This is a genomic window from Bifidobacterium moraviense (assembly GCF_012932365.1).
In the GTDB taxonomy this organism is placed as follows: Bacteria; Actinomycetota; Actinomycetes; order Actinomycetales; family Bifidobacteriaceae; genus Bifidobacterium; species Bifidobacterium moraviense.
In genome coordinates, this window is the sequence record NZ_JAAIIH010000016.1 from 1 (window position 1) to 57,671 (window position 57,671).

The following is a 57,671-nucleotide window of genomic DNA, read 5'->3' on the forward strand; positions in this document are numbered from 1 at the left end:
GTCACCTCCATGCCCCCGTCGGCCGCGACCGCCCGCCCCACACCCTCATCCTCCCTTCCCCGTAACTTTGCGGGCTGAAATGGACGAAATCCGGAATTCCAAGCGCCAAACCCCCGCATTCCCGTCCGTTTGATACTCGGAATTCCGGATTTCGTCCATTTCAGCCCGTCAAATCCAATACGACCGGCCGCACGAAGCCCGGATCGAGCCGGCACCGTCCGCCCTCGGCTGACGGGTCCGCATCGCACCACTCTCCCGACTAAGCTTGTCGCATGGACAGTCATCACGCCTTGAACCTGCTGTTCGCCGCCGCCGAACAGGCGCATCGGTGCGCCTTCCCGAACGACGAGGCCGCGGTGAAGGCCATCGCGCGCCGCGTGAAGACCGGCGACCTCGTACGTCCCCATCGAGGCCTGTACGCCCGCGCCGCATACTGGAACGCGCTCGATCCCCTCGAACGCACCCGTCACATCGTGCGGGCCCTGGCGCTGCGGCATCCCGACTGGGTGTTCTGCGGCCCCACCGCGGCGATCATGCTTGGCCTGGACTGTTCCTATCGTCTGGCATCGCCCATCTGCATCGTCGCCAGACCCGGCGCGCACTACCGCAACACCGACCGGCTCGTCCACCAGCCCATCGCCTACCCGGAGACCATCGCCACGGCGGACGGCGTGACGGTCACCGACGTCCTGCGCACGCTGTTCGACTGCGCCGCGCGTCACCCGCTGCGCTACGCCCTCGGGCCGCTCGACTCGGCCCTGCGCATGGGGCTGATCGGCCGGGAGCAGATGCTCGGATATCCGGGAGCCGTCAAATACACGCGCAACCGTGCGGCGGTGGAACGGGCGTTCTCTCTGGCGGACGGGCGCAGCGAGAACGGCGGCGAATCGGAGGCGCGGGCGGTACTGACCGATCTCGGATACCCGCCGCAGGATCTGCAGACGACGTTCCCGTGTCTGGACGATCCGCGGCGCACGCATCGGACGGACTTCCTGTGGGTGCGCGAAGACGGCGGACGGGTGGCCGGGGAACTGGACGGCACGCGCAAGTACGTGGATCCGGCGATGACCGGCGGACTGACGATCCGCGGCGTGGTGGATGAGGAACGCGACCGGCAGCGCTGTCTGGAGCGGCAGGGCGTGCGCGTGGTGCGCATGTATCACTCCGAGCTGGACCGGCCCTGGCGGATCGGTCGGCGGCTCGAGGAGGCCGGGGTGCCGCATATCGGGCAGCAGGCCCTGCTTCCCGCCAACTTTGCGGGCTGAAATGGACGAAATCCGGAATTCCGAGTATCAAACGGACGGGAATGCGGGGGTTTGGCGCATGGAATCCGGGATTTCGTCCTTTTGAGCCCGTAATTCACGGCATTCTTCAGCAGCGTTCGGCCCGGACACGCGAACAAGCCGGACCAGCAGACATGCGTAACAAGCAGACATGCCGGACAAACGGATGATCCAGGCAAGCCGAACAAACGGATGACCCAAGCAAGCCGGACCAGCCGAACAAGCAGGTCCGGACCAGCGTGCAGGCAGGACAAAGCGGACCCAGACATGCGAAAGGGCCGCGTCCGCAGCGGAATCACTGCGGACGCGGCCCTCGAAAAGCCTGATACGGCCCAGACGCTACGCCACTCAGGCGGCGATGACGTCGACGACCTTGCGGTCGTGGCGGACACCGAACTTCACGGTGCCGTCGGACAGGGCGAACAGGGTGTGGTCCTTGCCCAGACCCACGTTCTGGCCCGGGTGGAAGTTGGTGCCACGCTGGCGAACGATGATGTTGCCGGCCACCACGGCCTCGCCGCCGAACTTCTTGACGCCGAGGTACTGAGGCTTCGAATCGCGACCGTTGCGAGAGCTGGACGCGCCCTTCTTGTGTGCCATGACTGGTTCCTTTCGATCCTTGCGCTTCTACCGGGGCGATCAGGCGATGGCCGTGATCTTGACGGTGGTCAGCGGCTGACGATGGCCCTTGCGACGGGCAACGCCGGTCTTGTTCTTGTACTTCTGGATGTTGATCTTCGGGCCCTTGGCCTCGTCGTCAACGACCTCGGCCTTGACGGAGATCTTGGCCAGATCGGCGGCGGCGAGCGTCACCTTGGCGCCATCCACCACGAGGGCGACCGGGAACTCCACGGTCTCGCCGTTCTTCGCCTCGAGACGGTTGACGGAGATCACGTCACCGACCTCGACCTTCTCCTGATGGCCACCGGCCTTCACAATCGCGTACATAACCTATCCTTTATTCATTTGGAAAGCTTCTTGCCTGACGCACCGAGCCTGCGGCAGACACCAACAAGCAAATTTACACCACACCCGGCGTTCGCGTCAAACCGAATGCGTGGGCGTGTCAAGACGACACGCCCGGATTCGTCACGTTCGCGCGCGTTCCCGCGCACATGCCCGCAGGCGTTCCGCGGTCGCCCCGCTCACTCGGCGTCGTCGGCGCGGTTCGCCGCCACGGCCGCGGCCGCGATCTGCGCGAGCTTGGCCTTGACGTCGGCGCTGGAGCCCTGCGGCTGCGCGGGAGCCGGCTCCTTGGGCGCCGCGGTGCCGCGGCCGTGCTTGTTCGTCTTGATGAACGGATCGCCGCCCTTGAGCGCGTACGGGTCGTCATAGGACGCGGACACCGTCGGCTCGTCGTGCAGGATGAAGCCGCGGCCCTTGCAGGTGGGGCACTCCTCGGAGAACGCCTCCACGAGCCCCTGTCCCACGCGCTTGCGGGTCATCTGCACCAGGCCCAGCGAGGTGACCTCCGCCACCTGATGCTTGGTGCGGTCGCGCGCCAGGCACTCCACCAGTCGGCGCAGCACCAGGTCGCGGTTCGCCGGCATCACCATGTCGACGAAGTCGATCATGACCATGCCGCCGATGTCGCGCAGGCGCAGCTGGCGGGCGATCTCCTCCGCGGCCTCGAGGTTGCAGCGCGTCACCGTCTCCTCGAGCGACTTGCCCTTGCCGATGAACCGGCCGGTGTTCACGTCGATCGTGGTCATGGCCTCGGTGCGGTCGATCACCAGCGAGCCGCCGGAGGGCAGGTAGACCTGACGCTCCATGCCCTTGCGCAGCTGGCCGTCGATCTGCCACTTGTCGAACACGTCCTTGCCCTCGTGGTCGGCCGGATCCCACTTCTCCAGCTTGTCCTTGAGGTCCGGCGCCATGGTGTCGAGATACTCCTCGATGCGCGCGTAGACGTGGTCGCCCTCCACGATGAGCTTGGTGAAGTCGTCGTTGAAGATGTCGCGCACCACGCGGATCGCCACGTCGGGCTCGCCCTGCAGCAGCTTGGGACGCTTGCCGTGCCAGTACTCCTCGCGCTTGGCGTTGATGCGCTCCCACTGCCTCACCAAGTTCTCGAGATCCTTGGTGATGGCCTCCTCGGAGGCGCCCTCGGCGGCCGTGCGGATGATCACGCCCATGTCCTTGGGGGCGATCTTGGAGACGATGGTCTTGAGCCTGCTGCGCTCGCGCTCGGAGAGCTTGCGGCTCACGCCGGTCATGCCTCCGGAGGGCACGAGCACCAGGAAGCGGCCGGCGAGCGTGACCTGCGAGGTCAGGCGCGCGCCCTTGTGGCCGATCGGGTCCTTGGTGACCTGCACCAGCACCGGGTCGCCGGACTTGAACGCCAGCTCGATGCGGCGCGGCTGGCCGTCCAGGCGCGTGGCGTCCCAGTTGACCTCGCCGGCGTACAGCACGCCGTTGCGGGCCTGGCCGATGTCCACGAACGCGGCCTCCATGCTGGGCAGCACGTTCTGCACGCGGCCCAGGTAGATGTTGCCCACGGTGGCGACCTCCTGGATGTCGGACACGTAGTGCTCCACGAGCACGTTGTCCTCGATCACGGAGATCTGCGTGTGGTGCTCGCGCTCGCGCACCACCATGAGGCGGTTCACGTGTTCGCGGCGCGCCAGGAAGTCCTGCTCCATGAGCTGCGACTGGCGGGAGCGTTCGCGGCGGTTGTCGCGGCGGCGCTGCTTCTTGGCCTCGAGGCGCGTGGAGCCCTCGATGTCGGTGATCTCGTCGATGTACTGCTGCTTGCGGGAGCGGCGCACGAGCGGCGCGTCGTCCTCCTCCTCGGCGGCGCGGGAGGAGCGGCGACGGCGACGGCGACGCGTGGTGGTCTCCTCCTCGTCGTCGTCCTCGCGGTCCTGGCGCTCGGTGCGGCGGGAGCGCTCGGAACGATCCTCGCCCTCGGCCTCGGCGTCATGCCCGGAGCGGCGGCGACGGCGACGGCGCGTGGTGGTCTCGGCCGCATCGGCGTCGTCGGAGGCGCGGTCGGCGTCCGCGGCGTCGGCGTCCTTGGCCGCGGCGTCGTCCACGTCGATCGGGGCGTAGGTGATGTCGTCGTATTCGAGGTCCTGCTCGATCTGCTCCACCTCGGCGGCGGCGCGACGCTCCTGGGCGTTGAGCCTGCGGGAGCGACGGGAGCGACGGGTGTCGCGGTCCGGATCGTAGTCCTCGTCGATCGGGGCGCGGGAGGCCTTCGCGGAGGAATCGTCGGAGGCCGCGGAATCGGCGGCGGAGGCCTGTGACGCGGAGTCATCGGAGGCATGGTCGGCGTCCGCGGCGCGGGAGCGCGTGCGGCGGCGACGCGGACGGTCATCGCGTGCGGCGGAGTCGTCGCGGTCGTCGTGATGCGGCTCGGCGTCCTCGGAGTCGTCGTCCGAAGCGGCCTGCGCCTTGGCGCGGGAGCGCACGTCGCGCGGCTCGGGCAGCTCGATGCCGAAGTCGTCGTCGATCCTCGACGTGCGGCGACGGCGACGGCGCGTGGCGGTCTCGGGACGATCCTCGTCGGCCGGATCGGAGTCGTCGTCCGCGGCGGCGGCCGGCTTGGCGGCGGAACGGGACGGGATCACCGGCTCCTGGAACAGGAGGGAGGTCATCGGGCGCGTCGCGCGGCGGGGAGAGACGGCCGGGGCGGCGTCGGCGGAGCCGGCGGCGCGGATGAACGACAGCTCGCCCACCGCCTCGAGCGCGCGCTCGTGGCGGCTGCGGTCGTCAGTGTCGTCCGTCAGGTCGCGGGACGCGGCGCGACGGGTGCGTCCGGGCAGCGACGGCTCCTCGAACTGCGGCTCCTCGACGTGCACGGGCAGCGCGGCGCCGGCGGCGCCGGCCACACGCACCACGCGGCGTCCGGAGCGGCGGCGACGGGGCGCGGGGCTCGCGTCCTGGCCGGACGCGGACGTCTGGGGCGTCGGGGACGCGGCGGTCCGGTCCGCGGACGTGGCCGGGGCTTCGGAAGAATGGGTTGCGTTTGCATCGGCTTCGCGCGCGTCGAAACCGTCCTGATTCACTCTGGGCACAATGCTCCTCACGGCGCGCTGCATCGCGTCGCTGGTCCTGGATCACGTCCGGTTCTCACGCCACGCTCTCACCGTGGCCGCGCTTCATGGCGCACCGTCCGAGACTCCCTCGAAAAAGCTTCTCTGTGGCGACGGCGGACACCGGCGCTTGCGCGCGCAGCGACCTAGAGGGCTGCTTCCATGCGCAAGGGGATCGACGCCTTCGCTTCACTCGGCGGCATGCAGAACCGCCATCGTCCAGTATGACACACTTTCCGTCACGACATGACCACCCGGGCGTAACCCGCCGGCCACCCGCCGGTCACGCGAGCGCGTCGACGAGGATCCCGGCGAGCAGCTCCAGCTGGCTTTCGGGCATCTGCTCGTCGTGCTTGTGCGCCAGCAGCGGATCGCCGGCGCCCAGGTTCACGGCGGGGACGCCCAGCTGCGAGAAGCGCGCCACGTCGGTCCAGCCCAGCTTGGCCATCGGCTCACGGCCCGTGCGCTCGCGCACCAGGGCGGCCAGCCGCCGCGCGAACGGCGCGTCCATGCCGGGGCGCGCGGCCGGGGACTCGTCCCTCATCTCGATGCCGTAGCCCTCGAACACGCCGCCGGTGGCCACGTGCTCGCCGTTGCCCAGCTCGGCGCCGGCGTCGGCGCCCATCATCAGCGCCTTGGCCTCGGCCAGCGTCTTGTCCGGGGCGAAGCGATAGTTCACGTGCACGCGGCATTCGTCGGGGATGACGTTGGTGCCCTTGCCGCCGGAGATCAGCGTGGCGTTGAGTCCCTCGCGGTACGTCAGGCCGTCCACCGGCACGTCGGCAGGCTCGTAGGCGTTGAGGCGGTTGAGGATGTCCGCGGCCTTGTGGATGGCGTTCTCCCCCATCCACGCGCGCGCCGAGTGCGCGGCCACGCCGTGTGTGACCACGTCGAAGCGGATCGTGCCGTTGCAGCCGCCCTCGATGCCGCAGCTCGTCGGCTCGCCGATGATCGCGAAGTCGCCCCGGATCCAGTCGGGATGCGATTCGGCCACCTTGCGCAGGCCGTTCTGCTCGGCGGCGACCTCCTCATGGTCGTAGAACACGTAGGTGAGGTCCACGCGCGGGGCGGTCAGCGTGGCGGCGAGGTAGAGCATCACCGCGTCGGCGGGCTTCATGTCGGTGGCGCCGCGGCCCCACATCACGCGCTCGGACGGGTGCTCGCGCGCGATCTCCGGGCGGATCAGCGGGTCGCCGGGCTCGAGCCAGCGCGGCGGGAAGTTGTCGATCACCGGCACGGTGTCCAGATGACCGGCCAGGATCACGCGCCGCTCGCGCCCCAGGGACGTGGACGCCACCACCGTGTCGCCGTGGCGGCGCACCGTCAGATGCGGGAACCCGGACAGGAACCGCTCCACGGCGTCGGTCAGCGGGCCTTCGTCGTCGCTCACCGAGTACGCGGCCATGATCTGCTCCAGCAGTGCGCTCAGCGCGGCCTTGCGCGGGGCGGCGGGGTCCAGGGAGATGGTGATGTGCTTCGCTTCGTTCATGGCACCAATCGTACAATCCGTGCCTACGTTGTGAGACGAACGTTCGCATGGCGGGGATGTGTGCCACACTGGGGATGGCCCGGGGCCGTCCGTCCCGCGGCGCGATCGATCATCGTCGGCAATCCGTTTCCGAGGGAAGAGAAGAGGCTTCGTCATGCCCGGTCTGTTGAACGCGATGGAGGGGTTCTGCGTCATCGGCATCGTCATCGCCACCGGATACGTGGCGGCGCGCATGCGCATCGGAGGCCCGAGCGCGCAGATGGTGCTCAACCGCTTCAGCTTCTTCGTCTCCAGCCCGTGCCTGATGTTCGCGATCCTCGCCAAGCAGCCGCTGGGCGACATCTTCCACCCGAGCCTGCTCGTGGCCTTCCTCTCGGCGGCGATCGTGGGCGCGCTGTTCCTCGCGCTCAACGCGTCGTTCTTCCACATGAAGGCGCCGGATGCGACGATCGGCGCGCTCAACTCGCTGTACCTCAACTCGAACAACATCGGCCTGCCGGTGGCCACCTACATCCTGGGCAATCCGGCGCTCGTGGCGCCGATCCTCGTGATGCAGCAGGCGCTGTTCACGCCGATCGGCCTGACGGTGCTGGACGTGACCACCAAGGGCAAGGTGTCCCTGAAGGAGATCGCCAGGCAGCCGCTGCACCAGCCGCTGCTCATCGGCTCGCTCGGCGGCATCGCGATCAGCGCGATCAGCGCGCATGCGGGCTTCTTCGTGGTGCCGGACTTCATCTACGACCCGATCGACATGATCGGCGACTCCGCCGTGCCGATGATCCTCATGGCGTTCGGCATGTCGCTGCGCGGCACCAAGCCGCTGCAGGAGAAGGGCGACCGGCCGGCCATCTTCACCGTGGCGGTGCTCAAGAACATCGTCATGCCGATCGTCGCCTTCCTGCTGAGCTACTTCGTGATGGGCTTCCGCGGCGCCGAGCTGTACGGCTGCGTGGTGCTGGCCGCCCTGCCCACCGGGCAGAACGTGTACAACTACGCGGCGCGCTACAACGTGGGCCTCACGTTCGCGCGCGACGGCATCCTGATGAGCACGATGACCAGCCCGGTGTTTATCGCGATCATCGCAGCTCTGCTGAGCTGACAACGACGCGATGAACCGTCGCCGCCGCAAGGCGGCTCCCATCGCCTACGGGCGGTCCACAGGACCACCCGCCTCACAGCTCAGCATCACGGTCATCGCAGCCCTGCTGAGCTGAGATCGGCAAGCCGGCGGGCGAACAGGTTCGCCTGGACGTGGCTCGGGTCGAGCTCGAGCGCCCGGCGCAGATGCTCCTCCGCCTCCTTCCGCCGTCCGATGCCGATGTCGCCCAGCGCCATCAGATACAGGCAGTGGACGCGGTTCATCCTCGTGTAGTCGTTGTCGAAGACGAGGAAATCGGGCAGCGAGACGGCGAAGTAATCGACTTCGACGCGGTCGTCGAGGTGCTGCTCGCCGTAGTCGAGCAGGCGGTGGAAGCGCGCGTTGGCGGCGGCGCGCTCGCCCAGCGCCGCGCGCGCGAGCCCCTGGAAGAGGATCATCTCGGCGGGCTGGTCGTTGTAGTACATCGCGCCCTTCACCTCGTCGGGGCCGATCGTCGCCCGGCGGAACTCGGCGCGGGCGGTCTCCTCGTCGCCGAGACACCTCGCCACGACGCCCAGCCGGTAGTGCAGGTCGTTGTCCTTCTGCCCTTCGAGCTTGCCTTCGCCGAGGTTCTCGGGGTAGGTCAGCGCCTGCGTGAGCAGCTCCCGAGCGCGCTCCGGGTCGCCGGACTCCATGGCGTCCTCGGCGAGCAGGGTGAGCGCGATGCGCCACTGCCCGGTGACCTTGCCTTCGCCGCCCTCCCACGGGTGGAAGCGGCGCCGCCTCATGATCTCGTAGGCCTTCGCGTGGTGCCCGGTCATGTTGAGCACGGTCAGGTATTCGACGGTCAGGTCGTCGCGCGAGGCCACCACGTCGGGGTGCCGCTCGAATTCGGCGAGGCGGCGCGCGTGGGTCCAGCCGATCCTGCGGTGCAGCTGGTCCGTCTCCAGGAACACGCGCGCGTCGGACGGGTCCAGCCGGTAGGCCTCCTCGATCTCGGTCCGTGCGGCGGCCGCGTCGCCGCGCTTGTTGTAGTAGGCGAGCGCGAGGTTGCGGTGCACGGTCGGGAAGCCCGGGTCGAGGTCGCACGACCGCTCCCACAGCGCGATGGCTCGGTCGGCGAGTCCCTTGTCGTAGTACAGGCAGCCGAGGTAGTACGCGGCCTTCGCGCCGTTCACGGCGTCGATCGCGGCCTCGAGCGGCGCGATGTCCTCGAGCTTGTTCGGGAAGCAGTAGTCGGACGGGGCGGCCTCGGCGGCCTCGAACGCCGCGCGCGCCTCGGCGTCGCGTCCCAGCAGCGCGAGGTAGAGGCCCTCGCAGTAGCGCACCATCGGCTTGGTCCGGTCGGCTTCGGCGAGCACCTGCAGCGCCTCGTCGTAGGCGCCGAACAGGGCGTAGTCGCGGGCGGTCTGCAGGTGGTTCTCGTGGAAGCCGCGCATGAGCGTCCGGAGCTCCGTCGGGTCGCCGCCGGCGATCACGCGCTCGTGGCCGGAGACGAAGTCGAAGCGGTCCGCGGCGAGGTTCGCCTCGCGGGCCTCGGTGGCGTCCGCGTCGCGTCCCAGCCGGCGCAGCACGTAGGCCCTCAGCGCGCGGGCCTTGACGTTCGCGGCGTTGCGTGTCAGCGCGGCGTCCGCGTATTCCAGGGCGTCGGCGAAGTCGCCTCGGCGGGCGGCGATGGCGGCCATGAGGAAGAAGGCGCGTTCCTTCTGCGCGTCGTCCCAGGTGGCCTTGAAGAGGACGTCGAACGCCTCGTCGTCTCGTCCGCCCCGGTACAGCAGCGCGAGGCCGAGGTCGTAGTGCGCCTCGGCGTCGTACGGCTGCGCGTTGTGCAGGGTCAGGCGTTCGATGGCTTTGCGGAATCGGGTCTCGGCACCGGCGAAGTCGCCGCGGCGCAGCAGCAGGCGGCCGTACGCGTCGTTGATGCGCGCGTCGCCGGGGTCGCGCTTCAGCCCCTCGAGGTAGTACGGGTCCGGCCGGCGCGTGGCGTGGCGGTACTGCTCGAGGTGCAGGCCGGCGAGCAGCAGCTCCTCGTTGGTGCGGATGTCTTCGGGAGCCCCGATGGCCTTGGCGGGTTCGGGCAGCCTAGCGGCATGCTTCGGCTGCGGCGCATAGGCGACGAGGACCCTGCCGTCGGCGTCGGCCACGGTGACGGTGATCTCCTCGGCGGGGATGCCCCCGGTCCCGAACTCGGCCCTGACGACGTCGTCCGGCCCCAGCGCGCCGGTATGGGAGTACAGCACCGTGCCGTCCTTGGCGGTGACGGCAACGGTGGCGCGTCCGAACGCGCGCGTGGCGTACGCGGTCACGCGGCCCTGCCCGGCGGCGAGCCCCTGCGCCTCGACGCCCTCGGTCTCGCCGGCGGCGTCGAACGCGTCCTCGGGGCCGATCTCCAGGTTCACGGCCGCGTCCACGGTGGCGTTCTTGACGAGCCCCACGCCCTTGTACGGCATGAAGTACTGGGTGAAGGTCTTGCCCTCGTAGGGCTTGAGCCACGTGAAGTCGGGCTGGTTGTCGGTGAAGGCGCCGGTCATGAGCTCCACGTACGGGCCGTTGGCGTCGGTGAGGTTGCGGTCCCATGCGCGTCCGAAGTCGCCGTTGCCCCACGTCCACTGCTTCTTGCCGGGCGCGACGTGGTGGTCGGCCACGTGCAGGATGCCCGCGCCCACGCCGAAGTCGTAGCCGCCCACGAAGTCGTAGTCGGAGTGCGCGGCCATGAAGCTGGTGGGCACCGGCACGTTCTTGTAGCGTCCGATGTCCACGCCCTCGGCGTAGTCGTGCTTGTAGTAGACGCCGGTGGCGATCGGGTAGCGGGACACGTCGCGTTTGCCGTGGTCCATGACGGCCGTCACGTCCGGCGGCATCACGGTCTTGGTGTGCTCGTTGACCGGGACCGCGGGGTTGGCCCACCACAGGAAGGTCTGCGGCAGCGGGGTGCCGTTGTACAGTTCGGCGGTGATCTCGATGACCGCCCTGCCCGGGCGCAGCGCGATCCTGGTGACCGCCTGCGTGCCGTACATCTGGTCGGTGTCATGGCACAGCACGGCCCGGCCGCCGTCCTCCAGCTCCTCGATCGTGCAGTCGACCGGCAGGAAGGTGGTGGGACGGTGGTGCTGCGGCCAGTTAAACTCGATGCCGCCGGAGATCCACGGGCCGGTGAGTCCCACGAGCGCGGGCTTGATCACGTCGTTGCGGTAGACGAAGTCGTAGCCGTTGGTCTTGTCCCTCGCGTACTGGATGCGTCCGCCGAGCTCGGGCAGCACGGTCACCTCGAGGTACTCGTTCTCGAGGATCACGGCCCGGTATGTCCTGTCGCGTCTCTCGTCGCCGATGGTCTCGACGACCGGGTACGGGTAGACACGCCCGGAGCTGCCCTGGTAGACGCGTCCGTCGATGAACTCGGGGTTCCGGTCCGCCTCGCCGATCTCGTAGGTGGGGATGGTGATCGTGGTGTCCCGGATGGTGACGTCGTTCATGTCCTGCTCCTTTGCTGAACGTGACGATGGTGTGTGTCTGTCTTCAGGATATGGGCGTTCCGCGCGGTTTTCGGCGGGTTTCCTGCCGTCCGATAGCGAAAAACTGCGCTTCGGCCGCCGCGTCCGCCCCGCTCAGCGGACCAGCACGGCGATCGCGTCCGGGTCCGCCTCGCGCTCCGGCACGAACGTCGGGTCCGCGAGGTGCGCGTATATCGCGGCCTGCAGCGCGCGGGCCTCGGGATACGCCGTGAGATCCTGCAGGCCGAACGTGGAGAACAGCAGACGTCCGCCGCCGCACCGGCACTCCATGAGCTGGGTCATGGGCCTGAGGAACGCGTAGCTGTCCAGTTCGGTGACGATGGAGCCGAACGTCTCCGGATCCCCGGGCAGGATCGCGGCGCGGCGGCGGGCCATGGGCCACCACTGCCAGTCCGTGTGGAACGCGGTGGGGAACCGCGCGAACAGGGGGTGTCCGGCGTCGATGAGCTGCCCCATCGCGCCGGACTGCGCGGGGAACGTGCCCACGGACCAGAAGTCCGTGGAGAACTGGCATCGGATCGACCGCGGCAGCGCCTCGGCGGTGGACGGCGGCGCGAGGTACACCGTGCCTCCGGCGCGCAGGGTCTCGCGCGCGGCGGCGTCGAGGCGCCGCGTCTCGTGCACGTTCGGCGGACAGGCCGGCGCATCGCCGCCCGTGCGCGGATAGACCCAGATCGGGTACGTGTTCGTCGCGTCGCCCGCCGTCACCTCGAGGTCGAGACGCAGCGGCGCGTGAGCGGCCACGCCGTCCAGCGGGATGCGCAGCTCGCCCGCGTCCGTGAGCGCGCCGGCCGGGCAGCACACGGACGGCAGCGTACGCGCCAGCCGCACGCCGTCGCCGGCGAGCGTGGCGCGCACCGGCCCCTCGATCGCGCCCCGCCCGTAGTTGGCCACCCGCACCGGAGCCATCAGCACGTCGCCGGACTCGTACGTGTAGCGCGGCAGCAGCGCGAGCGGCAGCCGGTCGCGGAAGAACGAGCGGAAGCGTTCCGGGCGCGCGAAGTCGTAGGGCTTGGGGCGCAGATGCGCGTCGAGCATGCCCACCAGCGCGGTGCCCTGTCCCGGGAAGTCCTGCAGTCCCAGCAGCGAGAGCCCGCTCATGGAGGGCGTGCGCATCACCGCCTCCACCTCCTCGCGGTAGCAGCGGAGCGCCAGCTCGCCGGTGGCCTCCACGCGGCGCCGCCACCGTTCGCCGTCGAGTCCCGCGGCACGCACGCGGTCGCGGATGAGCCGGTAGTTCCCCGGATCGGTCACGCCGTGGAACGCGTCGATCTGCGCGAAGTCCGGCAGCACCTCGTACTGTCCCACCTCGAAGCCGAACACCGGCCGGTCGTACGTCCCGCGCAGGTCCGTCATCGTCCCGGAGTAGTCGCCGTCGGCACCGGCGTAGCGTTCGTTGAGCGGCCCGGCCATCGGCGAGCCCGTGGCGCGCAGCCAGCCGTCGCGGTACTTGGCGGACGTGTGGAAGTCGCTCGCCGCGTCGCAGCCCCGATGCCCGTAGTGCACGTTCGAGCCGTTGGCGTAGAGGCGCGTGTCGTCGAGCCCGCGCGCCAGGGCAAGCAGCGTGTCCATGCGCGCGTGGCCCTGCTCGCCGCAGGCCAGCTCGTTGCCGAGCGTGAGCATCACGAACGAGGGATGGTCGGCGAGCGCGAGGATCACGGCCCGCAGCTCGTCGGCGTAGTAGGCGTACGCGTCGTCGCCCTCGAAGGCGGCCCCGTAGTCCCAGTGCGAGAGCTCCGGCTGCATCATCATGCCCATCTCGTCCGCCGCCTCGAACGCGGCGTCCGGCGGACACCAGGAGTGGAAGCGCATCACGTTGACGCCGTAGGACCGGTACGTGCCGAGGATGCGCGTCCACGACGCCTTGTCCATCGGGGCGTGGCCGTCCTCGGGGAAGACCGCGCAGTTGGCCTCGCCGCGCAGCAGGAACGCGCGACCGTTGAGCGCGAGCCTGCCGTGCGCGGCGTCATCGGAGGCGCGGGTGCCGAAGTCGCGGATGCCGAACCGCACGGTGCGGCGCGAGCGCAGCGCGTCGGCCTCCAGCGTCGCGGAAAGCCCGTGCAGGTTGCCTTCGTCCTCGTCCCAACGCGCGGCGTCGGCGCGCAGCGGCAGCGCGTCGAACGTGATCTCGGTGACGCCCCGCCCGAGGTCCGTCACACGCCGCGCGGAACGTTCCAGGGCCGGGGATTCGACGCGCACGACGGCTCCGCGCACCGGTTCGGCCGCGTCCAGCGCGACGACCACGCGCAGACGGTCGCCGTGCGGGTAGGCGCGCACCGCGTCCACGAACGCGGACGGTTCGACGCGCAGCCGCACGTAGCCGAGCAGGCCGTTCCAGTTGGTCTGCGTCTCGTCGGTGGCGGCGGAGGAGCGCATGATGCCTTCGTACGGCAGACCGGGATAGGAGTTGTCGCCCGTCAGTTCGATGCGGTCGGCGCGTCCGGGGGTGCCGCCCAGCAGCCCCGTCACCTCGAAGACGTGCGGCGTGCTCAGCGTGCCGGGCGCCGTGTGGGCGATCGGCTCGCCGTTGACGGTCAGGCTCAGGCACCGGGCGCGCTCCACCTCGAGGAAGACGCGGCTCCCGCGCGGGATCCGTCCGGTCACGTCCACGTCGCGCGAGAACCGGGCTGCTCCCTCGTACGTATGCCGGCGGGTGAGGCGCGTGGCCCATGCCGCGGCGTCTCCCAAGGCGTCCGCCGCGCCCTGCACGAGCGCGCTGCCGTCGTCGTCCGCGGTCCGCACCTTCGCCTCGCGCACCAGGTCGGGATATCCGATGCCGTTCCCGTCCAGCGTGCCCGGCACCGCGAACGGGCGCGGCACGCCGTCGTCGATCGTCGCCTCCCACGTCCCGCACAGATCGATCAGCATGGCGAACCCTCCTTGGTCCTCGCTCGCGGTTCCCGCATGGTCCCGTCGTCCCGCGGACCGGCCCTCGTCGTCCCGGCGCCGCGGTCTCTCCCGCCACTCTACGGCACACGTCCGGTTCCGGCATGGCAAACCATTGCGCGCGCATGGTGACGAATTGCGCTTTTCCACGACCGGGAACCCCCGCAACAGAGTCGCACGGGCATCGCGATATAGAATTTCTGCCATGCCGTGACCGTTCGACCAAGGAGGGCGCGATGAAGCCGGCCGAGCATGGGATCGTCGACGAAGGATCGGACTTCTACATCTACACGCCCAGCAGAACGGCGCAGCGCACGTTCCTGTACCCGCTGCGCACGGGACTGTTCCGCTACGAGGCGGGATACCGGCAGGAGCGCAGCTCGTTCGACAGCTTCCTCGTGATGGCGATCCGCTCCGGCGGCTTCGACGTCCGCGCCGACAGGGCCACCCGCCACGCCGGCGCCGGCGACTTCGTGCTGCTCGACTGCTACCGGCACCACTCCTACGCCAGCACCGAACCCAGCGAGGTGCTGTGGCTGCACTTCGACGGCCCCACCGCGCGGGCGTACTACGATCTCATCGCCGACCGGCTGGGCAACGTGTTCCCGCTGCGGGACCCGAGCTACGCGATCACCCGGCTGATGGGCATCTTCGATGTCTTCCGCGAGTCCGGTCCCGTCAGCGAGCCGCGCATGTCCAAGCTCATCACGGACGTGCTCACGGAATTCGCCGTGGCCGCCTCCGCCGGCGGGCCGTCCGCGCAGCGCCAGTCGCACGCCGTCGAGGACGTGCTCGCCTACATCGCGGCGCATCTCGCCGACCCGCTGCCCGTCGAGGAGCTGGCCGCGCGGGCGTTCATGAGCGAATACCATTTCATCCGCGTGTTCAAGCGCGAGACCGGATACACCCCGCACGCGTACGTCGTGGACGCGCGCATGCACGCCGCGAAGTACATGCTCACCCATTCGGACGCGCCGTTGAAGCGCCTGTGCGAGGAATGCGGGTTCACCGATCCCAGCGCCTTCTGCGCGGCCTTCAAGCGCCGCAACGGCGTCTCCCCCATGGAGTTCCGGCGCCGCAGCGCTGCCCGATAGGCACGGGAGACGTGCCGGTCCGTCGATCGCGCGATCGTCCGCTCAGTCGTCCGCTCAGTCGTCCGATCAGTCGTCCGATCAGTCGTCCGCGCGCCGCAGGTCGCCGCCGATCCCCGCGGCCACGCGGTTCGCCGCGAAGGCGCCCACGGCCACGAGCGCGTAGCACAGCGCGATGCCGCCGAAGAATCCCAGCAGCGTGCGCGTCTCGCCCATCGACTGCGCGAACAGCGGCAGCATGAGCAGCATCGAGCAGCCACCCGCGAGCAGCGTCACCACGTTGAGCGGGGTCAGCACCTCCGCGAACCGCGCGCGGCTCAGCGTGGCCGCGTCCGTGCCCTCGAGCATGAGCATGCGGTATTCGTCGGCCTGATCGTAGACGGATCCCGCCTGCATCACGCCGGAGGACACGGCCGCCAGCACCGCGGCGAACGCCAGCGTGAGCAAGCCGCCGGTGCCGATGTCACGCGAGAGGATCATGCCCGGATCCGCTGCGGAAGCGCCGGCAGAGGCGCCGCCCGCCGTGCTCATGTAGCCGGCGATCGATGTGAATCCGGCGATGAACATGGCCAGTGCGATGCCGGACACGTTGCGCCACGCGCGCTTGGGATCGTCGAGAATGCGGCGCATGGCGATCATCGTCGCGGCGTCGCGCGGACGGCGCGCGCGGGCGCGGGCCCGGGCAGCCACGGCCCACGACCCCACGAGGTTCATCAGCGCGAACGGCAGGAGCAGGAAGCCCAGCGCAAGCATGGTCGTCACGGCCTCGCCCAGATGCTCCCTGAGCTGCGGCAGGAGCCTGAACGCGATCAGCGCGGCCGCCGTCACGCCGGCGAAGGCCGCGGCGCGCCACGCGGCGGGCAGGGGCCGGGACGCGCGCGCCGCCACGCCGAGCGGGGTGATCGACACGCGTCGCAGGGTGAGCAGCGCGGAGGCGAGGGCGAGCACGGCCACGCCGGCCGCCGTACCGGCCAGAGCCGCGGGTCCCACCCACAGCTGCTCGAACGTGAACCGCAGATTCTGGAAGTCGAGGAGCATGATCGCCGGCATAAGCGCCAGATACAGCAGGATGCCGATGAGCGCGCCGAGCACGGCCTGTCCGGCGGCGTCGAGCGCGGTGAGACGCACCACCTGCCCGCGCGTGGCGCCTGCCAGACGCAGCGCAGCCAGTCGAGCGTCGCGGCGGGATGCGGCCAGGCGCGCGGCGGAGCCGGCGAGCGCCACGAACGGCACCACGAGCAGCAGGCAGGCGATGATGGCCAGGAACACGTAGCCGCCGGCCATGCCGGCCATGCTCCGCGCGGGCGACGCGGCGCCGTCCGCCAGCGGCGCATCCGGGAACGTCAGCGCCCAGTAGGCCGCGGCGTCCGCTCCGGGCGCGCAGCGGAGGGCATCCAGGAAGCAGGCGACGGTGTGATCGGCGGAAGCGCGCCAGACGAATCCGTGCACGCCGCCGAGCACGGTCAGGAAGATGCCGGTCGCGGCGGCGAAGGCCACCACCGCCAGCGCCGAGGTGCGGCCGGACGCGCCGCGCGTGCCGGGACGGTGGAACAGGCGCCACAGGGCGAAGGTGCTCATCGTGCGCCTCCGTCCGCGTCGAGGCGTCCGTCGCGCATCGTCACCGTGCGCGAGCAGAAGCGGGCCACTGACGGGTCGTGCGTCACCACGACCACCGCGGCGCCGCTGCCGCGCGCGGCGTCCATGAGAATGCCCATGACCTCGCGCCCGGTGGCCTGGTCGAGCGCGCCGGTCGGCTCGTCGGCGAACACTACCGCCGGCCGCGTGCACAGCGCTCGGGCGATGGCGATGCGCTGCATCTGTCCGCCGCTCATCTCCCCCGGTCGCTGTGCGGCGAGCGCGCGCAGTCCGAGCCGTTCCAGCCACAGCACGGCCTGGTCGGTGGCGGCGCGGTAGTCCATGCCGCCGAGCATCAGCGGCAGCGCGATGTTCTCCACGGCCGGCAGCTCCGGCAGCAGCTGACCGGACTGGAACACGAATCCGAAGGCGGTGCGACGCAGACGGGTGCGTTCGGCGTCCGGCAGCGCGGCGATGTCCGTGCCGCGGAACGTCACGGTGCCGCCGGTGGGCGTGATGATGCCGGCGAGCGCGTGCAGCAGCGTGGACTTGCCGGAGCCGGATGGTCCCATCACCGCGACGCTCTCGCCCTGTGCGAGCGCGAAGTCCACGTGGTTCAGGGCCAGCGCGTGCGGCACGTACGGCGCGGAACCCCGGTCGGTGCCGCGCGGCATGACGCCGACCGGCGTGTGCGCCGAGCCGGATCGGGCGGCGTCGGCCATGTAGTCCATGGTCAGGTCGCGCCCTTCGAGGATCGGGGACGGACGAACGGAGGCGCGGGACGGAGCGGTATGGGGCGTGGAGGCGGAGCTTGTGATCGGAATGTCGTTCATGTCTCCGAGGCTACGGACCGCCGGCGCGTCGCCCCATCGGGCGGCGGGATGACTTGCGGCGGGCTGCGGCGCGGACCTCATCCGCAGGGATTAGGCGCAGATCGGGCGCGGGGCCGGACCCGAGAGACGACGGAGCCCCGGAGACGCACGCGAGCATGCGCGCTCCAGGGCTTCGGCGGTCGTCAGGACTCAGTCAGATCTCGATCAGACCTCGGTCAGGCCTTGAACTCGGCGAACTTCACGGTGCGGGTCTGGCCGTTGGCTTCGACGGTGAGCGTGTCGCCGTCGAGCGTGACGGTCGGCAGCACCACGTGGCCGTCCGCGTCGAGGCTCTCGTTCTCGCGGTCGCCCAGGTACAGCGAGACGAACACGTACTTGCCGGGCTCGATCACGCGGGTCTGCTGCGGGATGCGGGTCTTGGGGAACTGCAGGTTGGTGTTCGGCTCGGGCACGGAGAGATCCACGTCGAAGCCGTCGGACGCCACGAGGCCGGTGATGCCTTCGGCGGTGCGGTAGAACAGGCTCTTCGGCGCGTCGGCACCGGCAGCGGTGCCCGCGGCCTCCACGGTCTCGCCGTAGTCCGGCAGCGCGAAGGAGCCTTCGGCCAGATGCAGCGTGCGCTCGGTGTCGATCACGTGCACGCGGGCGTGCCACGGCATGAACGGCACCACGTAGTTCTGGATGCTCACGTTCTCCCACGGCTGCCACAGCGTGTACACGTAGTCGTCGTGCAGCGCCCATTCCTTCTCGTCGGTGAACATCGTGCGCCAGAAGTACTCGCCTTCGGACACGGCGAGCGCCGAGTCGTAGGCGCCCTGCGCGAGCGTGACGCCGCCCTTGGGCACCGAGAACGCGAACGTGGACGAGTAGACGAACTTCTCGTACTTGGCTTCGCCGTGGGCGTGCTGCCAGTTGTGCTGGCCGGCCACGTAGGCGCGCACTTCCTGGCCGGTCTTCGAATGCTCGACGATCATGTGCGGCTCGGGCTGCACCTTGACCGGCTCGAACTTGAAGTCCTCGCTTTCGCGCACGGACCAGAACGGATCGTCGTCGGGCAGGCACAGGAAGATGAACGTCTTGAGCGCCCAGTAGGCGGATGCCGGGCCGTTGTAGCCTTCGGCCATGTTCATGTTCGGGTAGGCGTAGCCGATCGGGATGAGGCCGTCGGACTGGAACATATTCTGCTGGAACCACCAGCGCAGGTTGCCCATGAGCAGGCGCTTGTAGTCGCCGAGCGTCCAGCCCTCCGGCGGCTCGATGCCGGCGAACGCGGCGGCGCCCCAGAACGCGGCCTGCGCGAAGCGGTAGTCGAGGCTGCGGCCGTACGGCAGGCAGGCGCCGTCGGCGGCGAACCAGTTGGCGTAGCTCTCCACGAACGGGGTGGCGCGCTCGCGCAGCAGCCTGCTCTGCTCGTCGTCGCCCTTGGTGAGTCCCACGAGCACGAGGGTGAAGAACTGGTAGGCGAACGGGATGTAGTTGTCGATGTGGTCGACGAAGCCGTCGTACGACCAGCCGTGGCCGAGGTAGTGCGAGTTGGTGGTGGCGAAGTCCTCGTCGATCTGCTTCTGGCATTCCGGGCGGCCGTGGGCCACGAGCCACGTGTTCACCATGGCCTGGAAGAGCAGCCAGTTGCAGGTGGGCACCACGTGGTCGTTGACCTGCTGGAGCCAGTCGAGGATGTTGGTCTGCTGCTCGTCGGTGAGCTGGGCGTAGAAGTCGTCCTCGGTCTCGTAGAGGAACGCGGTGATGGCGCCCATCTCCACGAAGAGCTGGTCGTAGTCGAGCAGCGGGGAGCCCCAGTAGTCCGGGTCGCCTGGGGTGGTGCCGCGGATGATGGATTCGGTGGTGAACTGCCACCAGTGGCCGAAGCGGTTGATGTTGTGGCGGTTCGTCTTGCTGAACAGCGGGCCGAGGCCCCACAGCAGACGGCAGAAGCCTTCGATGGAGGTGCGGTCCTGCGAGTAGACCGCGCCGGAGTCGGACATGCGGAAGCGGCCGTAGCGTCCGCCCTTGATCATGAGCTCCATCGCGGGCTCGAGCATGTCCACGAGCGCCTGCTCGCATTCGGCCTTGGTCTTGAGACGGTTGGTCTTCAGCTGCTCGTTGAACGGTTTGATCGCCATGTGTACCTCGTTACCTCGTTGTGTTCGTCGGACGACAGGCACATCATATCATGTTTTATTGATTTTAATCAAGTTCGATCAGTTTTGATCACTCATGTCCGCGGCAGGGCCGCCGATCAGTCGAACGCCGGCGAGGAATCGCGCAGCACGAGGGAATGCCGCACCGTGACCTGCCCCGCCTCAGCGCGCCGGCAGTCGCGCACCTGATCGAGCAGCAGATCCACGGCGCGTGCCGCCACCACGCGCTTGCCCAGATCCACCGTGCTCAGCGTCGGCACGGCATAGCGCCCCTGGTCGATGTCGTCCATGCCGATCACGCGCACGTCGTCGGGAATGCCGATGCCGCGGTCGCGCAGCCGCCGCATCACGCCGAACGCCAGCAGATCGTCGCACGCCACCACGGCGTCGATCGCCGGATCGTACTCCAGCAGCACGTCCATGGCGCGCGCCCCCTCGAGACTGTTCCAGTCGTAGATGCCGTGCACCAGATGCCGGTCGAACGGCAGACCCGCGTCCGCGAGCGCCATGCGGTACCCCTCGGCACGGCAGCTGCGCGACGAACGCAGCGGCCCGAGCTCGCCGCCCACCAGCGCGATGTGCGTTCGGCCGGCGCGGATCATGTGCATCGTGGCGTCGTAGCCCGCCCGGACGTTGTCCACGGTGACGTTGGGACACGGCGCCTCGAACGGCTGCGTGCCCAGCACCACCAGCGGGTAGCCGCCCGCGAACAGCGCGGCGTCCCCCTCCCCCATGAGCAGGGGGCTGATGATGAGACCGTCCGTGGATCCGCGCGCCACCGCCTCCACGCAGCGGGTCATGCGCGACCGGTTGACGCCGATGGACTGCACCAGCACGCCGCAGCCGCGCTCGTCCGCCGCCGCGATGACGTGCTCGGCCAGCTCCGCGAAGTACGGCTGCACCAGACTGGTCACCGCCAGCGTCAGCGTCGTCGCGCGCCCCGCGCCGAACGATCCGCGCGACGAGGAGCCGTTCACGTACCCCAGCCGCGCCACGGCCTGACGCACGCGCTCCGCGGTGACGGGGGCGAGCCGCGCGCGGCCGTTCAGGTAGTTCGATACGGTCCCCACCGAGACGCCCGCCGCCGCGGCCACGTCACGCAGCGTCACCTTGTCACCTGCCGCCATGTCCGTCCTTCCCGCGTCGTGTGTTCACCGTATCACAGCGACTGCGGGAGGACATCGGCCCGTCGTCCTTCGCCTTCCGGAGGGGAGCTCGGATCGACGCGCGATATGTCCAAGATGCGCCCGAAGCATGTCCGGAACCACATCCGCCGGGACGACGGGATGTGCTTCCGGACGATTCCGCGCCCCGAAACGTCCGGTCGCACATCCGAACCCGGAAACGGGTGTGCGTTCGGACGATTCCGCGCGTCGAAACGTCCGAACGCACACCCCGGTCGACGATCGGATGTGAGCGCGGACGCCACGCCGCGCGCCACGCCGGCTCCCACGGGTCGTCGGGATGGGATAACCTGCTCACACCGCTAACGGCGATGGAGGATGTCGAACGCGAAAGGCACCATCATGACCAGCAACGGTCCCGTCGCCGCATTGGCCGAACAATCCCGCCGCGAGCGACGATGCATCATCCCTCCCGACGAATCCATGCGCAGGGTCCTGTGCAGACGCGTCGATCGGGGCTCCTTCGTCCGCCCGTGGCGCGGACTGTACGCCGAGGCCGAACACTGGCGCTCGCTCGATCCCAACGAGCAGTCGCTGCACGTCATCCGCGCCCTGTCCGCGGCGCATCCCGATTGGACGTTCGCAGGCCCCTCCGCGGCACTGGTCCATGGTCTGGACTGCCCGTACGCGTTGTCTGGCGATATCTACCGCCTCGTTCCGCGCCATGCGCGCGACACGCATCCGCGCAGGAACCGCCTCGTCGCCGTGACGCCGGGCGCCGGCACCCGGACGGAACGGGTCGACGGCATCATGGTCACCTCCGCGGAGACGACGGTCTACGACTGCGCCGCCCGGTTCCGGCCGAGTCACGCGCTGGCGTTCGCGGACTCGGCGCTCCGCCTCGGCAGATCCACGATCTCCTCGCTCACGGAGCACGGCATGGGGCGCAGACGGGACGGATCCTGGGCCAGGGCCATGCAGCTGCTCGCCCTGGCGAACGGGGCCAGCGAGAACGGCGGCGAATCCCGATGCCGCGGCATGCTGCACGAATGCGGTGCCGACGTGCCGCAGCTGCAGGTGGAGGTGCCGTGTCTGACCGATCGCAGACGGGTGCATCGGACGGACATGATGTGGGTTCGCGAAGACGGATCACACGTCGCCTGCGAGTTCGACGGCACGCGCAAGTACGTGGACCCGGCGATGATCGGCACGCGCGACATCCGCCAGGTGGTGACCGAGGAGCGCGACCGGCAGCAATGCCTGCAGCAACAGGGCATCGACGTGTTCCGTCTCTTCCACGATCAGCTCGACCGGCCCGGAACGGTCAGACGGCTGTTGTCCGTCAATCGCGTGCCGACCAACGACATCATCCGCCGGCAGCTGGGCGCATGGTCGTAGGGAGAACGCGCGAACCGCACGGAGGCGTCGGTCGATCGCGGTCGGAGACGTCCGGAAACACGTCCGTCCGCGGGCATCGGATGTGGATACGGACGTCTCGGCGATCTAGAACGTCCGAAGTCACATCCACATGCGGAAACGGATGTGGCCCCGGACGGATTCATGCACCGAAACGTCCGAAGCCACACCCGCATCCGCCTACAACGCCCACAACGCCTACATGGCGTGCGATATGTCCTGCAGCCGGGCCGTGAACTGCGGCCAGTCGCGCTGCATGGCGGAGATCAGCGTCAGGTCCTTCACCTTCTCCAGCGGCACCCACTCGACCTCCATGCTCTCGTCGTCGTTGGCGCGCGGCTCCACGGTGTGCCCGGGCTTCTCGAACGCGAAGACCGTGGTGTAGCCCCAGGAGCCGTGGTCCTCGAGATACGAGCCGACCACGTCGATGTCCTCGGGGCGGATGTTCGCCTCCTCGTAGCTTTCGCGCAGCGCGCCCTCGAGCGGGCTCTCGCCGTCCGCGGTCGCGCCGCCCGGGGCGCCCCACGTGCCGCCCTCGGCGCTCCACAGCGCGCGATGCTGCAGCAGCACCTCGGTCACGTCGCCGCTCGCCGGGTCGCGGCGCGCCAGCAGCACGCCGGACGCGCCATTGGTGCCCCAGTGCCGCTTGCCGCAGGCGCATTCGATCCACCCGTCGCCGGGCTGGTGCACGTTGTCGCGCGGGGCCTTGGGGTCGTCGGGGTTGATGCCGAGCTGCTGTTCGCGGTTCAGGTTCCACAGGTCGGTGACGCTGTAGCCGAGCTGCTCCACGAGCCTGCGGAACGTGGGCAGGCTCAGGCCGATCACGCCGGACGGGTCGCCCTGGATGGAGTCGATGAACGAGCCGCCGAAGCCCTCCAGCGTGAACGAGCCGGCCACCTCGAGCGGCTCGCCGGTGGCGATGTAGCGTTCGATCTCCGCGTCGGTGTAGTTGCTGAACGTCACCTCGCTGTGACTCACGGCGCGCACCGTGCGGCCCGTGGCCACGTCGATGAGGCAGTGGCCGGTCCACAGCGTGCCCGTGCGCCCGCGCATCTCGCGCAGACGCTCGCGCGCGTGGTCGGCGTCGTGCGGCTTGCCGTAGGCCTGGTCGCCCAGACAGAACATGGAATCGCAGCCGAGGATCAGCGGGCCGCGGCGCGAGACGGCCATGCCGCCGTGGCGCTCGATGGCGTCGAGGATCGGCTCGCGCTCGGCGATCACGTCGAAGCCCTCCCGAAGCGGACGGCACACCTGCAGCTCGCCGGTGGCGCGGGCGGCGGCCTCGCGCACCTCGCAGGTCGCGTCGTACACGGCCTGCGCCTTGGCCTGCCCCAGAATGAGCACCTGGCTCTGCACGGGCAGCTCGGCCACGGTCATGCCCAGACGCGAGGCCTCATGCGCCACCACCGCCGGCTCGTCCACATGGGAGACGCGGATCGTCGCGCAGATGCCGGCGTTGTACAGCACGTCGCGGCGCGGACGTGACTTCGAGGCGAGTATCAGCGGAATAGCCATGATGCACCAACTTCCTACACGGTCAGTTCCTAGTACCGACTGTATCGCAGGAATGCCCCGCTTCCACGCACGGCATGGCGTGTCCGCGCCACGCGGCGGCGTGTCCCGGCGAACGGTCCGGCGGGACTCAGCGACGCTCGATCTCCACGCCGGTCATGTTGATCGGCAGGTGCAGCATGCGCCAGTGCCCGGAGGCCAGCTCGGGCGCGACGAGCGCGGCGATGTCGTCGGCCGCCTGGCCGTGGTGCAGCACCAGCACGCAGGGGCCGGCGCCGGAGACCGCGGCGGCGTAGCCCGCCCTGCGCAGCTTGGCGATGAGCGCGGTGCTCGGCGGCATGAGCGGCGCGCGATACGGCTGGTGAAGCTTGTCCTGCGTGGCGGCGAACAGCAGCGCGTTGGCCTGCGCCGGACCGTCCGCCCCCAGCGAGGACGGGTTCATCGCGGCGGGCATGAGCCCCACGCGCGACACGTTGTACACGGCGTCGCGGTGCGCGATCTGCCGGGGCAGCGCCTCGCGAGCCTTCTCGGTGGACAGCTCGAAGTCCGGCACGAACACGAACGCCTCCACGTCCGGGTCCACCGGGTAGTTGACGGCGTGGAAGCCGCGGCGCAGCGGTTCGCCGCCAGCGATGCCCACGGAGCCTACGCCCTCCGGCGCCTCGAAGTCGTACGAGACCGTGAGCCCGCCGTACACGGCAGGCGCCACGTTGTCCGGGTGGCCCTCGATATGCGCGGCGAGGTCGAAGACGGCCGCGCGGTTCAGCTCGCCGCGGTGCGCGAACCCGGCCGCCGCCGCGATGCCCGCCACGATCGCCTCGGCGCTGGAGCCCATGCCGCGCGCCTGCGGGATGCGGTTGTGCGCCACCATCGTGAAGCCGAAGCGGCCGAGCCCGAAGGTCTCGCACGCCTTGCGGAACGTGGAGACCACCAGATGCGTCTCGTCGCGCGGCAGCGTGTCCTCGCCTTCGCCGTGGATCTCGATGTGCGCGGCGACGTCGTCCGGATTGGCGTTGAGCGTGAACTCGAGCTCGTCGTGGTAGTCGAGCGCGAGGCCCACGGTGTCGAAGCCGGAGCCGAGGTTGGCGCTGGTGGCGGGCACGCGGACGTGGACGGAGCTGATGTCGGGCAGCATGGCGGTCTCCTTCGTTGATGCGATCGACGATGCGATCGATGGTGCGATGCGGCGGTCAGTCCAGCACGCGCAGGATGGACGGTTCGCCGGTGACGAAGTCGAGCTGCTGCACGGCCTTGACGGTGTTGCGCAGCGTGACCTCGTCGGTCGGGTGCGTGACGATGCGCAGCTGCTGGATCTCGCCGTCGTAGCCCGGGTCCACGGCCGTGGGCTTGAGGTCTTGGTTGACGCCGTTGATCGAGACGCCGTTCCTCGCGAACTCGGCGGCGATGGCGGCCAGCACGCCCGGCTTGTCGTGGATGAGGAAGCGCACGGCGAACGCGGCGCGGGAGGCGTCGGCGGGGGCGAACGGCAGGTCGTTGTACAGCGGGATCTCCGGACCGGTGCAGCCGGCGGCGATGTGGCGCGCCTCGGTGACCACGTCGCCCACCACGGCGGACGCGGTCGGGTCGCCGCCGGCGCCGCGGCCGTAGAACATGAGGTCGTCGGCGGCCTCGGCCTTCACGAACACGGCGTTGAAGCTGCCGTGCACGCTGGCCAGCGGGTGGGTGTCCGACAGGAGCGCCGGGTAGACGCGCGCGGAGACGCCGGCCTCGGAGCGCTCCACCACGGCGAGCAGCTTGATGACCTTGTGCTCGGCGGTGGCGGCGGCGATGTCGTCGGCGGTGATCTTGGTGATGCCCTCGACGCTCACGTCGTCGATGGTGACGTTGGTGTGGAAACCGAGCGTGGCCATGATCGCGGCCTTGTTGGCGGCGTCGTAGCCCTCGATGTCGCCGGTCGGGTCGGCCTCGGCGTAGCCCTTGGCCTGGGCGTCCTTCAGCACGTCGTCGAACTGCAGGCCCTTGGTGGTCATCTCGTCCAGGATGTAGTTGGTGGTGCCGTTGACGATGCCGAGCATGCTGGTGACCTTGTCGCCCACCAGGGACTCGCGCAGCGGACGCAGGAACGGGATGGCGCCGCCCACGGCGGCCTCGAAGTAGATGTCCACGCCCTTGTCCGCAGCGGCCTGGTAGATCTCCGGGCCGTACTTGGCCAGCAGCGCCTTGTTCGCGGTGACGACGGACGCGCCGGACTCGATGGCCTTGAGCACGAACGTGCGGGCCACGGTGGTGCCGCCGATGAGTTCGATGACGATGTCCGCGCGGGTGCACAGGCCGGCGGTGTCCGTGGTGAGCAGGGACTTGTCGATCCACGGGTAGTTGACCTCGTCCGGGTCGAGGCAGGCCACGCCGACGAGCTCGATCGGGCGGCCGATGCGCTTGCCGAGCTCCTCCTTCTGTTCCACCAGCAGACGGGCGGTGGCGGAACCGACCGTGCCGGCTCCCAGCAGTGCAACGCGAATTGGGGTGGTGTTCTCGGCCACGCGATCCTCCTCAGTGAAACGACGGTAATCCATATTCATCCTACGGTCCCCCCTCCCCCGACCGGCGTTCCCGCCGCCCGGGAGAAGCCCAGCAGGGCTGACCTCCCCGTCGCCCCGCGCGGGACCAACTTTCCCGTCATCCTGAGCGAAGCCCGAAGGGCGAAGTCGAAGGATCCTTGACCCAAACCACCACAGGCAAAGCCAAGGATCCTTCGACTCCGGCTCCGCCTCCGCTCAGGATGACCGAGGGAACAGCACGAAGTCCACTCAGCCGACAATGATGAAGCCCGAAGGGACTGACCTTCTCACCGCCCCGGTCGGAGCCCGACATCCCCGCCGACCCGGACGGAACCAACTTCCCCGTCATCCTGAGCGAAGCCCGACAGAACCGACCTCCCCTGTCATCCTGAGCGAAGCCCGAAGGGCGAAGTCGAAGGATCCCTGACCCAAACCACCACAGACAAAGCCAAGGATCCTTCGACTCCGGCTCCGCCTCCGCTCAGGATGACAGGAAAGCGGGTCTCCGCTCAGGATGACAGGAAAGCGGGCCTCCGCTCAGGATGACGGGAGAGCGGGTCTCCGCTCAGGATGGCCGAGAAGGCGCGGGGCGGGACGGGGATCAGTCGCTCACGTCGAGGGCGAGCAGGTCGTCGATCGTCTGGCGGCGGATCATCACGTGCGCGCCCGCTTCGGACACACCTACCACCGCCGGGATGAGCGCCTGGTTGTAGTTGCTGGCCATCGTGCGCCCGTACGCGCCGGTCACCGGCACGGCGAGCACGTCGCCGCGGCGGATGTCGTCGGGCAGCTGCACGTTGCGCACCACGATGTCGCCGGATTCGCAGTGCATGCCGCACACGCGCGAGAGCATGGTGCGCTCCGAGCCGCGGCGGTTGGCCAGCAGCGCCGTGTAGTCGGCGCCGTACAGGGCGGGACGGATGTTGTCGGACATGCCGCCGTCCACGGAGACGTACGTGCGCGTGGTGCCGTCCGCCAGATGCACGGGCTTGACCGTGCCCACGCGGTACAGCGTCACGCCGGCGGGGGCCACGATCCAGCGTCCCGGCTCGAAGCTGACGGCCGGATCCGGCATGCCCAGCGCGCGGTTGACGTCGTGCACGGCGGCGGCGAGGCGGCCGAGCTCCGCGTCGATGTCCATCGAGTCCTCGCCGGGGACGTAGGCCACGGAGTAGCCGCCGCCCAGATCGACCTCGGGGACGGTGATCGCGTCCGTGGCGTAGAAGGTCTTGCGCAGCAGCATCATGCGCTTGGCGGCCTGGATGAACGCGTCGGCGTCGTGGATGTTGGAGCCGATGTGCGAGTGGATGCCCACGAGTTCCAGATCCTCGTGGCGCGCGGCGATGTCCTTGAGCACGGCGAGCGCGGGGCCGTCCGCCACGGCGGTCATGGCCTCGGCAAGCGCGCGGTCGGTGGGGCCGACCTCCTCGTGGCTCAGGTCGTAGGGGTAGCGCACGTCGTAGCGCAGTTCGCGGCCTTCGCCCAGATGGTCGCCGGGGCGCGTCTTCTCGGCGTCGGCGGTGTCGGTGGCGTTGGCGGCATCGGCACGGCGCTCGGCCATGCGCGCGTTCGATGCGGCGGGCGTCACGTCGTCCAGATGGTCGAGCACGCCGAACACGGCGGCGTCGGTGCCGGCGGGGACGAGCGGCACGCCGAACTTCTGGTCCTCGTGCGCGGTGGAGATGTATTCGTGGCCGCCCGCGTGGATGCCGGCGGTGACGCGCAGCATGACGCGCGCCCTCTTGCCGAGCCTGTGCGCGATGGCGGCGATGCGGGCCGGCTCGTCCGGCTCGTCCACCACGATCTTCGCGAAGCCCTGCTCGACGGCGAGCGCGATCTCGGCGTCGGACTTGTTGTTGCCGTGCAGCACCAGTCGGCGACCGGGTACGCCGGCGGCGAGCGCGATGCGCATCTCGCCCATCGTGCAGGTGTCCACGTACATGCCGGATTCGGTGACGATGCGCACGATCTCCTTGGACAGGAACGCCTTGCCCGCGAAGCTCACGTGCGTGGTGGAGTTGCTGAACGCCTGCGCGGCGGCGCGCACGAAATGGCGGGCGCGGTCACGCACCTCGTCGGTGTCGATGAGGTAGAGCGGCGAGCCGAACTCGTCGAGCAGTCCGGCCGCGGTACGCCCGTGGAACGTGAGCTCGCCGTCGGCGTTCACCGCCGTGGCCTCGGGCCAGATCGCGCCCGGGCGCGCGCCGTTCCGCGTCGCGTTCGTGGCTTCGGCGGCTTCCGCCGTGGTCTGCGTCCGTTCCTGCTCGTCGCTCATGACAATCACTCCTCGTCGTCTGCCGCGCCGCGCGCGGGTCTCGTCATGACCAGCGTACGCGACCGGCACGCGCGAGGAGCGCGATGTCCACCAATGCGCGATGCGTCGCTACTGCGCGACGGCGGGCTTGGGAGCGCCCGCGCTGCGCGTCTGCGTCTCCGCAAGACGCACCTGACCGTAGATCAGGGCACGCGTGAAATGCATCGCGCACAGTCCCTGTGATTCCGCCGGTGCCTCGCACCCTATGACTCTGCAGCTGTGCTCCGTCATCGTGAGCCCCTTTCCTCTCATACGTCTCGAGAGGACCATCGAAGTCTCGTCGTCACGACTTCGGTCGCCCCTTCACTTCACGAACGTAGCCGTCTCACATGTTGGCCGCAAGAGTACATAAACGCTGTTAACGTTAACGTCTGGGATGTGATCGCTCACTGTGACGAATCTCACAATGCGATCGATTGCATTGCTTACGGACATGCGATAAACGCATCGGCGCCGCATGCCCGGCCGCGCACGCGCACGCGCAACCGCATGTGCAACGCACACGCAAAAGGGCGAGGAACCCCAAAGGATTCCTCGCCCGATACGATGCACGGCACCGCGACGATTCCGCAGGAATCGTCACATCTTCTCGGGACGGGAAGTCCGGTGGACTCCCCGTAGCCGGCGCGACACCACGGAGCGCCGCGCACAACACCGCGACGATTCCGCAGGAATCGTCACATCTTCTCGGGCGCCCCCACGCCGAGCAGATCGAGGCCGGCGGCGATCACCGTGCGCACGGCGCCGTTGAGGCGCAGTCGCGCGGCGGCACGCTCCGCGGACGGATTCTTGGCGATCTGCAGCGCCTCGCGCTCCTCGTCGCCCAGACGGCTCTCCGGATCGGTCAGCGCCATCGGCACCACGCGCTCCACGTTGTACCACTTGTGGTACGCGGCGGCCAGATCCTCGAGGTAGTGGGCCACGCGGTGCGGCGCGCGCTTGTCGCCGGCCTCGCGCACCACGGCGGGCCACTGCGCGAGCGCGGCCAGCACCTCGCCGTCGGCGGCGGTGTCCAGCAGGCTCAGGTCGGCGGCCGCGGCGTCGATGCCCGCGTCAGCGGCGTTGCGGTCCACGCTGCAGCAGCGGGCGTGCGCGTACTGCACGTAGTAGACCGGGTTGTCGTTGGTGTGGCTCGCCAGCAGGTTGAGGTCGATGTCAAGCGGCGAGTTGTAGTCGGAGCGGGCCAGCGAGTAGCGCGCGGCGTCCACACCCACGGCCTGCACGAGGTCGTCGATCGTCACCACGTTGCCGGCGCGCTTCGACATGCGCACCGCCTTGCCGTCCTTGAGCACGTTCACGAGCTGGCCGATGAGGATCACCATGTTCTCGCCCGGCTTGTCGCCGAACGCTTCGCACATGGCCATCATGCGGCCGATGTAGCCGTGGTGGTCGGCGCCGAGCATGTAGATCGCCACGTCGGCGGGCGCGGACGGGTCGCCGTTGCGGTGGCGCTTGTTCCAGTAGTACGCGATGTCCGCGGCGAAGTACGCGAACTCGCCGTTGGACTTGATGATCACGCGGTCCTTGTCGTCGCCGTGTTTGGTCGACTCGAACCAGGTGGCGCCGTCCTTCTCGTAGATGTCGCCGCGCTCGCGCAGTTCGGCGATGGCGCGGTCCACCTCGCCGTCCCGGTACAGGTTGTTCTCGTGGAACCACACGTCGAAGTGGACGCGGAAGTCGCGCATCGACTGCTGGATCTCGTCGAACATCATCGGCACGGCGCGCCTGCGGAACTCCTCGCGCAGCGCGGAATCGGACTCGCCCACGGGCTCGCCGTCGGCGTTGAGCCCCTGGTCCTCGTGGTCCAGGGACGTGAGGTCCACGCCGTCGGCGGCGGCCTCGTCCTGCACGCGGCGGGCGATCTCGTCGATGTAGGCGCCCTTGTAGCCGTCGAACGGGGTCTCGGTCTGGTATCCCTTGTCGCCGAGGTCGTTGGCGCGCGCCCACGCGGCCACGAGCGACTTGGCGAAGCGGTTGATCTGCTCGCCGTGGTCGTTGAAGTAGTACTCGCGCACCACCTTGGCGCCGTTGGCCTCCAGGACGCGGGCCATGGCGTCGCCCACCGCGGCCCAGCGGGTGCCGCCGATGTGGATGGGACCGGTGGGGTTGGCGGAGACGAACTCGAGGTTGAGCGTCTCGCCGCCCAGATGGTCGTTGCGGCCGAACGCGGCGCCCTGTTCGAGCACGGCGTCGACGATGGCGGCCGCGGATGCGGAGTCGAGCGTCACGTTGATGAAGCCGGGGCCGGCCACCTCCACGGACTTGATGCCGGGGGCGGCGGCGAGCGCGGCGGCGAAGAGCTCGGCCAGGTCGCGCGGCTTCATGCCGGCCTTCTTGGCCAGCTGCATGGCGGCGTTGGACGCCCAGTCACCGTGCGCGCGATCCTTGGGACGCATCACGGCGAACTTGGCGGTGGGGGGAATCAGGTCTTCGGTGAGCTGGCCGGCCTTGCCTGCGGCCACCAGCTCATGCGCGATCTTCTCGATCAGTTCACTCAGGGCTTCAGGACTCATTCTCCCCAGTCTAACGGGCGCGTTGACAGTCGGCGGGAGCGGACGATTCCGGAGCGGCCGTCGGCGCACGCGGATGACGGGTCACGGTCCCCGACCACCCGACGACGGTCCATACATACGATTTCACCGGCGAGGCGGACCTCGGCCGGTGAAATCGTATGCGCCCGTACGGTTCCACCGTCCGAGCGAGTCCACGGCGGTGAAATCGTACGAACGACGGACAACGGGCGTGCAGACGGACGATCGGAAGACCGGAACCGCGCGTCAGACCGCGGCGATCGCGTCGATCTCCACGAGCGCGCCCTTGGGGATCATGTTGTTGCCGAACGCCACGCGCGCCGGCTTCACGGAACCGATGAACACCTCGGCGTAGCGGGCGTCCACCTCCTTGAAGTCCTCCACGTTCCTCAGGTAGATGGTGGCGCGCACCACGTGCTCGATGCCGGTGCCCGCGGCATCGAGGATGCACTTGATGTTCTTCAGCGCCTGCGCGGCCTGCTCGCCCGCGGTCTCGCCGGCCAGCTCGCCGGTGGCCGGATCGATGCCCAGCTGGCCGGAGACGAACACGAACCCGTTGGCCTTCACGGCCTGGCTGTAGGCGCCCAGCGCCGCCGGTGCGTACGACGTGGCGACCTCTTCCATCTTCTCGCTCATGTGTGCTCCCATCTGTCGACTCATGATCGGTGACGCCCACCACGACGGTGCGGCGATTGCGTCACAGTGTAGGCGTCGCGTCCCTCCGTCCGCGCGCGGCGTCTCGCATCATGCAGCGCCACGCAGCATGTGGGACGCCGGAACGACGACGCGCCCAGAGCCTCCCATGGCCCCGAAGCGATGTGTCCGATGCATGCCCGACTATGTACCCGATGTGTACCCGATTTCCGCCCCCGGATATGAGAAAAGGCGGAAAACCATTGGAATTCCGCCATTTCTGTGGGCTCGAAGGGGTTCGAACCCTCGACCTTCTGTTCCGGAGACAGACGCTCTATCCACTGAGCTACGAACCCGGCGCGCGGCGACGATCGCCACGCAACTGCTCTATCGTACGGCAAGGCGCGCGCATCGGCAACCGGAACGGCCGCGGCGCGGGCGCGGGCGGAACGGACGCGGCACAGGCTCGGAACGGACGCGGCATGGACGATCATCGCGCCTCGTCCGTCGCGCGGAGGCACTGCCGCGTCGACGTTCCGGTCCGTACAATGGGGCTATGCGAGACGATTTCGAGTACGAGCGCCGCTTCTTCTGCCACGAACTGCCGGAGGAGCTGGACGACGGCTCCGCGCCGATCCTCATCGTGCAGAGCTACTACGTGCATCAGGACAACTACGCGTTGCGCGTGCGCCTGCAGACCACGCGGATCCGCGAGGCGATGACGCCGGGCACCGATCCGCTCGCCGTGCTCAGGGACAACCGCAGCGCCTTCGCGCAGGCGTTCGTGACCGTCAAGGGGCCGTCCGTGGGCGGCACGCGCTACGAGGCCGAGCGCGACATCGACCCGGACATCGCGGCGGAGCTGGTGATGCGCGGCGGGGCGCCGATCATCAAGAACCGCTACAGCGCCTGGATCGGCGAGGACGGCTGGAACATCGACGTGTTCGGCGGACGCAACGCCCCGCTCGTGGTGGCCGAGGCCGAGCGCAGCGGCCCGGTGACGAACCTCGTCATCCCGCGGTTCTGCGTCAGCGAGATCACCGACGACGCGCGCTTCTCCAACGACGGCCTCGCCTCGCGCCCCTATGCCGACTGGGCCGCGGACTACGCGCGGGAGCTGGACGACCACGGGCCGCGCATGCTCACGTTCTTCGGCAAGGACCGCCGCGAGGAGTAGCGAAGCTCGGCGGCTCAGTACAGCTATAGCTCAGTACGGCTCAGTACATCAGCATCGCGAGGCGGCGGCGCGCGCGCTTCAGACGCTCGTCGGTGGGCTCGGGGATGGCGAAGTACTCGAGCAGACGCTGGCGCACGGGTTCCAGATCGGCCTTGTGTCCCGCGGCGAGGTAGTCGAGCAGACGATCGAAGGCGTCCTGGATCTGCCCGCCGATCATGTCGACGTCCGCCACGGCGAGCTGCGCCTCCACGTCGTCGGGAGCCGCGGCGGCCGCGGCGCGCACCTCGCGCACGTCCGCGTTCCCGGAGCGCGCCAGCAGCAGCGCCTTGGCGCGTTCGCGCGCGGCGAGCACGTCGTGCGGATCGGATTCGAGCACCTTGGCGTAGGCCGCGGCGGCGCCGGCGTAGTCGCCCTGCTGCGCGAGGGCGCGCGCCTCGAGATGCTCGGGCGGCACCTGATCGCCCTGCGCGGCCGCGGCGCCGTTCTCCCCCGAGCCGGCGGCGTCGGCGTTCGGATCGCCCTGGTACGGCGCGGTGCCGGTCACGCCGGACTGCTGGGCCATCTGGATGATCTGCGGGATGAGCGTGTCAGTGATCTGCGTGAGCTCCTCGTCGGACGGCATGCCCTGCAGGATGGGCATCGGGCGTCCGTTGACGAGCGCGAACAGCGCGGGCGCGCCCTGCACGCGCAGCGCCTGCGCGATGGACGGATTGGAGGCGATGTCGATGCGGGACAGCTGGATCTGGCCGTTGCGCTTGTTCACCGCGTCGCCCAGCGTGCGCGCGAGCGCGAACAGGCGGTCGTCGGTGGGGATCCACAGCATGAGCAGGATCGGGAAGGTGGCCGAGGTGGCCACCATGGACTGGAACGACGCCTCGGTGGTGTCGATCACGTAGCCGCCCGCCGCGGGCGCGCCGCCGGCCTGCCCGGGATCGGACTTCACCTGATGCTGCAGCGCCTCCAGATCGACGGCGCCCGCCAGCGAAACCCCCGGCTTGAATTCCTGAGCCATACTGTCACGTTCCTTCCCACGCCGCCGGCGCCACGGGGCCGACGGACCGTGCATGGGTCATACAACAATGCCGGAACCATTGTAGGTTCCGGCATGACGTCAGCGGCCGTTCCGCTCGGGGCCGCATCCGATGCGCTACAGCGCCTCCACCTTGACGGGCTGACGCTCGGCGCCCACCGCCTGGATCTGCGCGCCGGACGACGCCAGCGGCACGTACAGCGCGATCACGTTGACGTAGGTGACCTTCATCGTGCTGGTGGCGGTGCCTCCCGCGAACAGCGCGGTCTCGCCGGCGGACGCGGGCAGCGATTGGCGTCCCTCGCCGGCCTGGCGCGTCCATTCGGAGTTGATCTGCGCGATCACCAGATCGCCGCCGTCGGAAGAGCGCATCACCTTGATGGCGTCGGGCTCCACCGCGAAGGTCTGCGTCTGCGTGCCCTTGTTGGCCTCCATGCCCTGCTGCACCTTGGCCACGGTGGCGGCGAGGTCGGTGCGGAAGGCGTCGTCGGCGAAGGACGCGGCGTACTGGCTGTTGGCGCCGTTGGTCAGCAGATCGGCGTACTGCGCCACCGCGTCCGCGGGCGTGGCCACCAGTCCGGTGTCGTTGGCGGTGCCCATCGCGGTGCCGATCTTCGGCACGGCGAACTTGGGCAGCTGCGCGCCGGAGAAGAGTCGCGCCACGCCCCACAGCTTGTAGTTGGCGTGCGCGGAGGTCTGCTCCATCACCAGCAGGCGCTGCGTCTGCTGGTCGCTGGTGGTGGTGGTGATGGACAGGAGCGTGCGCGGCCATCCGGTGTCCGTGGGGATGACGGTCTGCTCGATGTCTGACGGGATGTTCGCGGTCTTGTCCAGCGCGCCGGTGGCGGCGGCGATGGTCAGCTGCGAGGTGCGCACGGCCAGCGAGGGGCCGGTGAGGCGCGTCTGCAGCGCCGAGGGGTCCTTGGAGTCGTTGGCGGCGTTGATGACGTCGAGGATGGACGCGCGGATCTTCGCCTCCTGGTCCACGGTGAGGTCCGGCGTGCGGGTGTTCGACGTGGTGCCGGACGACGCGCTCGCCGTGACCTTGGGCACCGGGCCCTCGCAGCCCGCGAGCGCGGACATCGAGACGACGGCCAGCGCCGCGGCGGCGACGCGTGCGACGCGCATCGCACGCGCGGAGTTTGCGTTGCGACCGTTGCGAATCATCGGCTACCCCCTTCGCCCTTGCCGTCCTTGCCGGCGTTCTCCGCGTTGAGCCGCGCGATGTACGCGTTGAGTTCGTCCATGCTGATCACCGAGGTGGGCTCGGCGTCCTGCGCCGCGGCGCGATCGGCGTCCGCCCCGCCGTCCGGCGAGGACTGGACCGGGCCGAGCGTCACCTCGGGGACGGGCCGTGCGTCCTGCGACGGCTGAGCGTCCTGCGCGCCCTTCGCGGCGGCGGCGGTCTGCGCCACCATGTTCCGGTCGGTCACGTCCACGACCTTGGGCTGCGGCACGGATGCCGCGGACTCCGCGCCCCCGGTGCCGCCCGCGGCACGACGGGCGTGGCGGCGGCGCTTCGGCTTGGCGAGGTGCAGCGCCACGGCGGCCGAGTTGACCGCGGATCCGGCGATGCCCGCCACGAGATGCGGGATGGTGACGGTGATCTCCTCCTCCACACGGGCCACCTCCGTTCCGGACGCGCTGCCCTTTTTGCGGCGCTTGGAGGGATGCACGGCGAACAGCGAGGCGCTCAGCACCGCGGCGATCGTGAGCAGACCGCCCACGAAGTACAGCGGCGTGGCGTAGTCGGGCAGCTTGGCGCGCGTCCAGCTCATGCTCACCGTGAGCGCGGCGCCGGTGTCGTCGTCGGCGGCCGCGTCGGCGTTGCTGTCGAAGAGCAGCTCGGTGGAGGCGGCGTCCGCGGGGCGTTCGATGCTCACGGTGCCGGTGCCGCAGTCCACGGACTGCCACATGTCGGATTGTTCGAGGCTCACCGCGTCGGCGGGCGCGTCCGGGGTGCCGGTGGCCTTGGCCTGGGTCACGGACAGCTCGCTCCACGAGGCCAGTCCGGTCAGACGCGTGTAGGGATGGCCGGCCACCCAGCCGGTGATGTCGTGCGGCAGACCGGAGACGACGCACAGTTTGCGGTCGGCGGCGGAGGACGTGACGGTCACGGTGGAGGCGCCGTCCGCCAGGGCGAGCACGCCCGGATCCGTGACGACGTAGCGCGTGTCCGCGGACGCGGAGGCGTTCACCTGGGCGGTGGGCTTCCACTCGGTCGCGTTGAGGATGCCGAAGACGAAGCAGGCGACCGCCAGCAGCCCGAAGATGGGCGTGACGACGCCACGCATGATGGTGGCACGACGCGAGGTCTTGTGTTCCTGATCAGTCATAGCGCCTTCCATTCTACAATCCCTTCACCTTTCATTCACTACCGGGCCGATTCCGCTCCCCGCGAGTTCAGCCGCACACGGTACTGTGGTGCGGTATGCGTTATGACTCTGCAAAGCACATCCTGTCCACCGCCGCGGCGGCCGTCTGCGCGCTGGCCATGACCGTCGGCCTCGCGGCCTGCGGCGGCAGCGGCAACACGACGGCGTCCGCGTCCGGCTCCTCCTCCGCCGCCCCCTCCTCCTCGTCCGCGTCGTCCTCGCTGGTGAAGATGACCGGCATCAAGGCCAGCGGCGAGGTCGGCCAGAAGCCCACCATCACGTTCGACAGCACGCCGTACACCGTGCCGGACGGCGGCTATGCGATCCTGCAGGAAGGCAACGGCGACACCCTCGAGGAGGGCGACCGCATCTGCATGCAGTCCGTGGCCATCAGCGCCAAGACCGGCGCCGAGATCTACTCCAGCTGGGAGAACGCCACGCCCGACTGCGCCGCCGTGCTCGACTCCTCGCAGCTGCGCTCCGGCCTGCTCGACGTGTTCAAGGGGCAGAAGGTCGGCATGCTCATCGCCATGGGCGTGAACGACACCACCGCCACCGACGACGCGCAGAAGTCGTACGTCATGGCCTCCACCGTGGTCTCCAAGTCCCGCGATCTGACGCGCGCCGAGGGCGACGCCGTGACCGACGTGCCGTCCAACCTGCCGAAGGTGACGCTGGACGGCAACGGCAAGCCGTCGATCGACATCAACGGCTACCAGTCGGACGGCACGCTCGTGGCCCAGCCGCTCATCAAGGGCAAGGGCGCGCAGGTCACCTCCTCCTCCACCGCCGTGGTGAAGTACACCGGCTGGCTGCTGGACGGCACGCAGTTCGACTCCTCGTGGGACAAGAACACCACGTTCAACGCGAGCATGTCCGGCGGCGTGTTCACCGGATGGACCGAGGGCCTGACCGGCCAGACCGTGGGCTCCCAGGTGCTGCTGGTGGTCCCGCCGGACAAGGGCTACGGCTCCACCGCGCAGGGTTCCATCCCGGCGAACAGCACGCTGGTGTTCGTGGTGGACATCCTGGCCGCGTACTGATCCGCTTCTCTGCTTCGGTCAGACGAGCTTCCGGCCCGTCCGCTCCGCCCCGCATCCCCGGATGATCTCCGGACGCGCGGGCCGGAACGGGCGGGCCGTCATCGTATGCACGGCATGCGCGGCCGGCCGCGCTCAGACGCTCAGACGTTCAGAACAGGCGCAGCTCGTCGGAGTCGACGCCGCGCATCTCGTCGTAGTCGAGGATGAGGCACGTGAAGCCGCGGTCCTCGGCGAGCGTGCGCGCCTGCGGCGTGATGGTCTGCGCGGCGAAGATGCCGTGCACGGGCGCGAGCAGCGGGTCGCGGTTGAGCAGCTCGCAGTAGCGCGTGAGCTGCTCGACGCCGTCGATGCCGCCGTGGCGCTTGATCTCGATGGCCACGTGCTCGCCGTTGGCGTCGGTCGCCATGATGTCCACCGGGCCGATGGCCGTGGGATATTCGCGGCGCACCAGCTTGGCGCCGGCGCCGATGCGCTCGATCTGCTCGGCCAGGCAGCGCTGCAGGTGGTCCTCCACGCCGTCCTTGATGAGTCCCGGGTCCTCGCCCAGATCGAAGCTCTCGTCCGAATGGATGCGGTACAGCTTCACCTCGAGGATGTCGCTCGACTTGGCGGCCGCGACGCGCAGCACCCTGACCGGCGTTGCGACGTCGGGGTCGATCGTCGTCGCGTCCACGTCCGGCTCGGATTCGGCGTCGGTTCCGGAATCGGCAGGTGCGTCGTCGGGCGTGATCTCCCTGAGCGTGCACGGCGCCGCCATCCAGTTGAGCGGCTTGTACGATCCCAGCTCGGAGAAGATGAGCAGACTCGAATCGGCCTTGATGAGCAGCACGCGCCTGGCCGGGGGCAGCGTGGCGTTGAGGCGTCCGGAGTATTCGGCAGAGCAGTCGGCAACGATGATTCGCACGGCCCACCACCCTACCGCATCCCCCGACCGGCGCGGCGACGGCGATCGGGGGCCCGCATCGCCCAATGCGCATCGCCGATATCGACATAATCAATGCAAACCATGGCAACAAATCTGGAATCAGGCGTTGTGCAGCCATACAGTGACCGCGAGTCCTCTAGCAGGAAGTAGAGGGCCGCAGTGGTACAAGGTTGTATCAACAAGCGGGCGGCAATGTTGCACCTGCGCAAGCAAGGGAAAGGTGATTCCAATGCGATCGATCATGAAGAAACTCGGCGCCGCAATCGTCGCGGGCGCCATGCTGTGTTCCGTATCCGCCTGTGGCAATTCCGCATCAGGAAGTGGAGACGACAACAAGCTGACCATCGCATGGTGGGGCAACCAGCAGCGTAACGACCGCATGGGCCAGATCGACAAGATGTTCGAGGAGCAGAACCAGGGAGTCTCCATCGACGGGCAGTTCTCCGAGTTCTATGACTACTGGCAGAAGCTCTCCACCAACGCCGCCGGCAAGTCCATGCCCGACATCATCCAGATGGACTACATCTATCTCAACCGATACATCGAGAGCGGCCTGCTGCAGGACATGCAGCCGTACATCGACGACGGCACGATCAATCTGGACAACGTCGACGACAAGGTCATCGAACCAGGACAGAAGGATGGCAAGACCTACGCACTGGTGAACGCGGTGAACGCGCCGGTGCTGGTGTACAACAAGACGTTGCTGGACAATGCCGGCATCACGGTCCCTGAGAACATGACGCTCGACGAGTTCGAGTCGATCAGCAAGCAGGTCTACGAGAAGACCGGCTACAAGACCAACTTCTACTACTACGAAACCTGCAACGTCATGGAATACCTGCTGCGCGGCGAAGGCGTGCAGCTGTTCGAGGACACCAAGCTCGGCGTGGATTCCGCGGCCCAGCTCGAGGAATACTTCAACGTCTATCAGACCGGTATCAAGGAAGGATGGCACCTCGCGCCCGAGGTCTACACCGAGATCAAGGTCGGCTCCAACGACCAGAACCCGCTGGTCTACGGTTCCGATCCGTCGCATCGTTCGTGGGTGACGTTCGCGTTCACCAACAACGTGTCCGCCTTCCAGTCCTCCATGCCCAACGGAGACAAGGTGGCGGTGGCCAACTGGCCGTCGTCGAACACCACCAAGTCCAACTACGTCAAGCCCAGCCAGTTCTTTGCCATCTCCCGCGATTGCAAGAATCCGAAGCTCGCTGCGAAGTGGATCGACTTCTACACCAACAACGAGGATGCGAACAAGATTCTGCTCACCGACCGAGGACTGCCCATCAGCTCGAAGATCCAGACCGCCATCAAACCCAGCCTTGACGAGAGCGACGTGACGGCGATGGACTTCCTCAATGACGTCATCATTCCCAACAGCAGCACGATCAACCCGGCCTGGCCGTCCGCCGCAAGCACCGTCGGCACCAAGGTCCTGCCGACCATCGAGGAATCGCTGTGCTACGGCACGATCGACGCCAAGACGGCGGCGCAGCAGTTCTTCGATCAGGCCAACGAGACGCTGGCCAAGGGCTGATCCGTCTTATCCCATTCCTCCCGGACGCGCGACGTTTTCCCTGTGCGTTGCGCGCCCGGGTTCTCAGAACCGACAACACCACCATCCCGATGTGAAGGAGCATCATCAATGAGCACAACGACCGAGAAGCGCGTCAGGCCGCGTATCCCCCGCGCCACCGGCAGCGTGGTGACACCGAAGGACCTCGCGAAGCCGCGCCTCTTCAGCGTCCTGGACTTCGGCGCATCGCCGGACGCGAGCCCCGCCTCGAACCAGAAGGCCATCAACGCCGCCATCCGGGCGGCCGCGGACGCCGGCGGCGGCACCGTGACGATCCCCGAGGGACGCTTCGAGACGTACACCGTGGTGCTGGCCAGCAACGTGAACCTGCGCATCGACCGCGGCGCCACGCTCGCCTCCGGCCGCTACGCCATCCGCGAGGGCGTGATCGACTTCACCGGCGAGGGATTCGCGCAGGAGGGCCAGGACGGCAACAGCCTCGAGCCCGAGGTCAACCGCTACGTGGGCCTGCAGGACCACGCGCACTCCTATCTGCGCAACTGCCTGATCTGGGGCGACCGCGTGAGGAACGCGATGATCTACGGCGAGGGCCTCATCGACGGCAGCTGGGTGGACGAGCACGGCGTGCGCCACGACGCGCTGGCCTACGCCGACCCGCAGGACCCGCCGCGGCGCGACCAGCCGGGATACACCACCGAATGGTTCGGCAACAAGGGCATCGCGCTGTTCGACTGCGCGCACATCGTGCTCAGGGACTTCTCGATGCTCATGGGCGGCCACTTCGCGATCATCGCCACCGGCACCGACGACCTGCTCGTGGAGAACCTCACCGTGGACACCAACCGCGACGGCATCGACATCGACTCCGTGGCCGACTGCACCGTGCGCGGCTGCACGTTCAACACGATGCACGACGACGCGATCGTGGTGAAGTCGTCCTACGGCGCGCAGCGGTTCAAGGACTCGCACAACATCCTCATCGAGGACTGCACGGTGTGCGGCTACGACATCGGCTCGGTGCTCGCCGGCAACCCCACCACGGACCGTCAGGCGTGCTACCCGGCCATGGGGCCGATCGGACGCGTGAAGCTCGGCACCGAGGCCACCGGCGGCTACAGCCTCGTGACCATCCGCAACATCCGCTTCCGCCGCTGCACCGGTCTCGCGCTCGAGGCCGTGGACGGCTCGGACATGACGGACATCGTGGCCGAGAACTTGGAAATGGACGGCGTGACCGCGTGCCCGGTATTCATCCGCGTGGGCGACCGCGCCCGCTTCCCCGTCACCGGCCACGGCACCGACCAGCTGCGCGCGCCCGAAGGCGACGTGCGTCTGGACGAACCCGAATGGGTGCTGCCCAACCTGCCCGGCGAGTACGACGTCTACCCCGTGCGTCGCTACGTGCCCTCCTACCGGCGCGTGGCGACGACGTTCGACGGCGGCCGTACGCTCACGGTGGTGGACCAGCGCGATCCGGTGCACGTCAACCCCGCGAACTTCACGGAGACGGACGGCGTGCGGCATCCGTACCGCTACGACGAGACGGCGCACGCCTACGTGCCGGACGAGTCGGTGACGCTCACGGACCACGACGTGCTGTGCATGGGCAACGCGGTGGGCGCGGCGCGACCGGCCCGCTGCGAGCGCGTGGAGATCACCAACGTAAAGGCCCGCGACGTGGACCCGCGCTACGCGATCATCGTGGCCGGCTGCGTGGACGGGCGCATCCGCGACCTGCGCCTGACCAACGTCGACGTGACGTTCCGCGGCGGCTACACGCTCCGCGATGCGGCCGAGCAGCGCTTCGTGCGCACCGACTGGACGTTCGGACAGACCGATCTGGCGCGCGAGACCACGCCGCTGGACTGGTTCGTGCAGCAGGACCGCGAGTACACGATGCCGCGCGTGCGCTTCGACGCCGCGACGGGCGAGTGGGTGGACGACCCGTACAACGTGCCGGAGGCGGCGCGCGCCTACCCGGAGCCGGTGCAGTTCGGCATCACGCCCGCGTACGGCATGTACGTGCGCCATGCGGACGACGTGGTCGCGTCGAACGTGCGGCTGCGCTGGAACGTGGAGGACACGCGTCCCGCCGTGGTGCTCGACGACGTGCACGGCGTGCGCCTCGAGCGTCTCGACGCGGACGCCGCGCCGGACGTGCCGGCCGTGGTGGAGGTGGAGCACCGCCGCAAGCGCCGCACCTGCTTCGAGTTCGTGCCGGAGGAGCCGTACTTCGCCACGCGCGTGGAGGACGCGGCGTACCCCGCGGACACGGCGGTGGAGCGGGTGACGATCGACAACCCGGAGGCCGCCACGCCGCCGGATTCGCTCTACCCGCACCCCACGCTGCCCAGTCTGGAGAACGGCTACCGCTACGCGACGCCGAACGCGGACCGCCCGCTGCCGCGCACCGCGTACCTGCCGTACTTCCTCATGCCCTCGCGCGTCGACGCGGCCGCGGGCGAGGAGCTGGCGCTGGACGTGACGGTGCGCGACCCGCTGCCGGGCGCCGGCCCGATGGCCGTGCGTGCGACCGGACTGCCGGACGGCGCCGCGTTCGACGGGCGGCGGATCGTCTGGACGCCCGCGGACGGACAGCGCGGCGTGCATCACGCGCGTCTCGCGTTCGACGTGGCGGGCACCGTCGTGGAGCACGACGTCGCGATCGTCGTGCGGTAGCCGTCCCGCGTCGCGCGGTCCGATCGACCGTGCGACGCGAACATGACGAATGGGCTGGAACCCGGGAACGGGTTCCAGCCCATCGTCGTATCCGTCGTCGCATCCTCCGTACGCGCGAAGCGCAGGATCGTCACTCGCCCTTCAGCGGATTCTCCCCCGCCGGCAGCGTCTCCACGTCCGCGGCGTCCACGTCGGACATGCGCAGGCCGCGCACGTTGCACAGCTCGATGCGCCCGGAGCCGTGCTCCACGCCGCCGAGCGTCACGTTGCGCAGCTCCACGCCGCGCACCTCGTGCCCGGGCTTGGCGAAGCCCTTGACGAGCACCGCGGTGGTGGGCCGCACGTCGTGCTCGTCGTCGCCCCAGTAGCGGCCGAGCACGTGCAGGCGCTCGAAGCGGAAGCGCTCGAAGAACGGCTCGTCGGGTCCCGGCACGCCGTCGTCGTTGTAGCCCACCGCATGCACGGTGATGCACGCCAGCTCGCAGTCGCGCACGGTCACGTCGCGCACGTAGCCGCCGCGCTTGGGCGTGCCCTTGATGTGCATGCCGTAGCGGGAGCGCGAGAGATCCACGTTCCAGATCGCCACGTCCTCCACGCCGCCGCTCATCTCGGAGCCGATGGCGATGCCGTGGCCGTACGCGGCCTCGCAGTCGAAGATGCGCACGTGCCTGGTGGGACGGTCGATGGCGTTGCCCTCCGGGTTCTTGCCGGACTTGATGGCCACCATGTCGTCGCCGGTGTCGAAGCGGGAGTCGAACAGGAAGCAGTTCGTGGACGAGTCGGGGTCCCAGCCGTCGCCGTTCCACACGCCGCGCGAGACGAACGAGCAGGCGTAGGTGACGAACGTGTCCGAGTAGATGGCCTGCACGTTCCAGCTGGGGCTCATGCCCACGGTCAGGCCGTACAGCTCCACGTTCTGCGCGTTGGCCACGGTGATGAGCCTGCCGCGCACGCGTCCGGGGATCGTGTCCGCGTTCTCGCAGGTGGCGACGTAGTCGGCCATCGCGGCCAGCTCGTCCTTCATGGCCTCGCGCTGCAGTTCGATGGTGCGGCGCATGAGCTCGGCGCCGCCGCCGAGGATCGATCCCTCGCCGTTGATCGTCACGTTACGCGTGGTGTATCCGGCCTCGTGGTCCACGGCGCCCACGTTGATCAGGCTCGCGTAGCACTCGCATTCGGTGCCCTCGAAGCGGGTCCACACGCGCGGCTCGTAGTCGGCCGGGTCCGCGGAGCCCTGCAGCACGCCGTCGGCGCGCACGGTGAGCTCGGAGTCGGAGTGCATGGTCAGGGCGCCGGTGAGGAACGTGCCGGCGGGCACCACCACGCGGTCGGACGGACCGCAGTCGTCAAGCGCGCGCTGGATCGCCGCCGTGTTCAGCGTCACGCCGTCGCCCACCGCGTGGTAGGGGGCGGCGGTCACGTCGATCTCGCGCTTGGCCGGCAGCGTGCGGAACGTGCCCCCGAGCATCGGCTCGAACGTGCCGTACTCGCCCTTCTCGCTCATGCACACCGCGAAGTCGTGTTCGGTGTCCGGCTCGAGGTCCAGGAACGTGACGTGCGTGCGGTCCACCTTGGCGGCCTCGGAGCCGTCGAAGCGGATGCGGTAGATGCAGCTCGGCGTGGCCTCCTCGGGCTGGTCCCAGAACAGGGTGATGCAGGTGTCGGATATGCTCGCATGAAGTCCGTCGTTGGACTGGATCATGGGTCCTCCCGTGACGTCTGCCCGCGCGGGATGCGCACGGGCGCCTGAGCAGAAAGGAGCCGTGCCCTCCCCCGCTCAGGCTTCGGGAAAGGGCACGACGTGTGTTATGCGACCGCCGATGCGGCGATCTTCTTGGCGGAACGGGTTCCGGACGGCGCGTCCGAGGCGCCGGATCCGTCAAGGTCGTCGGCGTAGCTGTGCGACGCCGAGGAAGGGTTGTCGTCGCGGATGACGTGCTGCCTCATGGCGTTCCACGCGACGTACGTGCCCATGAGCGCGATGAGGGAGAAGCCGACGAGCGGCATGACCCACACGGTCCAGGGCAGGGAGACGTAGGACACCACCACGAGCAGGGCGCTCAGCGCGAGCACGGCGGCGGTCTGCGGCAACTTCATCTGCGAGAGCAGCACCGCGTTGCGGAGAAGATCGCGCACCTTGAGATCGGTGAAGGCGATCATCGGGAAGAGGTAGACCATCGCGGCCACGGCCACGAGGGAGAAGATCAGGCAGACGCCGGCCAGCACCACGCCGCCGGTCATGCCCACATGGGTGTAGAACCACGCGGCCACCACGCCGAGCGCCGCGACGAGGATGGCGGCCCAGCCGGCCAGGGTGGAGCGCTTCCATTCGGCGCCGAAGGCCTTGAAGTAGTCGTGCATCGGATAGCAGATGCGGCGCTGCAGGAACAGGCCGGTCACCTTGCTCATGGCGGTCATCGCGCACGGGATGGTGATCACGGGGATGCAGGTGAAGATGAAGACGAGGTTGAGGCCGATCAGACGACCCCAGTGCCATTTGATCACCGAGAAGAACAGACGAAGACCCTCGGGATGGGCCTGACGGTCGGACTCGTGTCCGCCGCCGCCGTAGAACATGCCGAACAGATTCATGGAACTCCACCTCAGCCTGAAATCGGAGGAACAACCAGTGACGTACGTGCGCCGCGGGTACGTGCCGCACGCGGGCGCGTGGCGTGCGGGACGAAAGGGTGATGGCCTGCGCCCTCCGGCGACCGCATGGAAGGAAAGGAAAGGAGGAGAAACAGCGGTTGCCGGAGCGGCGGGCCAAGTCTTTGGTTATGGGATGTGCCGGCCGGGCCGGGGCTCGCGGGTCCGACGGTGGATCCGGGCGGGGCGGACGGCGATGGATTTTCGGTTATGGGGCGGCTCGGGGGTGGGACCGCAGGCGGGGCGACTGTTTGGAGTCGGCATTGCTCGCGGGGCCGGTCGGTGAGCCGATGTGGTTTGCGGTCCGGTCTCCACCGGTGAGGCCGGCGCTGGGCGCTGGACTCACCGGTGGAGCCGGTATGGGTTTTGCAATTAGGGACTCGCCCTGCGGCGAGGCTCAATCCTGCCTTCGCGGCCTTGGCGGCCGCTCAGGCTGACGCTACGCGGAGCCCACCGGGCTCCGCGTGACGCGTCAGCCCTTCAGACCCGAAGTGCTCACGCCTTCGACGAGGTACTTCTGGAAGAAGAGGAAGATCAGGATGGAGGGCATGATCGACACGGTGGCCATGGCGAACATGGCGCCGTAATCGGAGGACGAACCAGGATCGGAGAACAGCTTCAGGGCCAGGGACACGGGGTAGCGCTCGGTGTCGGAGACGTAGAGCAGGGCCGAGAGGAAGTCGTCCCAGCGCCACATGAAGCTGAAGATGCAGCCCGTCACCACGGCCGGCGTGAGCAGCGGGACCACCACGCGGAAGAAGATGCCGTAGTAGGAGCAGCCGTCGATCTTCGCGGCCTCGTCGAGGGAGCGCGGGATGCCCTGGATGAAGTTGTACATGAGGTAGACGAAGAAGCCCTGGATGCAGAACCAGTAGGGCACGATCAGCGGCAGGTAGCTGTTCGTCCAGCCGAGCTTCTGGTACCACAGGTACTGCGGCACCATCATGACCTGCGCCGGCAGCATCATGGACAGCAGCATGGCGGTGAACAGCAGGCCGCGGCCGCGGAACTTCAGGCGGGCCAGCGCGTAGGCCACGATGGCGGAGAAGCCGATCGTGCCGACGGTGGCAACCACGGCGATGAAGATCGAGTTGCCGAGGAAGGTCCAGAACGTGGTGCCGGAGAAGCCCTTGAAGCCGTTGACGTAGTTCACGCCCGTCCACTCGGTCGGGATGAGCTGACCGGCGGTGGAGAACACCGTGTTCGTGGGCTTGAAGGAGCTGAACACCATCCACACGATCGGGTAGATCATGAGCAGGGCGCCGAGCATCACCAGCACGTGGTAGACCACGCGGCCCCACTTGATGCCCTTCTTGTGCTCGTAGACGGGGATGTCGTCCCTCTTGACGTCATTGATGGTTGCGCTAGTCATCTTGGATCAGGCCTCCTCGTCGTAAACCCAGAAACGCTTCGTGGCGAACAGGATCGCCGTGTACAGGCCCACCACGAGCAGCATGATCCATGCCATGCCCGCGCCGTAGCCCGCGTGGTAGTTGGTGAACGACTCGTTGTACATGTGCACCATGTAGAACAGCGTCGAGTTCTGCGGCTTGCCCTGGGTGATGATGTAGCACTGCGTGAACGCGAGGAAGCCGTTGATGGACTGCATGACCAGGTTGAAGAAGATGGTCGGGGTGAGCAGCGGCAGCGTGATCTTCCAGAACTGGGTCCAGCCGGTGGCGCCGTCCACGGAGGCGGCCTCGTAGAGCTCGGACGGGATCTGCTTAAGGGAGGCGAGGAAGATCAGCATGGAGGAGCCGAACTGCCACACGCCGAGGATGATCAGGGTCCAGATGGCGGTGTGCTCGTTGCCCAGCCAGGCGAAGTTGGTGTGGATGCCGAACAGCTCGAGCGCCTTGTTGATGACGCCGTCCTGGGCGAACATCTGCTTCCACAGGATGGCCACTGCCACGGAGCCGCCGAGGATGGACGGCAGGTAGTAGGCGGCGCGGTAGAAGCCGGAGACCGCGGAGTTCTTGAGCAGCAGCATGGCCACGGCGAGGGCGAAGATCAGACGCAGCGGCGTGGAGATCAGCGCGTAGAACAGGGTGACGCCCATCGACTTCCAGAACAGCGGGTCGTTGGTGAACATCTCCTTGAAGTTGTCGAGACCCATCCACTCCGGGTCGGACAGGATGTTGTAGTCCGTGAAGGAGTAGTAGATCGACAGGATCATCGGGACGAGCAGGAACATCAGGAAGCCGATGATGAACGGGAGGGCGCACACGTAGCCCGAGACGTTCTCCTGGTTCAGCCACTGACGGAACTTGCTCTGCTTGCGGAACTGAACGCCGGAGTTGCCCAACTTTCGGGCACCCTGCGGCGATGCAACCGTTGCCTGAGTCATAGTTAACCTTTCCCAAAAGCGCATCCGATGCAGTTGCGGTGCATCCTCCGCGCATTGTGTTCGTTCGGGTGACTGCGACGTCGCCCTCACAGTTGTTGCGTTGTGGTCCAACAGACCAGCAGCATCGCGTCGTCCCGCTTCCGTGCGGAACGCCACGTCCTTTCGAGCTGCACTTTCACTGTACCGCCTCTCAAGGCAACGCTTGGCAAGTGTTGCCAATTGTTTCAGCAATTGCCTAAGTGCCGAAATCGTTGCGATTCCAACGATCCGAGGCGATTGCCGACCACTCCGGGGGTCTTTCCCCATGCAACGGCGGCAAGAACAGATAGCAGTTCAGCGAGAAAAGCTATCCGTTCTTGCCGCCGCGATCAGGAAGGGAAGGAGGAAAAGGAAAGTGCGAAGGTTGAGTTATCTGGATGGATCGGGAGGCCTGCCGGCGGGAGGCCGGACGGCGTGCCGTGCGGGGAGACGATGCCCTCCCGCACGACCCGGCCGTCCCGCCGGGCCGCCTCGCGGATCACTTCTTGGCGAGCGCCTCGTTGGCCAGGTCCACGAACTGCTTGGCGGCGTCCGCGGCGGAGATCTTGCCCATGAGCACGGACTCCTCGGTGGTGCCGAGCACGTCCTTGCCGTTCACCTTGGAGGAGCCTTCCGGCGCCGGCGGGTTGATGGTGGAGGAGTTCGGGATCACCTCGGTGTTGAGGAACTCGACGGCGGCCTTGTCGCCCTCGGACAGATCGCCCTCGATGGCCTTGAGCATGTCGGAGTTGACCGGCAGGCCCTTGTCGGTGCCCATGATCTTCACGGGCTCCTCGTCGTTGGTGTACCAGTTGATGTACTTGGCGGCCAGGTCCTTGTTCTTGGAGGACTTGGTGATGGCCCAGAACTGGCCGGGCTTGATGTAGTCGGCCTTGGCCACGTCGGCGGCGGGCCACGCGTACAGCTTCAGGGTCGGGTTGCCGTTGCCGGCCGCGGCCTTCTGCAGGGCGGACAGCTGCGAGGTGAACTTGAAGGAGACCCAGGAGCGCGAGCCGGGCTCGGAGCCGTAGACCAGCGGGTCCTGCTCGATGGAGGTGGAGTCGATCGAGGCGAAGACGCCGGTGTCGAGGTGCCAGCCTTCCTTGATGCCCTGCTCGTAGACCTCGAAGTAGGGCTGGACGTCCTCGGCGGTCACGCCGAGCTTGCCGTCGTTGTTGCCGAAGAGGACCTTGCCCTCGCCGCGCAGCACGTACTCAAGGAGCTCGGAGGCCTCGTAGTAGCGGAAGTTGGTCTTGTAGCCGGTCTTCTCGTAGACCTGCTTGGCGATGTCCTTGAACTGGTCGAGCGTCATGTGCTCCGGGAGGGTGATGCCCGCCTGGTCGAGCACGGTCTGGTTGACGATCATGGCCGGGGAGGAGGAGCCGGCGGAGATGGCGTACTGCTTGCCGTCCAGCTTGCCGGAGTCGAGGACGCCCTTGTCGATCTTGTCGATCTTGATGGTGCCGTTGGAGATGTACTCGTCCAGCGGCTCCAGCAGGCCGTTGCTCACGTACTGCTGCAGGTAGGAGTAGTCCATGGCGATGACGTCCGGCATGGACTTGCCGGCGGCGTTGGTGGCCAGCTTGGACCAGTAGTCGGACCACTGGGAGGCCTGGCCCTGGACCTCGACGTTGTTGGCGGCCTTGAAGGCGTCGTCGACCTTGGTCATCTTGTCGTTGCGGGACTGGTTGCCCCACCAGGCGATGGTCAGGCTCTTGTTGGCCTCGGCGGAGCTGTTGGAATTGCCGCAGGCGGCCATGGAGAACATGGTTGCCGCAGCCGCTGCAACGGCGAGGACTTTCTTGGCGGTCTTCATTGAGTACCCTTTCTTCTGTGACGCTGCTCTGTCGGGCTTTCGTCCTTGGACTGCCCGGCGGGCTAATCCGACATTGGATTGCGTTGACAGTTATCAATCTAACGGCGCGCGCAACCCCCAATCGGGAAGTTGCCAATTGTTTCCGCAATTTGTTTCCGAGATTTATGCAACCGACGCGAAGGGTCCACAACAACGGCAAGGCCCTTCCCGTTCAATGGGAAGGGCCTTGCATGCGTTGCGTTCCGCGGTGCGGAACCTGCCGTCGCGCCGCCGCGACGCACCCGGGATCAGCGCGGATCGCGCGGCGCGCGTCCGGTGGAGTCCCTGGCGATGAGCAGCTCCGGTACCACGACCGCCGGCGGATTCGCCGGCGCGTCCCGTGCGTCCTGCGCCGCGCCGGAGGCGTCGGCCTCGAGCCGGTCGATGAGCATCTGCATGGCGATCGAGCCCATGCGCTCCTGGCGGATGTCCACCGTGGTCAGCTGCGGGCGCACCACGCGCGAGAGCACGCTGTCGTCGATGCCCACGATGCTCATCTGCGTGGGGATCGCCACGCCGCGCCCCTGCAGCACGCCCATCAGGCCGCCGGCCACCAGATCGTTGAACGCCACCGCGCCGGTCACGCCATCCTCGAGCATCAGCGCGTCCGCGGCAGCCGCGCCCCCGGCGTACGAGGGCTCGAAGGGCCCGAGCAGCACGCTCTCGATGCCGTAGTCGGCGCACGCGTCGGAGAAGGCGTCGCGGCGCACCTCGTTGGACCAGCTCGTCTCCGAGCCGCCCACGAAGGCGATGCGCCGATGCCCCAGCGAGGCCAGATGGCGCACGGCCTGCACGATGCCGTCGCGGTCGTTCATCACCACGCTCGGGAAGCCGTCGAACACGCGGCTGGCCAGCACCGCGGTGCGCGGCGAGAACCAGCGGGCGATCCGCGCGTCGTCGATGCGCGGCGAGAACAGCAGCTGGCCATCGGTGGTGTCCGTCAGCGTGCGCATCGCCTCGTCCTGGTCGTCCGCGAGCGTGACGTCCACCACCTCGACGCGGTATCCGCGGCTCTGCGCCGTGGCGAACACGCCCTTGAGCGCGTCGGTGAAGTAGTAGTTGCCGATGTCGGTGAGCAGCAGCCCCACCACGCCCCGGCGGGCGGCGTCGCGCGACGCGGAGGAGGACGCGGGACGGTAGCCGAGCTGGTCCGCCAGACGTCCGATCCGCTCGCGCGTCCGTTCGCTCACCGCGCCGTTGTTGAGGGCACGGGACACGGTGGACGGCGACACCCCGGCCGCCTTGGCGACATCGAATATGGTCGCGCCGGACATCCTCGTTCTCCTTTGATCCGCGATCTTGCGCAGCAAGTCTGATGGTGTTGCGCCTATTGCAACACTTGCATCATTGTTGCATAAATGTTGCGCAACACCAAATCGGGATCAGCCTCCGGCGCGCCGGAGCCGCGGCGGGCGTCAGGCGGCGAGCGACGGGTCGGACGCCTGCGCCGCGTGCTCGTGCCGCAGCACCTCCACGAAGGCCAGCACCAGCGGCGCCACGCCCTTGGCGTCGTTGCGCACCACCGGCTCGCGCATGTAGTAGTCGAACGTGCCCTCGCGGTGCTCCACGTTGCCGAGCCCCGCCACCAGGCAGATGCCGTCGAGCGTGAGGCGCCCGTCCTCCTCGTTGAGCCTGGTCTCGCAGATGCCGCGGTACGTCGCTAGTCCGAGATCGAAGTACCGCTCCGGCAGCACGCCCAGCCGCGCGCCCTTCATGATCGCGTACGCGAAGATCGCCGAGCCGGACGTCTCCGGATAGTTCGGCTCGATGTTCGGCAGGTTGATCACCTGACGCCACATGCCGGTGTCCGGGTCGCGGTACGGCAGCATCGCGTCCACGAGCTCCACGAACATGCGGCGCAGCCCGTCGCGCTCCGCGCTCATCGAGGCGGGCAGCAGCTCCCACGTGTCGATCAGCGCCATGGCGAACCAGCCTTCGGCGCGCAGCCAGCAGCAGCTGGACAGCCCCGTCACCGGGTCGCACCAGAACGCCGTGCGCGAGGCGTCGTAGGCGTGCGCGTACAGGCCGTTGCGTTCATCGCGCATGCGCTCGCGCACCACGGCGAACTGGTGCATGGAGTCGGACACGCCGCGCCCGTCGTGGAAGCTCAGCTCGTACTGCGCGTAGAACGGCTGCGCCATGTACAGGCCGTCGAGCCAGACCTGGTTCGGGTAGATGAGCTTGTGCCAGAAGTTCCCCTCGATGGTGCGCGGCTGCGCGGCGAGCTGGGAGTAGATGACGTCCATCGCCTTGCGGTACTTCGCCTTGCCGGTGACGGCGTACAGCTGGTAGAGCGTCTTGCCGGCGTTGACGTTGTCGAGGTTGTACTCCTTCGGGTCGTACGAGGCGATGGAGCCGTCGTCGCGCACGAAGTGGTCGATGAACCGGTCGGCGAAGTCCAGGTAGACGTCCTTGCCGGTGATGTCGTGCAGGTCGAGCAGCGCCTTGATCATGCACCCGTCGATGTAGTTCCAGGTGTTCGGCTTGCCGGCGCGGATCTTCTCGATGTTCCACGCGGGAGCCTCGGGCGTGCTCGTCTCGATGAGCTGGCGGATGTAGGTGTTGATGATGCGCGAGCTTCCCATTGCGGTTCTCCTTGGCCTTCGGGCCGATGCGGCCGACGTCGGTACGGCGCGGGCAACCGGTGCGCCGCGCCGCGCGTACGACGTTGAGTCGCGGCGGGGCGCCCGGGATTCCGCTGCAAACGATGATGATGGGTAAAATTTTAGCACATCGGACGCGGTTTGAGGAAAAATTAGCCGTACGCGCGTGCGGGATTCACATGGAGCCGCCACGCGGGACCGTCGTACGGGATCGCCTCATGGCATCACTCCATGGCATCACTCTATGGCACCACCGCATGGCATCATCTTGCGGCATCACCTTGCGGCATCACCTTGCGGTGCCGAGGCAACGCGGAGACGCGGAGACGCGGCCGTCAGCGCCCCGGACGCCAGCCGTCCAGCACCGCGTCGCGCGCGAACCGCGCACGGTCGCCCTCGTCCAGCGTGTGCACCCACCGGGGCCAGGCCATCGGCGCCGCGCCGGGGCCCACGGGATCGATCGCGGCGTAGCACGAATGCGCCCGCGCGCCCGACTTGCCCCAGTCGTCCCAGCCGTCCACGCGGATGTGCGCGCCCAGCTCGCAGTCCACCAGCACCGTGCGCGCCCAGTCGCGCCACGGACGCCCGATCGCCACCGACCCGTCCGGCACCAGCGCGCCGAACGTGCGGGTTCCCTTCCCGGCGCAGCCGGCGTCGCGCGGCGTGGCCGCGGTGAACCGGCAATGGTCGAACACGTAGCCGTACGGCTCGCCCTGGGGCGTGGAGGCGGCGGTCACGTAGCCCGGGCCGACGGAGCGGATCTCGCAGTCCTCGAACCACGCGCGCGCCGAGCCGAAGATGAAGTCGACGTCGCCCGCGATCAGGCAGCGCCGGTAGCACTGGCGTCCCACCGCGCGCGGGGCCAGACGCTTGGGACCGACGAACCCGCCCGGTTCGATCTCCCTGGGCGGCAGCGGACCGGTGAACAGGGTGTCCTGATGCCCCAGCAGCACGCAGTCCTCCACGAGGATCCGGTCGCCGTCCGCGTACAGCGCAATCGCCTGACCGACCTCCTCCCCCGGTCCCGCGTCGTTGACGATCGTCAGACCGCGCAGCGTCACGTCGTGCGCGTCCACGAACACCGTGGCGGTGCGGAACGTGCCGAGACGGTCGCCCTGGCCGTCGGGCGACGGCATGAAACCGCCCAGCCCGGACGCGACGCGCACGTCGCCGTCGCGCGGGACGCCGTCGCGCGCATCGCCGTCGTCCGGCAGCGATGCGGCCTCCAGCGTCACGTTCGGGCGGCGGATCGTCAGCCGTTCGCGGTACTCCCCCGGCGCGATGCGGATCGTCGCGGGGGTCAGGCCGTCGTCGCGCGCCATCAGCGCGTCCAGCGCGGCGCCGATCGTGCGGAATCCGGCCGAACCGTCGGACGCGACCGTCAGCGTCGAAGCCGCTGAATCTACGGAAGCTGCGGAAGCTGCAGAAGCTGCCATCGTGTGGTGTCCTTCCCCGAGTGGGCGCCCGGACGAGGGACGCCGCCTTCCCCGAGCGTACCGCGCTAGCCGCGCACCACGCGGTCGACGTCCGTCAGCTGCAGCTCGTCGCCGTCCTGGCCTTCGATGCGCACGTCGTCGAGCACCAGCGTCTCCACGTGCTGCGCGATGATGCCCTGCCGCGCCATCGGATCCACGTGGCAGGCCATGGCCGGCACGGTCGGCTCGGCGTTCGGAGAGAAGGTGACGTGCACGTCGTGGAACTCGAGGCGCCCCACCTTGCTTTCCGGCAGACCGGTGATCCACGTGGCCGCGGCATGGCAGTTCAGCGCCTCGATATCGCGGAACTCCAGCGACTCCACCTTGGGCGTGCGGTCGTCCACCGGCAGCGGCTCGCGGCACTGCACGTAGTCGGACTTGCCGTCCGGGTCGCAGAAGTAGAACGAGTTCACCACGAACGGCGTGAGCACCTCGTCCATGCGGATGTGCTCGAAGCGGATGTTGCGGTAGACCGAATCCTTGCCGCGGCCGCGACGCGACTTGATCCTCAGGCCCCGGTCCGTGCGCTCAAACAGGCAGTCGCGCACCGTGAGGTCCTCGATGCCGCCGGACGCCTCCGAGCCGAGCACCACGGAGCCGTGGCCGTCGTGCATGTAACACTGCTCGATGAGGATGTTGCGGCAGGCCGGGCGCAGCACGCGCGGCATGGAGATCTTGCCGGACTTCACGGCGATGCAGTCGTCGCCCACCGAGAAGTGCACGCCCGTCACGTGCACGCCGTCGCACGACTCGGGGTCGAAGCCGTCGGTGTTCGGCGAGATCTTGGGGCTCTCGATCGTCACGCACGCCATCGTGAAGTCGCGGCACAGCGTGGGATGGATGTTCCAGCTCGGCGAGTTGCGCACGGTGACGCCGGCGAGCACGGTGCGGTCGCAGTCGGACAGATACACCATGTTCGGACGGGAGGCGACGCGGATGCGCTTGGGATCGTGCCACCAGTTGTCCTCGTCCGCGTTGGCGCCGCCGTCGATCGCGCCGCGGCCGCACACCGTCACGTCGTGCAGGCCGATGCCGGTCAGGACGCCGCAGAACATCGGCACCTCGGACTCGCCCTCCCACGTGCCCAGGGGCAGGGCATCGGTGCCCGCGTAGCCGTCGCCGGGCGCGCCGTGGAGCGTGGGCGGCAGGTAGGCGAGGTTCTCGCGGTCGTGGCGGGCGCGCAGCGTGGCGCCCTCGGCCAGCTCCAGCGTGACGTCCGACTTGAGGAACACGTTGCGGATGCGGTAGTCGCCGGCGGGCACGAGCACGCGAGCGGCCCTGGGGGCGGCCATGATCGCGGCCATGATCGACTGCGTGTCGTCGCGCACGCCGTCGCCCGCGGCGCCGAAGTCGCGCACGTTCAGGGTGAACGACTCGTGCGCGGTGGTGAACGAGGCCTCGAGCGCGGGCTCCGGGGCGCCGTCCTCGCCGTCGCGCTCGTAGCGCAGCACGTACGCGGTGTCCGGCTCCAGGCCGTCCACGTAGGTGACGATGCGGTCCGTGGTCGGCACGGCGCGGCACGGCTCGCCGTTGAGGCTGACGCGCCACGGACGATCGGTGCGCCAGATGCCGGCGTCCTCCGCCTTGACGACGGCGAAGCGCGCGCCCACGGTGACGATGCTGAGATTCATGATTGCTCCTTCACGGTTCGGCTCCCTTGCCATGCACCGCCAGACTAGGCGTGCGGGCGGGAGGCCGGAGGCTTCGTTGCCAGCGATTGCCGGCGGGCGGTGGCCGGTCGGATGCGTCCGTCGGGACGATGTGCCGGATGCGACGGATGCGACAGGACGATGCGACGGTCGGGCCGGCCGTCATCCCCGGCAAGCGAAGGGCCGGGTTTCCGATCGGGTCATTGAAATCACGCCGATCCCGCGAAAACCCGGCCCTTCGCTTGCCGATCTGAGCCCATCCTTGACAAACGAACGACCAGGTTTCCGATCAGACCATTGGAATCACGCCGATCCCATGAAAACCCGGCCCTTCGTTTGCCCGAACAAGATAATCGCCGACAAGCGAACGACCGGGTTTCCGATCGAACCATTGGAATCAAGCCAATCTCGGAAAAACCCGGCCCTTCGCTTGCCGATCTGAGTCCATCCTCGACAAACGAACGACCAAGTTTCCGATCAGACCATTGGAATCAAGCCGATCCCGGGAAAACCCGGGCCTTCGCTTGCCCGGACAGATCGATCTCCGACAAACGAAGGGCCAGGTTTCCGATCAGACCATTGGAATCAGGCCGATCTCGGAAAAACCCGGGCCTTCGCTTGCCCGGACAGATCGATCTCCGACAAGCGAACGACCGGGTTTCCGATCGGGTCATTGAAATCAAGCCGATCCCGGGAAAACCTGGCCCTTCGCTTGCCCGGTCGGAACAGAACAGGACCGGGACGGCACCCGATCGTCCCCGATCGACGCTCAGGCGGCCGGCGTGATGCCTTCCTCCTGATATCCGATGGTGTTGTGCGCGAAGCACTGCTCGTACTTGAGACCGGAGAGGTCCTCGCACACGGCCCTGACCTCGGGGGTCACGTCGGCCATGAGACCGCCGGCCTTGACGCGCTCCACCTCGCCGGTGACGATCGCGCAGGTGTCCTTGTCGAGCTTGAGGAAGCGGGCGAGCACGGCGGAGAGCACGAACATCACGCAGCAGCCGATGAGCAGCGTCGCAGCCACGGTGACCGGCACCGAGATGGGCTGCTCCACCTTCTGGCCGCCCTTCGTGGAGATGAAGCCGGAGGCCAGCAGCACGAAGCCGAACACGGTGGTGACGATGGCCTGCAGCAGCTGCTGCACAAGGCGCTGGGACGCGGAGTACACGCCCTCGCGGCGGCGCAGCGTGATGAGCTCGTCCACGTCGGGCACGTAGTTGATCGCGTCGGGCAGATACTGGAAGCCGGCGTAGAAGAACTTCCACACGCAGAACACGATCGGGTAGGCGACCATCACCGTGGCCACCGGGATCGCGTCGGTGAACTGCAGCACGCCGAACGTGACGAACACGGCCATCGAGACCGCGGCGCCCATCACCGCGAAGTAGTACGGCTTGTGGAAGCCCTTCTTGACGAGCAGCGGCACCCACACGGCCATGCACACGATGGCCACGACCTTGCCGGGCATCTCGGAGCCGGACGCCCACGCCTTGGTGATGCCGAGCGTGTAGACGATGAAGTAGCTGTAGGCGGCGGACCACACGGAGGCCGCGAACTGCGACGGCATCCACGCGTAGAGCAGACGACGGAACGCCTTGTTGCGGAACGTGGACAGGACGTCGACGACGAGCTTCTTGACGCCTTCCCAGACGTTGACGATCTTCTCCTCGGCGACCTCGGCCGGGGTCTTCTCCCACGTGCTCAGGTACAGGGTGACGAGGCCGAAGATCATGATGCTCGCGTTGATGCACGCGATGATGAAGTAGGAGTGCGGGTTGTCCTCGCCGAACACGCCGAAGCCGAACGCGGTCAGGGCGGCCATGACGAAGCCGGTGACGTTGCCGAACACGCGCTTCATGCCGGTGAGGTAGCCGCGCTCCTCGAAGTCGTCGGTCATCTCGATGGCCAGCGGCACGAGCGACGTGGAGGCGAACGAGTAGCCGACGTTGTACACGAGGTAGCACGCCAGGTAGTAGCCGAAGCCGAACGGCGTGACGAGGAAGATCAGCGGCTCGGCCAGCATCATCGGGATGGCGGCGAGGATCCAGAAGCGGCGGCGTCCGAAGCGGCGGCCGATGCGCGTGGCGTAGAAGTTGTCGGAGAAGAAGCCCATGAGCGGGGCGAGCACGGCGTCCAGATAGATCGCGGCGGACGCGATGATGGCCGCCTCGCCGGCGGACAGGCCGCACTCGGTGGAGACGAACATGATCAGATAGGTGTGCGTGAACGTGAGCGCGCCGGAGTTGAGCAGGCCGCCCATGCCGTAGCCGAAGCGCGTCCAGTACGTAATTTTTCTCTTCTTGCCCACCCAAGACAGATCTGCCATGAT

General features: G+C 68.4%; 38 protein-coding genes and 1 tRNA gene. 8 read left to right on the forward strand and 31 right to left on the reverse strand.

The window, feature by feature from the left end:
• Positions 1-272 precede the first annotated feature (272 nt).
• Positions 273-1,265, forward strand: a complete 993-nt coding sequence (locus G1C96_RS08545) for a CTP synthase (protein ID WP_205832110.1) — start codon at positions 273-275, stop codon at positions 1,263-1,265.
• Between the two features lie 366 nt (positions 1,266-1,631).
• On the opposite strand, the gene rpmA is transcribed toward G1C96_RS08545, so the two are convergent.
• From rpmA to dapE, 4 genes are all read right to left on the reverse strand, one after another.
• Positions 1,632-1,883, reverse strand: a complete 252-nt coding sequence (gene rpmA, locus G1C96_RS08550; protein WP_169276175.1) for a 50S ribosomal protein L27 — start codon at positions 1,881-1,883, stop codon at positions 1,632-1,634.
• Positions 1,884-1,922: 39 nt separating this feature from the next.
• Positions 1,923-2,231 carry a 50S ribosomal protein L21 gene (gene rplU / locus G1C96_RS08555; RefSeq protein WP_169276176.1) on the reverse strand — a complete coding sequence of 103 codons (309 nt, stop codon included), beginning with the start codon at positions 2,229-2,231 and terminating at the stop codon, positions 1,923-1,925.
• 197 nt (positions 2,232-2,428) lie between these two features.
• Positions 2,429-5,302 carry an Rne/Rng family ribonuclease gene (locus G1C96_RS08560; protein ID WP_417852184.1) on the reverse strand — a complete coding sequence of 958 codons (2,874 nt, stop codon included), beginning with the start codon at positions 5,300-5,302 and terminating at the stop codon, positions 2,429-2,431.
• A 301-nt stretch (positions 5,303-5,603) separates the two neighbouring features.
• Positions 5,604-6,809, reverse strand: coding sequence for a succinyl-diaminopimelate desuccinylase (gene dapE / locus G1C96_RS08565; RefSeq protein WP_169276178.1), 1,206 nt, complete (start codon positions 6,807-6,809; stop codon positions 5,604-5,606).
• Between the two features lie 154 nt (positions 6,810-6,963).
• Between dapE and G1C96_RS08570 the strand changes: the two genes are divergently transcribed.
• Entirely contained in the window at positions 6,964-7,908 is a 945-nt protein-coding gene (locus tag G1C96_RS08570; RefSeq protein ID WP_169276179.1) for an AEC family transporter, read from the forward strand.
• Positions 7,909-8,000: 92 nt separating this feature from the next.
• Here the strand turns inward: G1C96_RS08570 and G1C96_RS08575 are convergent, their stop codons facing one another.
• Positions 8,001-11,360 carry a DUF5107 domain-containing protein gene (locus G1C96_RS08575; RefSeq protein WP_169276180.1) on the reverse strand — a complete coding sequence of 1,120 codons (3,360 nt, stop codon included), beginning with the start codon at positions 11,358-11,360 and terminating at the stop codon, positions 8,001-8,003.
• Between the two features lie 132 nt (positions 11,361-11,492).
• Complete coding sequence (locus tag G1C96_RS08580) at positions 11,493-14,267, reverse strand: glycoside hydrolase family 2 protein (protein ID WP_169276181.1); 2,775 nt, start codon at positions 14,265-14,267, stop codon at positions 11,493-11,495.
• Between the two features lie 254 nt (positions 14,268-14,521).
• Here G1C96_RS08580 and G1C96_RS08585 point away from each other — a divergent pair, with 254 nt between their 5' ends.
• Positions 14,522-15,379 (forward strand): AraC family transcriptional regulator, encoded by an 858-nt coding sequence (locus G1C96_RS08585; protein WP_169276182.1) that lies wholly within the window; start codon positions 14,522-14,524, stop codon positions 15,377-15,379.
• Positions 15,380-15,457: 78 nt separating this feature from the next.
• Here G1C96_RS08585 and G1C96_RS08590 read toward each other — a convergent pair whose 3' ends face one another.
• From G1C96_RS08590 to G1C96_RS08605, 4 genes are all read right to left on the reverse strand, one after another.
• Complete coding sequence (locus G1C96_RS08590) at positions 15,458-16,954, reverse strand: FtsX-like permease family protein (protein ID WP_169276183.1); 1,497 nt, start codon at positions 16,952-16,954, stop codon at positions 15,458-15,460.
• Positions 16,951-17,784, reverse strand: coding sequence for an ABC transporter ATP-binding protein (locus tag G1C96_RS08595; RefSeq protein ID WP_169276184.1), 834 nt, complete (start codon positions 17,782-17,784; stop codon positions 16,951-16,953). The genes G1C96_RS08590 and G1C96_RS08595 overlap by 4 nt, the downstream gene beginning before the upstream one ends.
• A gap of 215 nt (positions 17,785-17,999) precedes the next feature.
• Complete coding sequence (locus tag G1C96_RS08600; protein WP_169276185.1) at positions 18,000-19,907, reverse strand: DUF2264 domain-containing protein; 1,908 nt, start codon at positions 19,905-19,907, stop codon at positions 18,000-18,002.
• Between the two features lie 116 nt (positions 19,908-20,023).
• Positions 20,024-21,052, reverse strand: a complete 1,029-nt coding sequence (locus G1C96_RS08605) for a LacI family DNA-binding transcriptional regulator (protein WP_169276186.1) — start codon at positions 21,050-21,052, stop codon at positions 20,024-20,026.
• Between the two features lie 399 nt (positions 21,053-21,451).
• Here G1C96_RS08605 and G1C96_RS08610 point away from each other — a divergent pair, with 399 nt between their 5' ends.
• Positions 21,452-22,447, forward strand: coding sequence for a CTP synthase (locus G1C96_RS08610; protein ID WP_169276187.1), 996 nt, complete (start codon positions 21,452-21,454; stop codon positions 22,445-22,447).
• A 216-nt stretch (positions 22,448-22,663) separates the two neighbouring features.
• On the opposite strand, the gene G1C96_RS08615 is transcribed toward G1C96_RS08610, so the two are convergent.
• From G1C96_RS08615 to G1C96_RS08645, 7 genes are all read right to left on the reverse strand, one after another.
• A complete protein-coding gene (locus tag G1C96_RS08615) occupies positions 22,664-23,980 on the reverse strand; it encodes a Maf family nucleotide pyrophosphatase (protein ID WP_169276188.1) in 1,317 nt (438 codons plus the stop codon).
• 127 nt (positions 23,981-24,107) lie between these two features.
• Positions 24,108-25,112: a homoserine kinase gene (thrB, locus tag G1C96_RS08620; RefSeq protein WP_169276189.1), complete on the reverse strand. Its 1,005-nt coding sequence runs from the start codon at positions 25,110-25,112 to the stop codon at positions 24,108-24,110.
• 55 nt (positions 25,113-25,167) lie between these two features.
• A complete protein-coding gene (locus G1C96_RS08625; RefSeq protein WP_335341945.1) occupies positions 25,168-26,478 on the reverse strand; it encodes a homoserine dehydrogenase in 1,311 nt (436 codons plus the stop codon).
• 619 nt (positions 26,479-27,097) lie between these two features.
• Entirely contained in the window at positions 27,098-28,771 is a 1,674-nt protein-coding gene (locus G1C96_RS08630) for a diaminopimelate decarboxylase family protein (protein WP_169276191.1), read from the reverse strand.
• A gap of 716 nt (positions 28,772-29,487) precedes the next feature.
• Positions 29,488-31,323 carry an arginine--tRNA ligase gene (gene argS / locus G1C96_RS08635; RefSeq protein ID WP_169276192.1) on the reverse strand — a complete coding sequence of 612 codons (1,836 nt, stop codon included), beginning with the start codon at positions 31,321-31,323 and terminating at the stop codon, positions 29,488-29,490.
• A 264-nt stretch (positions 31,324-31,587) separates the two neighbouring features.
• Positions 31,588-31,977: a Rid family detoxifying hydrolase gene (locus G1C96_RS08640; RefSeq protein WP_169276193.1), complete on the reverse strand. Its 390-nt coding sequence runs from the start codon at positions 31,975-31,977 to the stop codon at positions 31,588-31,590.
• A 280-nt stretch (positions 31,978-32,257) separates the two neighbouring features.
• A tRNA-Arg gene (locus tag G1C96_RS08645) sits at positions 32,258-32,330 on the reverse strand.
• 200 nt (positions 32,331-32,530) lie between these two features.
• Between G1C96_RS08645 and G1C96_RS08650 the strand changes: the two genes are divergently transcribed.
• Positions 32,531-33,151, forward strand: a complete 621-nt coding sequence (locus tag G1C96_RS08650; protein ID WP_169276194.1) for a CYTH domain-containing protein — start codon at positions 32,531-32,533, stop codon at positions 33,149-33,151.
• Between the two features lie 40 nt (positions 33,152-33,191).
• Here the strand turns inward: G1C96_RS08650 and G1C96_RS08655 are convergent, their stop codons facing one another.
• The 3 genes from G1C96_RS08655 to G1C96_RS08665 all read right to left on the reverse strand — a co-directional run bounded on the left by G1C96_RS08655 (position 33,192) and on the right by G1C96_RS08665 (position 36,517).
• Positions 33,192-34,163, reverse strand: a complete 972-nt coding sequence (locus G1C96_RS08655) for a tetratricopeptide repeat protein (protein WP_169276195.1) — start codon at positions 34,161-34,163, stop codon at positions 33,192-33,194.
• Positions 34,164-34,298: 135 nt separating this feature from the next.
• On the reverse strand, positions 34,299-35,348 hold the full coding sequence (locus G1C96_RS08660) for a DUF8094 domain-containing protein (protein ID WP_240945184.1): 1,050 nt from the start codon (positions 35,346-35,348) through the stop codon (positions 34,299-34,301).
• Entirely contained in the window at positions 35,345-36,517 is a 1,173-nt protein-coding gene (locus G1C96_RS08665; RefSeq protein WP_169276196.1) for a hypothetical protein, read from the reverse strand. Before G1C96_RS08665 ends, G1C96_RS08660 begins: the two co-directional genes overlap by 4 nt.
• 95 nt (positions 36,518-36,612) lie before the next feature.
• On the opposite strand from G1C96_RS08665, the gene G1C96_RS08670 reads away from it, so the two are divergent.
• Positions 36,613-37,599, forward strand: coding sequence for an FKBP-type peptidyl-prolyl cis-trans isomerase (locus tag G1C96_RS08670; protein ID WP_169276197.1), 987 nt, complete (start codon positions 36,613-36,615; stop codon positions 37,597-37,599).
• A 148-nt stretch (positions 37,600-37,747) separates the two neighbouring features.
• Here the strand turns inward: G1C96_RS08670 and nucS are convergent, their stop codons facing one another.
• On the reverse strand, positions 37,748-38,503 hold the full coding sequence (gene nucS, locus G1C96_RS08675) for an endonuclease NucS (RefSeq protein ID WP_169276198.1): 756 nt from the start codon (positions 38,501-38,503) through the stop codon (positions 37,748-37,750).
• A 250-nt stretch (positions 38,504-38,753) separates the two neighbouring features.
• Here nucS and G1C96_RS08680 point away from each other — a divergent pair, with 250 nt between their 5' ends.
• Complete coding sequence (locus G1C96_RS08680; RefSeq protein WP_169276199.1) at positions 38,754-40,064, forward strand: ABC transporter substrate-binding protein; 1,311 nt, start codon at positions 38,754-38,756, stop codon at positions 40,062-40,064.
• A 108-nt stretch (positions 40,065-40,172) separates the two neighbouring features.
• Positions 40,173-42,743 carry a glycoside hydrolase family 28 protein gene (locus tag G1C96_RS08685; protein ID WP_169276200.1) on the forward strand — a complete coding sequence of 857 codons (2,571 nt, stop codon included), beginning with the start codon at positions 40,173-40,175 and terminating at the stop codon, positions 42,741-42,743.
• 130 nt (positions 42,744-42,873) lie between these two features.
• Here the strand turns inward: G1C96_RS08685 and G1C96_RS08690 are convergent, their stop codons facing one another.
• The 10 genes from G1C96_RS08690 to G1C96_RS08735 form a co-directional block, all read right to left on the reverse strand.
• Positions 42,874-44,445: a glycoside hydrolase family 28 protein gene (locus tag G1C96_RS08690; protein ID WP_169276201.1), complete on the reverse strand. Its 1,572-nt coding sequence runs from the start codon at positions 44,443-44,445 to the stop codon at positions 42,874-42,876.
• A gap of 104 nt (positions 44,446-44,549) precedes the next feature.
• Positions 44,550-45,335, reverse strand: a complete 786-nt coding sequence (locus G1C96_RS08695) for a DUF624 domain-containing protein (protein WP_169276202.1) — start codon at positions 45,333-45,335, stop codon at positions 44,550-44,552.
• Positions 45,336-45,864: 529 nt separating this feature from the next.
• Positions 45,865-46,764, reverse strand: a complete 900-nt coding sequence (locus G1C96_RS08700; RefSeq protein WP_169276203.1) for a carbohydrate ABC transporter permease — start codon at positions 46,762-46,764, stop codon at positions 45,865-45,867.
• Between the two features lie 6 nt (positions 46,765-46,770).
• Positions 46,771-47,739 carry a carbohydrate ABC transporter permease gene (locus G1C96_RS08705; RefSeq protein WP_169276204.1) on the reverse strand — a complete coding sequence of 323 codons (969 nt, stop codon included), beginning with the start codon at positions 47,737-47,739 and terminating at the stop codon, positions 46,771-46,773.
• A 517-nt stretch (positions 47,740-48,256) separates the two neighbouring features.
• Positions 48,257-49,573 carry an ABC transporter substrate-binding protein gene (locus G1C96_RS08710; RefSeq protein ID WP_169276205.1) on the reverse strand — a complete coding sequence of 439 codons (1,317 nt, stop codon included), beginning with the start codon at positions 49,571-49,573 and terminating at the stop codon, positions 48,257-48,259.
• 287 nt (positions 49,574-49,860) lie between these two features.
• Complete coding sequence (locus tag G1C96_RS08715; RefSeq protein WP_169276206.1) at positions 49,861-50,886, reverse strand: LacI family DNA-binding transcriptional regulator; 1,026 nt, start codon at positions 50,884-50,886, stop codon at positions 49,861-49,863.
• Between the two features lie 141 nt (positions 50,887-51,027).
• Complete coding sequence (locus G1C96_RS08720; RefSeq protein WP_169276207.1) at positions 51,028-52,197, reverse strand: glycoside hydrolase family 88/105 protein; 1,170 nt, start codon at positions 52,195-52,197, stop codon at positions 51,028-51,030.
• Between the two features lie 353 nt (positions 52,198-52,550).
• On the reverse strand, positions 52,551-53,651 hold the full coding sequence (locus G1C96_RS08725) for a pectinesterase family protein (protein ID WP_169276208.1): 1,101 nt from the start codon (positions 53,649-53,651) through the stop codon (positions 52,551-52,553).
• Positions 53,652-53,716: 65 nt separating this feature from the next.
• Positions 53,717-55,321: a glycoside hydrolase family 28 protein gene (locus G1C96_RS08730; RefSeq protein ID WP_169276209.1), complete on the reverse strand. Its 1,605-nt coding sequence runs from the start codon at positions 55,319-55,321 to the stop codon at positions 53,717-53,719.
• 787 nt (positions 55,322-56,108) lie between these two features.
• Entirely contained in the window at positions 56,109-57,668 is a 1,560-nt protein-coding gene (locus G1C96_RS08735; RefSeq protein ID WP_169276210.1) for an MFS transporter, read from the reverse strand.
• Positions 57,669-57,671: the final 3 nt, after the last annotated feature.

Coding starts and splice junctions, on each gene's coding strand:
- G1C96_RS08545 (WP_205832110.1), top strand. CDS start 273: ATGGACAGTCATCACGCCTTGAACCTGCTGTTCGCCGCCGCCGAACAG.
- rpmA (WP_169276175.1), bottom strand. CDS start 1,883: ATGGCACACAAGAAGGGCGCGTCCAGCTCTCGCAACGGTCGCGATTCG.
- rplU (WP_169276176.1), bottom strand. CDS start 2,231: ATGTACGCGATTGTGAAGGCCGGTGGCCATCAGGAGAAGGTCGAGGTC.
- dapE (WP_169276178.1), bottom strand. CDS start 6,809: ATGAACGAAGCGAAGCACATCACCATCTCCCTGGACCCCGCCGCCCCG.
- G1C96_RS08570 (WP_169276179.1), top strand. CDS start 6,964: ATGCCCGGTCTGTTGAACGCGATGGAGGGGTTCTGCGTCATCGGCATC.
- G1C96_RS08575 (WP_169276180.1), bottom strand. CDS start 11,360: ATGAACGACGTCACCATCCGGGACACCACGATCACCATCCCCACCTAC.
- G1C96_RS08580 (WP_169276181.1), bottom strand. CDS start 14,267: ATGCTGATCGATCTGTGCGGGACGTGGGAGGCGACGATCGACGACGGC.
- G1C96_RS08585 (WP_169276182.1), top strand. CDS start 14,522: ATGAAGCCGGCCGAGCATGGGATCGTCGACGAAGGATCGGACTTCTAC.
- G1C96_RS08590 (WP_169276183.1), bottom strand. CDS start 16,954: ATGAGCACCTTCGCCCTGTGGCGCCTGTTCCACCGTCCCGGCACGCGC.
- G1C96_RS08595 (WP_169276184.1), bottom strand. CDS start 17,784: ATGAACGACATTCCGATCACAAGCTCCGCCTCCACGCCCCATACCGCT.
- G1C96_RS08600 (WP_169276185.1), bottom strand. CDS start 19,907: ATGGCGATCAAACCGTTCAACGAGCAGCTGAAGACCAACCGTCTCAAG.
- G1C96_RS08605 (WP_169276186.1), bottom strand. CDS start 21,052: ATGGCGGCAGGTGACAAGGTGACGCTGCGTGACGTGGCCGCGGCGGCG.
- G1C96_RS08610 (WP_169276187.1), top strand. CDS start 21,452: ATGACCAGCAACGGTCCCGTCGCCGCATTGGCCGAACAATCCCGCCGC.
- G1C96_RS08615 (WP_169276188.1), bottom strand. CDS start 23,980: ATGGCTATTCCGCTGATACTCGCCTCGAAGTCACGTCCGCGCCGCGAC.
- thrB (WP_169276189.1), bottom strand. CDS start 25,112: ATGCTGCCCGACATCAGCTCCGTCCACGTCCGCGTGCCCGCCACCAGC.
- G1C96_RS08630 (WP_169276191.1), bottom strand. CDS start 28,771: ATGAGCGACGAGCAGGAACGGACGCAGACCACGGCGGAAGCCGCCGAA.
- argS (WP_169276192.1), bottom strand. CDS start 31,323: ATGAGTCCTGAAGCCCTGAGTGAACTGATCGAGAAGATCGCGCATGAG.
- G1C96_RS08640 (WP_169276193.1), bottom strand. CDS start 31,977: ATGAGCGAGAAGATGGAAGAGGTCGCCACGTCGTACGCACCGGCGGCG.
- G1C96_RS08650 (WP_169276194.1), top strand. CDS start 32,531: ATGCGAGACGATTTCGAGTACGAGCGCCGCTTCTTCTGCCACGAACTG.
- G1C96_RS08655 (WP_169276195.1), bottom strand. CDS start 34,163: ATGGCTCAGGAATTCAAGCCGGGGGTTTCGCTGGCGGGCGCCGTCGAT.
- G1C96_RS08660 (WP_240945184.1), bottom strand. CDS start 35,348: ATGATTCGCAACGGTCGCAACGCAAACTCCGCGCGTGCGATGCGCGTC.
- G1C96_RS08665 (WP_169276196.1), bottom strand. CDS start 36,517: ATGACTGATCAGGAACACAAGACCTCGCGTCGTGCCACCATCATGCGT.
- G1C96_RS08670 (WP_169276197.1), top strand. CDS start 36,613: ATGCGTTATGACTCTGCAAAGCACATCCTGTCCACCGCCGCGGCGGCC.
- G1C96_RS08680 (WP_169276199.1), top strand. CDS start 38,754: ATGCGATCGATCATGAAGAAACTCGGCGCCGCAATCGTCGCGGGCGCC.
- G1C96_RS08685 (WP_169276200.1), top strand. CDS start 40,173: ATGAGCACAACGACCGAGAAGCGCGTCAGGCCGCGTATCCCCCGCGCC.
- G1C96_RS08690 (WP_169276201.1), bottom strand. CDS start 44,445: ATGATCCAGTCCAACGACGGACTTCATGCGAGCATATCCGACACCTGC.
- G1C96_RS08695 (WP_169276202.1), bottom strand. CDS start 45,335: ATGAATCTGTTCGGCATGTTCTACGGCGGCGGCGGACACGAGTCCGAC.
- G1C96_RS08700 (WP_169276203.1), bottom strand. CDS start 46,764: ATGACTAGCGCAACCATCAATGACGTCAAGAGGGACGACATCCCCGTC.
- G1C96_RS08705 (WP_169276204.1), bottom strand. CDS start 47,739: ATGACTCAGGCAACGGTTGCATCGCCGCAGGGTGCCCGAAAGTTGGGC.
- G1C96_RS08710 (WP_169276205.1), bottom strand. CDS start 49,573: ATGAAGACCGCCAAGAAAGTCCTCGCCGTTGCAGCGGCTGCGGCAACC.
- G1C96_RS08715 (WP_169276206.1), bottom strand. CDS start 50,886: ATGTCCGGCGCGACCATATTCGATGTCGCCAAGGCGGCCGGGGTGTCG.
- G1C96_RS08720 (WP_169276207.1), bottom strand. CDS start 52,197: ATGGGAAGCTCGCGCATCATCAACACCTACATCCGCCAGCTCATCGAG.
- G1C96_RS08725 (WP_169276208.1), bottom strand. CDS start 53,651: ATGGCAGCTTCTGCAGCTTCCGCAGCTTCCGTAGATTCAGCGGCTTCG.
- G1C96_RS08730 (WP_169276209.1), bottom strand. CDS start 55,321: ATGAATCTCAGCATCGTCACCGTGGGCGCGCGCTTCGCCGTCGTCAAG.
- G1C96_RS08735 (WP_169276210.1), bottom strand. CDS start 57,668: ATGGCAGATCTGTCTTGGGTGGGCAAGAAGAGAAAAATTACGTACTGG.